The sequence below is a fragment of the Gluconobacter frateurii genome, assembly GCF_002723955.1.
Lineage (GTDB): Bacteria > Pseudomonadota > Alphaproteobacteria > Acetobacterales > Acetobacteraceae > Gluconobacter > Gluconobacter frateurii.
Genome location: NZ_BEWN01000003.1, coordinates 403,701 through 461,371 on the forward strand (window position 1 = coordinate 403,701; position 57,671 = coordinate 461,371).

At 53.7% G+C, this 57,671-nt stretch carries 39 protein-coding genes and 1 pseudogene (2 of these 40 cut by a window edge); 16 read left to right on the plus strand and 24 right to left on the minus strand.

The window, feature by feature from the left end; genetic code table 11:
- On the plus strand, window positions 1-465 hold the end of the coding sequence (locus tag GFR01_RS10430) for a pyridoxal phosphate-dependent aminotransferase (RefSeq protein WP_099182404.1). 642 nt of this gene lie to the left of the window's left edge; only the last 465 of its 1,107 coding nucleotides appear in the window; the start codon falls outside the window, past its left edge; it ends in the stop codon at window positions 463-465.
- A 54-nt stretch (window positions 466-519) separates the two neighbouring features.
- Here the strand turns inward: GFR01_RS10430 and bla are convergent, their stop codons facing one another.
- Both bla and GFR01_RS10440 read right to left on the minus strand, forming a co-directional pair.
- Window positions 520-1,416 carry a class A beta-lactamase gene (gene bla / locus GFR01_RS10435; RefSeq protein WP_099182405.1) on the minus strand — a complete coding sequence of 299 codons (897 nt, stop codon included), beginning with the start codon at window positions 1,414-1,416 and terminating at the stop codon, window positions 520-522.
- Between the two features lie 1,125 nt (window positions 1,417-2,541).
- Window positions 2,542-3,447, minus strand: a complete 906-nt coding sequence (locus GFR01_RS10440) for an AraC family transcriptional regulator (RefSeq protein WP_099182406.1) — start codon at window positions 3,445-3,447, stop codon at window positions 2,542-2,544.
- Between the two features lie 474 nt (window positions 3,448-3,921).
- Here GFR01_RS10440 and GFR01_RS10445 point away from each other — a divergent pair, with 474 nt between their 5' ends.
- From GFR01_RS10445 to GFR01_RS10455, 3 genes are read left to right on the plus strand one after another with little or no spacing between them, the layout of a single operon-like run.
- Window positions 3,922-7,107, plus strand: a complete 3,186-nt coding sequence (locus tag GFR01_RS10445; RefSeq protein WP_099182407.1) for an efflux RND transporter permease subunit — start codon at window positions 3,922-3,924, stop codon at window positions 7,105-7,107.
- Window positions 7,100-8,272, plus strand: a complete 1,173-nt coding sequence (locus tag GFR01_RS10450; RefSeq protein ID WP_099182408.1) for an efflux RND transporter periplasmic adaptor subunit — start codon at window positions 7,100-7,102, stop codon at window positions 8,270-8,272. The genes GFR01_RS10445 and GFR01_RS10450 overlap by 8 nt, the downstream gene beginning before the upstream one ends.
- 2 nt (window positions 8,273-8,274) lie before the next feature.
- The gene (locus GFR01_RS10455) at window positions 8,275-9,741 is read left to right on the plus strand and encodes an efflux transporter outer membrane subunit (RefSeq protein WP_099182409.1); all 1,467 of its coding nucleotides are present in this window, start codon (window positions 8,275-8,277) and stop codon (window positions 9,739-9,741) included.
- A 186-nt stretch (window positions 9,742-9,927) separates the two neighbouring features.
- Here GFR01_RS10455 and GFR01_RS16120 read toward each other — a convergent pair whose 3' ends face one another.
- From GFR01_RS16120 to GFR01_RS10525, 14 genes are all read right to left on the minus strand, one after another.
- Window positions 9,928-11,772 carry a PAS domain-containing protein gene (locus tag GFR01_RS16120; RefSeq protein WP_276327981.1) on the minus strand — a complete coding sequence of 615 codons (1,845 nt, stop codon included), beginning with the start codon at window positions 11,770-11,772 and terminating at the stop codon, window positions 9,928-9,930.
- Between the two features lie 432 nt (window positions 11,773-12,204).
- Complete coding sequence (locus GFR01_RS10465) at window positions 12,205-13,131, minus strand: 2-hydroxyacid dehydrogenase (protein WP_099182411.1); 927 nt, start codon at window positions 13,129-13,131, stop codon at window positions 12,205-12,207.
- A gap of 11 nt (window positions 13,132-13,142) precedes the next feature.
- Window positions 13,143-14,018, minus strand: coding sequence for a GNAT family N-acetyltransferase (locus GFR01_RS10470; RefSeq protein ID WP_099182412.1), 876 nt, complete (start codon window positions 14,016-14,018; stop codon window positions 13,143-13,145).
- Window positions 14,015-14,518, minus strand: coding sequence for an Lrp/AsnC family transcriptional regulator (locus tag GFR01_RS10475; protein ID WP_099182413.1), 504 nt, complete (start codon window positions 14,516-14,518; stop codon window positions 14,015-14,017). Before GFR01_RS10475 ends, GFR01_RS10470 begins: the two co-directional genes overlap by 4 nt.
- Window positions 14,519-14,547: 29 nt before the next feature.
- Window positions 14,548-16,005 (minus strand): NAD-dependent succinate-semialdehyde dehydrogenase, encoded by a 1,458-nt coding sequence (locus GFR01_RS10480; RefSeq protein ID WP_099182414.1) that lies wholly within the window; start codon window positions 16,003-16,005, stop codon window positions 14,548-14,550.
- Window positions 16,002-17,822 carry an ABC transporter ATP-binding protein gene (locus GFR01_RS10485; RefSeq protein WP_099182415.1) on the minus strand — a complete coding sequence of 607 codons (1,821 nt, stop codon included), beginning with the start codon at window positions 17,820-17,822 and terminating at the stop codon, window positions 16,002-16,004. The genes GFR01_RS10480 and GFR01_RS10485 overlap by 4 nt, the downstream gene beginning before the upstream one ends.
- A 2-nt stretch (window positions 17,823-17,824) precedes the next feature.
- Window positions 17,825-18,631: an ABC transporter permease gene (locus GFR01_RS10490; RefSeq protein ID WP_099182416.1), complete on the minus strand. Its 807-nt coding sequence runs from the start codon at window positions 18,629-18,631 to the stop codon at window positions 17,825-17,827.
- Window positions 18,628-19,584: an ABC transporter permease gene (locus tag GFR01_RS10495; RefSeq protein WP_099182417.1), complete on the minus strand. Its 957-nt coding sequence runs from the start codon at window positions 19,582-19,584 to the stop codon at window positions 18,628-18,630. The genes GFR01_RS10490 and GFR01_RS10495 overlap by 4 nt, the downstream gene beginning before the upstream one ends.
- The gene (locus GFR01_RS10500) at window positions 19,581-21,125 is read right to left on the minus strand and encodes an ABC transporter substrate-binding protein (RefSeq protein WP_099182418.1); all 1,545 of its coding nucleotides are present in this window, start codon (window positions 21,123-21,125) and stop codon (window positions 19,581-19,583) included. The genes GFR01_RS10495 and GFR01_RS10500 overlap by 4 nt, the downstream gene beginning before the upstream one ends.
- Before the next feature lie 233 nt (window positions 21,126-21,358).
- Window positions 21,359-22,078: an HAD-IA family hydrolase gene (locus GFR01_RS10505; RefSeq protein WP_063903969.1), complete on the minus strand. Its 720-nt coding sequence runs from the start codon at window positions 22,076-22,078 to the stop codon at window positions 21,359-21,361.
- A 24-nt stretch (window positions 22,079-22,102) separates the two neighbouring features.
- A complete protein-coding gene (locus GFR01_RS10510) occupies window positions 22,103-24,589 on the minus strand; it encodes a TonB-dependent receptor (RefSeq protein ID WP_244902251.1) in 2,487 nt (828 codons plus the stop codon).
- Window positions 24,590-24,760: 171 nt separating this feature from the next.
- Entirely contained in the window at window positions 24,761-25,837 is a 1,077-nt protein-coding gene (locus GFR01_RS10515; RefSeq protein WP_099182420.1) for a tartrate dehydrogenase, read from the minus strand.
- 2 nt (window positions 25,838-25,839) lie between these two features.
- Window positions 25,840-26,988 carry an amidohydrolase gene (locus GFR01_RS10520; protein WP_099182421.1) on the minus strand — a complete coding sequence of 383 codons (1,149 nt, stop codon included), beginning with the start codon at window positions 26,986-26,988 and terminating at the stop codon, window positions 25,840-25,842.
- A gap of 4 nt (window positions 26,989-26,992) precedes the next feature.
- Window positions 26,993-28,474, minus strand: a complete 1,482-nt coding sequence (locus GFR01_RS10525) for an aldehyde dehydrogenase family protein (protein ID WP_099182422.1) — start codon at window positions 28,472-28,474, stop codon at window positions 26,993-26,995.
- Window positions 28,475-28,683: 209 nt separating this feature from the next.
- On the opposite strand from GFR01_RS10525, the gene GFR01_RS10530 reads away from it, so the two are divergent.
- From GFR01_RS10530 to GFR01_RS10540, 3 genes are read left to right on the plus strand one after another with little or no spacing between them, the layout of a single operon-like run.
- The gene (locus tag GFR01_RS10530) at window positions 28,684-30,066 is read left to right on the plus strand and encodes an aminotransferase class III-fold pyridoxal phosphate-dependent enzyme (protein WP_099182423.1); all 1,383 of its coding nucleotides are present in this window, start codon (window positions 28,684-28,686) and stop codon (window positions 30,064-30,066) included.
- Window positions 30,067-30,101: 35 nt separating this feature from the next.
- Window positions 30,102-31,457: an MFS transporter gene (locus GFR01_RS10535; RefSeq protein ID WP_099182424.1), complete on the plus strand. Its 1,356-nt coding sequence runs from the start codon at window positions 30,102-30,104 to the stop codon at window positions 31,455-31,457.
- Window positions 31,458-31,470: 13 nt separating this feature from the next.
- Window positions 31,471-32,745 carry an NAD(P)/FAD-dependent oxidoreductase gene (locus GFR01_RS10540; protein ID WP_099182425.1) on the plus strand — a complete coding sequence of 425 codons (1,275 nt, stop codon included), beginning with the start codon at window positions 31,471-31,473 and terminating at the stop codon, window positions 32,743-32,745.
- Window positions 32,746-32,796: 51 nt separating this feature from the next.
- On the opposite strand, the gene GFR01_RS10545 is transcribed toward GFR01_RS10540, so the two are convergent.
- A complete protein-coding gene (locus GFR01_RS10545) occupies window positions 32,797-33,462 on the minus strand; it encodes a haloacid dehalogenase type II (RefSeq protein ID WP_099182426.1) in 666 nt (221 codons plus the stop codon).
- A 217-nt stretch (window positions 33,463-33,679) separates the two neighbouring features.
- Between GFR01_RS10545 and GFR01_RS10550 the strand changes: the two genes are divergently transcribed.
- Entirely contained in the window at window positions 33,680-34,033 is a 354-nt protein-coding gene (locus tag GFR01_RS10550; RefSeq protein WP_099182427.1) for a cupin domain-containing protein, read from the plus strand.
- Window positions 34,034-34,161: 128 nt separating this feature from the next.
- Entirely contained in the window at window positions 34,162-35,487 is a 1,326-nt protein-coding gene (locus GFR01_RS10555) for an NAD(P)/FAD-dependent oxidoreductase (RefSeq protein ID WP_099182428.1), read from the plus strand.
- Window positions 35,488-35,767: 280 nt separating this feature from the next.
- On the opposite strand, the gene GFR01_RS10560 is transcribed toward GFR01_RS10555, so the two are convergent.
- Entirely contained in the window at window positions 35,768-36,097 is a 330-nt protein-coding gene (locus GFR01_RS10560) for a transposase (protein ID WP_167384239.1), read from the minus strand.
- Between the two features lie 2 nt (window positions 36,098-36,099).
- Window positions 36,100-36,531: an IS110 family transposase gene (locus GFR01_RS10565; RefSeq protein WP_099182430.1), complete on the minus strand. Its 432-nt coding sequence runs from the start codon at window positions 36,529-36,531 to the stop codon at window positions 36,100-36,102.
- A 142-nt stretch (window positions 36,532-36,673) separates the two neighbouring features.
- Here GFR01_RS10565 and GFR01_RS10570 point away from each other — a divergent pair.
- Window positions 36,674-37,297 (plus strand): annotated as a pseudogene (locus GFR01_RS10570) (transposase); the annotation flags it as partial.
- A 1,316-nt stretch (window positions 37,298-38,613) separates the two neighbouring features.
- Window positions 38,614-46,134 carry a GH36-type glycosyl hydrolase domain-containing protein gene (locus tag GFR01_RS10575; protein WP_244902252.1) on the plus strand — a complete coding sequence of 2,507 codons (7,521 nt, stop codon included), beginning with the start codon at window positions 38,614-38,616 and terminating at the stop codon, window positions 46,132-46,134.
- 245 nt (window positions 46,135-46,379) lie between these two features.
- On the opposite strand, the gene yghU is transcribed toward GFR01_RS10575, so the two are convergent.
- Entirely contained in the window at window positions 46,380-47,258 is an 879-nt protein-coding gene (gene yghU, locus GFR01_RS10580; RefSeq protein WP_099182432.1) for a glutathione-dependent disulfide-bond oxidoreductase, read from the minus strand.
- A gap of 445 nt (window positions 47,259-47,703) precedes the next feature.
- On the opposite strand from yghU, the gene GFR01_RS15995 reads away from it, so the two are divergent.
- Both GFR01_RS15995 and GFR01_RS16000 read left to right on the plus strand, forming a co-directional pair.
- Window positions 47,704-47,835, plus strand: a complete 132-nt coding sequence (locus GFR01_RS15995; RefSeq protein WP_244902253.1) for a Hint domain-containing protein — start codon at window positions 47,704-47,706, stop codon at window positions 47,833-47,835.
- Window positions 47,832-48,026 (plus strand): hypothetical protein, encoded by a 195-nt coding sequence (locus GFR01_RS16000; protein WP_244902254.1) that lies wholly within the window; start codon window positions 47,832-47,834, stop codon window positions 48,024-48,026. The genes GFR01_RS15995 and GFR01_RS16000 overlap by 4 nt, the downstream gene beginning before the upstream one ends.
- A 514-nt stretch (window positions 48,027-48,540) precedes the next feature.
- Here the strand turns inward: GFR01_RS16000 and pdeM are convergent.
- Both pdeM and GFR01_RS10595 read right to left on the minus strand, forming a co-directional pair.
- Window positions 48,541-49,206: a ligase-associated DNA damage response endonuclease PdeM gene (gene pdeM, locus GFR01_RS10590; protein WP_099182433.1), complete on the minus strand. Its 666-nt coding sequence runs from the start codon at window positions 49,204-49,206 to the stop codon at window positions 48,541-48,543.
- Window positions 49,203-51,620: a ligase-associated DNA damage response DEXH box helicase gene (locus GFR01_RS10595; protein ID WP_099182434.1), complete on the minus strand. Its 2,418-nt coding sequence runs from the start codon at window positions 51,618-51,620 to the stop codon at window positions 49,203-49,205. The genes pdeM and GFR01_RS10595 overlap by 4 nt, the downstream gene beginning before the upstream one ends.
- A gap of 70 nt (window positions 51,621-51,690) precedes the next feature.
- On the opposite strand from GFR01_RS10595, the gene GFR01_RS10600 reads away from it, so the two are divergent.
- The 3 genes from GFR01_RS10600 to GFR01_RS10610 all read left to right on the plus strand — a co-directional run bounded on the left by GFR01_RS10600 (window position 51,691) and on the right by GFR01_RS10610 (window position 54,874).
- Window positions 51,691-52,713, plus strand: coding sequence for a ligase-associated DNA damage response exonuclease (locus GFR01_RS10600; protein ID WP_099182435.1), 1,023 nt, complete (start codon window positions 51,691-51,693; stop codon window positions 52,711-52,713).
- Window positions 52,710-54,305, plus strand: a complete 1,596-nt coding sequence (locus GFR01_RS10605; RefSeq protein ID WP_099182436.1) for a cisplatin damage response ATP-dependent DNA ligase — start codon at window positions 52,710-52,712, stop codon at window positions 54,303-54,305. Before GFR01_RS10600 ends, GFR01_RS10605 begins: the two co-directional genes overlap by 4 nt.
- 113 nt (window positions 54,306-54,418) lie before the next feature.
- On the plus strand, window positions 54,419-54,874 hold the full coding sequence (locus GFR01_RS10610) for a hypothetical protein (RefSeq protein WP_244902255.1): 456 nt from the start codon (window positions 54,419-54,421) through the stop codon (window positions 54,872-54,874).
- A gap of 262 nt (window positions 54,875-55,136) precedes the next feature.
- Here GFR01_RS10610 and GFR01_RS10615 read toward each other — a convergent pair whose 3' ends face one another.
- Window positions 55,137-56,393, minus strand: a complete 1,257-nt coding sequence (locus GFR01_RS10615) for an NAD(P)/FAD-dependent oxidoreductase (protein ID WP_099182437.1) — start codon at window positions 56,391-56,393, stop codon at window positions 55,137-55,139.
- A 22-nt stretch (window positions 56,394-56,415) separates the two neighbouring features.
- Window positions 56,416-57,671: the 3' portion of an aldehyde dehydrogenase family protein gene (locus GFR01_RS10620; protein ID WP_099182438.1), read on the minus strand. The gene runs 172 nt beyond the window's last position; only the last 1,256 of its 1,428 coding nucleotides appear in the window; its start codon lies off the right edge, out of view; it ends in the stop codon at window positions 56,416-56,418.

The window sequence follows — 57,671 nt, forward strand, 5'->3', positions numbered from 1 at the left end:
CTGGACATCATTGTAACGCGCACGTTCTCCAAGGTTTACGGCATGGCTGGGCTGAGGATCGGATATGTTCTGGCTCAGCCGGCACGTGTTCGTCAGCTTTATGGTTTGACAACAACCTCCCGGAATCAGCCCGGGTATGCCGCTGCAATGGCTTGCCTGGGCGACGAGCAGTACCTTTCCGGAGCCGTGGCATATCTCAAAAACTGTCGCAGCATGATTTATGAAATCTGCAACGAGAACAAACTGGCCTATCTCGAAAGTCAGGGGACGTTCGTTTACATTGATACGCAGCGATCAGCCTTGAAAATGAAAGAAGCTCTTGCTCAGCGCAGCGTGGATATCCGGATTTTCGAGGCTGAGGGTTATGAGACATGGATCCGCGTCGGTACAGCTACACCTGAAGAGCTCAGACTTTTCAAAAAAGCCCTACCTGAAGCGCTGAGGCTCATACCCAAAAAGGTCTGAACCTCCGTAAGCACTTTGCTCTTCTGTCTATCGCTTTTCAATCGACAGGCAGTGTCAGGACTTCCAGGCGACAGCTACTTCTCCAAGCGCTTTGAGAACGGCTTCGTCTGCCGGACGTACATCTTCAGAAAAGGCTGGATTTTCAAAATATCCAGTCACAATGAGGGGGCTGCCGTGGTCAGGGGGAATAAGCACAGCCAAATCATTAGTTTTGTTTCCAACACCCGGCCGCATACCGGTGCCGGTCTTGTCAAAACCACCCCAACTGCTCGGGATTCCACCCCTGATACGGTTCAGCCCGCTTTTCGTTGACGCCATCCAGCCCTGAAGGCGTTCACGATTTGCCGTGCCAAGTACATTACCAAGAACGATTTTCCTGACGGTCTCGGCCATAATCCTTGGTGTTGTGCTGTTCTTGTCCGTTCCCGGCGGAATCACGTTGATGGAGGGTTCGTAGCCGTCCAGTCGGCTCGTGCTGTCCCCAATCTCGCGCCAGAACCGCGTGACGGCTTCAGGGCCACCAAAACGACGTAAAAGCACATTTGCTGCTGCATTGTCGCTTGTTATTTGTACAGCCTGAGCAAGTGTCAGGAACGACAACCGGCCCTTGGCCAGATTTTCTTCAACGACAGGTGAGTATGCAACGATATCCGCGCGGCTAACGGCCAGAGTCTCCGACAAGTCGAGCCGGCCCGCATCATTTTCGCGGAGCACCATGGCGGCGAGAGAGAGTTTGAAGGTCGAGCAATGGCAAAAGCGTTCGTCCATGCGCCAGCCAAAGCTTCGTCCACTGCCAGTGTCCAGCACAAATGCTCCCAGCCTTCCTCCGGCAGACTGCTCTATGGCACGCAAGCGCGCTACAGGGTCAACAGAGGATGCTTTTGCACTGGGCGCCGCAGGAAGCAGAAGACCCGCCCCTAAAGTAATAGCAAAGTCACGACGTTTTATCATGAAATATCAATATCTTTCGTTTTCGAACTTAACCATCGTAGCACTTACGGATCAAAGATGTTACTGCCCAGAATAGCCGTACACACAAAGAAACTACACTTCATTCAAAACTGGGTAATGTTCCATACCCAATATGATCTCATCTAAAATACAAATCCGGCATTCTGGTGGCAGATGACGAACCGTTCGACATATATCCAGGCTGAGCAAAGCCTTTTTCTCCTCCCTACAGATGGTTTTGCCTGACTCTGCTTTAGTCGGATCACAAAGCGTTAACCTCCCCACTACCCTCACCAGCTCACCGCCCATCCTTCATCCCGGTACCCCTGTCGTTCTCGTTGGCACGCTCGACAGCAACGGCAAACCAAACATCATGCCCATTTCATGCGCCTGATCATTAGGATCAGAATATTGTTATAGGGTTGGGCACAGCCGGACAGATTCTGCAGAATATTCGTGCTGACATTCACCGAGACAAACCGGAGAATACTTCATCCTGTCGAGCTGAAAGTTACTGGCATTTCCACGTCGACCATGTCGGACCATGCCCGCAAGTTGATAGAAGGTATGCTGATCCTTGGGTATAGTCAGGGAAAACACCGCTATTATAGGCCACCAGACCCTCAAATCGCGAACCTTCCGATTACCAAAGGGATTTTCAGCCCCTCACGGCTGTTTGAGAACCCCCCTTGGCCTAGGAGGTGCCTCTCCTAGGGTACTCATTTACGTGATAGGCATCTGGCAGGAGAAGCAAATACTCAAAGGTACGACAGCTTTCTGAAGCGAAATTTTCTGGCACATACATCACGAGAATTACAGCTGACGACAAGTGGCCAGAATTTTATCGCCTCCCGCACATGGACCTGACGGATCTGTTGTAGAAACGTCCTCCATATCGCAGGGACTGCATTATGGACGGGAGTGAAAAACCGAATCATCTCGAAAGGCAGCTCAAAGGGAGCAGGACATCTATCGTGTCAGAAGTCGTGTCCTCCACTTTCACGTTAAAAGGAAAGACTGCCTCTTAGACAATTCTCTTCTCCGAGCAGGAGAGATAAGAAACCGGGGCTTATATGTACTTGGAGACCTTAAAGGCTCGACACCCAGATTGCCTCTTGAGAGAACTTACGCTGAGAACTCCCTCTCCCCTGCATATCTGAGCCGTTGTGCATCCCGAGCGGGCGGGACGCCAAACATGCGCCGATACTCGCGGCTGAACTGAGACGGGCTGTCATAGCCAACCGCAAATCCTGCCTCCGCCGCATCGACAGTGGCGTTTAACAGGCGTCGGCGCGCTTCCTGCAAGCGAAGGCGAGTACGATACTGTAGCGGGCTCATCATGGTTGCAGCTCGAAAATGCCGATGAAAGGATGAAGGACTCATCCCTGCAATCTTTGCGACGGACGCAATATCAAAAGCTTCTGCGTAGTGCGTCCGTATCCACCCTATCGCTCGGTTGAGCTGGGAGAGATTAGTCCCTGCAGTCGCAATCTGCCGCAGAACATAACCCTGCGGTCCTTGCAGAAGGCGATAGAGCAGTTCGCGTATGATGCCAGGCAGAAGAATTGGAACATCCTCAGGAGTTTCCAGCAACCCCACAAGGCGTGTTACTGGCCCGAGGATCTCATGTGTCAGTGCACTGACCGTCATACATGACGGACATGCCGTTCCATTTGAAGGAAAGGCATCTTTCATTTCAAGCAGCAGATCGGCGATCTGTGCCGGGTCCAGAGCGAGACAAAGCGCAAGATATGGTTTTTCGTGCGTGGCTTGAGTAACCTGACCGGTAACGGGCAGATCAACAGCCGTTACAAGATACTTGCTAGCGTCATAATCGAAGACCTTGTCGCAGAGCATCACCTGCTTGGAGCCCTGTACGATGACACAGAAGCGCGGTTCATAGACAACATCCATCGGTGTCGTAGGCGCATCGGCACGAAACAGCAGCAAGCCAGGTACAACCGATCTTGTTGTCGGTTCTATGCAATGACGGTCAATCGTGTCGCGGAGCCGTGACAGAATATCCTGCATGAAGAAAGGTTTCCGGTTTTTTCGGTCAGTCGGTTGTTTATTGCACATTTAGGATCATGCCTGATCCACCCAAGCATACACCAGAAGACTTTGGTCGGATCGTGCAAGTATCTGATCGGATCGGGCACAATCGTGAAGATCGCCGAGCTAAATTTGGTCACCTTGCGACCCGTATCGCACAGTTTCCCGAAGGTCTTACCCATTTGATTTTCCCACGCAGGATTTCGTGAGGCAGGATTGTGCAATCATCTGATTGGATTACTCTACCGGATAACACGCCCGAAGTTGCATGATCCGCCCAAGCCTTCCGCAGCAGTCCCCTCCCCTGAGAGCATTCTTTCCAGAGGAAAACGGACAATGCGGCGCGGCATCATGTCATGGCGAAAAGCTTGCCGATTTGTCCGCGCATTCGAGGGTGCCGGACAAGCGGGGTGCGGCTTCCGTGCTCCAAAGCCATCTGAACAGAGATATTCAATGGGGATCGTCGCCTTTGCGTTACGACGGCCTTACACATTCCTTGTCGCAGGCGTGCTCATCCTGCTTCTGGGCATTACGGCCGTCTTCAGAACACCAACGGATGTGTTTCCAAACATCGATATCCCGGTCGTTACCGTCGTCTGGTACTATGACGGGCTCGATGCTGCTGAGACCGAGAAGCGGATCAGCACTTATACGGAATTTTCCGAAAGCTTCTTCGTCAACAATCTGCGCACGATTGAAAGCCAGACGACGCCAGGTCTGGTCCTGCAAAAGCTGTATTTTCAGCCGGGCGTAAACGTGGACCTTGCCGTAGCCCAGACCGTTTCGGCTACGAATTCGATCCGCGCTTTGTTGCCTCCCGGTATCCAGCCCCCAATCATCATGCAGTACAGCGCATCCAGTGTTCCGGTTCTGCAACTTTCCTTGTCTTCTGAGAAACTGACGGAAAGCGAACTGTACGATTACGGCATTTACCGTATCCGCCAGCAGCTCGCCCCCATCCCCGGCACGATGCTGCCCCCACCCTATGGCGGAAAGATCCGTCAGGTGATGGTGGACATTGATGAGACCAAGCTGGCGGGTGTCGGCCTCACGCCGCTGGATGTTTCGAATGCCATCAATGTGCAAAACCTGACACTACCCGGCGGAACAGTGAAATTCGGCGCCACCCAGTACGACGTGCGCATGAACGGTATGCCAGACGTCGCAGCACGCCTGAACGATGTTCCCCTCAAGCGTGACCCGAAAACGGGCGCCATTGTGCGTATTGCCGATGTCGCGCAGGTGCGTGATGGAACGGCAGTGCAACAGAATGTCGTGCGCCGAGAAGGGCGTCGCTCCGTGCTGCTCTCAATCATGAAAGCCGGCAATGCCTCGACGCTAAATGTTGTAAACGCCATCCGTAATCAGGTTCTGCCGGTCACTCGGGCAGCAGCCCCGGCAGGCATGAAGATTGAGGAACTGTTTGATCAGTCTCTGTTCGTCAAGGCGGCTATTACCGGAGTGGCGTCTGAAGCCGTCATCGCCGGGCTGCTGACAGCGGCAATGATCCTTGCGTTTCTTGCAAGCTGGCGCTCGACCATTATCGTTGCCGTGTCCATCCCGCTGGCCATCCTGTCCTCCATCGCCGTGCTGTCCTGGACAGGTCAGACGTTGAATCTCATGACCTTGGGCGGTCTCGCGCTTGCTGTTGGCATTCTGGTGGATGATGCGACTGTTACCATCGAAAACATCCACCGTATCCGACATGAAGGAACAGAACTGCGGCAAGCCGTTCTCAAGGGTGCTTCGGAAATTGCATTGCCGACGCTGGTTTCGACGCTAGCCATCTCCAGTGTGTTTGTATCGGTGGAGTTCCTTGTCGGCCCTTCCCGCTTCCTTTTCACACCGATGGCGTTGGCCGTTGTGTACGCCATGCTGGCTTCCTATGCGATCAGCCGGACGCTAGTGCCAATCTTTGCGGCTATCCTCCTCAGGTCTGAAGAACGACAGGCTATGCGACGTCGGGATGCCGGCTTGCCGCCTGATGTCATTACCCGGTTCGGGATTGCTTTTGATCGGCGCTTTGACCGGTTGCGGGAGAGCTATATCCGTCATCTGCACGGGCTCATTGCCAGCGGCTGGAAAGTTCCCGTTCTGGCGAGCGTGACATTACTCATCGCCGGGGGGCTTGCAACCCAGGTCGGGCAAGACTTCTTCCCCACGATCGATGCGGGAGAATTCAAGTTGCACGTCCGAGCCCCGGAAGGGACGCGTATCGAGAGCACTGAGCAATTGTTCGATCGGGTTGAAGACGTCATCCGTGAGGTCGTACCCGAGCATGAACGCTCGTTGGTTCTCGATAACATGGGTGTGCCATTCCGGTACTCCATGCCTTTCGACGACGGCACGACCGTTGGACCGAATGACGGTCAGATCATGGTTGAGCTGAAAGAAGGACATCGCCCAACTGCCGATTATATCCGCAAGCTCCGGACCGAACTGGCTCGTCGCTTTCCTGACTGCGTGTTTTATTTCCAGCCAGCCGATATCGTGACGCAGATCCTGAATTTCGGCCTCCCTGCACAGGTGGATATCCGCATTTCAGGTTATGACGCGGCAAATAACCGCAAGGTCATGCAAGAGGTCCGTCAGGAAGTCTCCCGCATTCCCGGCTTGGTGGACGTTCATCTGCACCAGCAGATTTCGGCTCCAGAACTGGCGGTCGCGATTGATCGTGAGCGCGCTCTGGACCTCGGTCTGACGCTCAATGACGTCGCCCGCAACGTGATGGTGTCTCTGGCGTCCTCCAATACTGTCACGCCAAACTTCTGGGTCGATCCGGCAACAGGCATCCAGTACCCGCTCGCGGTCCAGACGCCGCAGTATCGGGTCAACAACCTTGGAGATCTGCGTAACACGGTCATCGCTTCTGCAATGGGGCCACAGCACGCATCAGCCCTGCTCAACAACGTCGCAACGATCAAGCGCGGCACGGCACAGAACGTCATTTCGCATAGCAACATCCAGCCGACACTCGATGTGGATGCGAGCGCTGAAGGGCGTGATCTGGGGAGTATTGCCCGGGACATCGATCGGGTCATTGCGCGCCATCGTGGAGAGCTGTCACCAGGCAATGTGATCTCCGTTCAAGGGCAGATCGAGAGCATGCATTCTGCCTTTACCCGCCTGGGTATTGGTCTGATGGTCGCAGCCATTGCGGTCTATCTTCTGATGGTCGTGAACTTCCAGTCCTTCATGGACCCATTCGTGGTCGTCCTTGGCCTTCCAGGGGCCATGTGCGGGATTGTATTCATGCTGTTCGTCACGGGAACGACATTTTCCGTTCCGTCCCTGATGGGCGCGATCATGAGTGTCGGTGTGGCCAGCGCCAATTCGATCCTCCTTGTGACCTTTGCCAAGGAAAGACGTGCTGAAGGATTGAGCGCCGTCGAAGCCGCCGTCGCTGCCGGACAGGCACGCCTGCGCCCCATTCTGATGACGTCGCTCGCGATGATCATCGGCATGCTGCCCATGTCACTGGGTCTTGGCGATGGCGGAGAACAGAACGCGCCACTCGGACGCGCCGTGATTGGCGGTCTGATGATGGGCACCTGCGCCACGCTCTTCATTGTGCCCTGGCTCTACACACGCCTGAGAAAACGAGAAAGCCGCATTCTTGAGGAATACAGTCATGTCTGAACCCGTCCAGTCCTCTGCCGGTATCCGCGAAGAACGCCGCGGGCTACCTGTTGCCCCTTTGCTTGGCGTTGGCGCTATCCTTCTGCTGGGTTACGGAATTTATACGCATACCGAACGGGGCATTGCGGTTCGTGCTCTGGCTGACACCCGTCAGAACCAGATCCCGGAGGTCAGCTTCATGGTTGCCCACAGAGAGACAAAACCCGTCTCTCTCGATCTTCCAGGCGAAACCGCTCCCTTTGAAACAGCGGCGATTGGTGCGCGAGCCTCCGGTTACATTGCTGAACGCCGGGTCGATATTGGCACTCATGTGAAGGCTGGCGACGTTCTGGCCATCATTCATGCGCCAGAGCTGGATCGTCAGGAAGCCCGCGCCAAAGCCGCCCTTGAACAGGCTCGTGCCAATCTCGACCTTGCCCGTGTCACGGCAAGACGCTCGGGCGGCCTTGTTGGGGGGGGCGCAGTGAGCAAGCAGAACTTTGATACGGACCGCATGACCCAGCAGGCACAGAACGCTGCGCGTGCCGCCGCTGATGCCGCCTTGGCGGAAAGCGCACAACGGCGTGCCTATACCATCGTGACCGCACCCTTCGATGGCGTGGTCACGGTGAGAAACGTTGAGGTTGGGGACCTCGTGGGTGCAGATAGCACGCAATCTGCACCTCTGTTTGTTATCGCTCGAACAGACCGACTACGCGTTCGGGTACATGTGCCTCAGGAAGAAGCTGGCACGGTGCAGAGCGGCACGCCTGTCAGCCTGACAGTTCCGGACCGTCCGGGCGAGAGTTTTGGAGGGACCGTCACACGGACGGGCCACGCGCTGGAGCGGGACAGCCGTATGCTTCCGGTGGAAATCGAACTGGATAATCGTGACGGAAGGCTCTCTGCCGGGGTCTACGGTTCCATTCATTTCGACTTGCCACGTCCTGCCCCTACTCTTCTGATTCCTACTGAATCCCTGATCTACAATGCAGATGGGCTGTCCGTTGCAACAGTGGAGGATGGCAACCGGCTGCGTCTCCATAAGGTCACCGTGGGGCGCGATTATGGGGATCGAATTGAAATCCAGACAGGCCTGCCTGAAGGCAGTCGTCTGATCCTGCATCCGCCCTCGGCTTTGACAGATGGCCGACAGGTTGCACCTCATGATGTGAAGGGAGCGTAAGGATGCGGTCTTCCATCAGAACCCTCACGGTCGGAATGGCGCTGACGCTTGGGGGATGCACAATGATCCCGGATTATCATCGTCCGACGGCACCAATCGCAAAAGAATGGCCGACAGACGCAAAAGGCTCTACGTCTGTAGATGCAAGCGAGCTCGAAAACTGGCGGGATTTCTACCGAGATCCTGTCCTGCAATCCTTGATCGAGACAGCGCTGACGAACAACCGTGACCTCCAGATTGCCCAGCATCAGGTCGAGGCATCCAGTGCACAGTTCGATATCGAAAATGCCGCCCTCTTCCCGACCTTAAACGGCACTGCGGGGGCGAACGTACAAAAAATGAACTCACGTATCTGGAGCCTGTCTCAGGGCAACGGTCCATTCTACATGCGCCAATATGCCGTGGGATTCGGTGTGTCGGCCTATGAAGTCGATTTGTGGGGCCGCATCCGCTCCGCCTCGCGCGCGTCGTTTGATCGGTATGTTGGGGACGAACTTGGACGTGAAAGCATGCGTCTGAGCATCATTGCGAGTGTTTCAACGGCGATGCTCAACTGGGTCGCCAACAATCAGGCACTACGGGTCACACAGAACGTGCTCGAGAACCGACGTCACACATACAGCCTTGTCAAACAGACCGCAGACGTAGGCACCGGAACGCAGCTTGATGTCGCTGAGGCTGAGGCGGCACTTCGCGATGCAGAAACCAATCTTCAGATCTACACACGCCAGCGCGATCAGGCGATGAACCAGATTGAGCTTCTTGTAGGGACGCCGTTGACTCCGGGTACGCGCCAAGAACTGGAACATAAGACGTCTCTTGAAGACGTGATACCTTTCCCGGAAGTACCAGAGGGGTTGCCATCGGATATGATTGCACGCCGACCAGACATTCTTTCAGCCGAGCAGGCTTTACGCGCAGCCAACGACGATATTGGTGCGGCCCGAGCCGACTTCTTTCCGAAAATCCAGATCACGGCAGCAAACGGCACAGCCAGCAACAATATCACCCGACTTTTTCAGAGCGGCATGGGCGCCTGGAACGTTGCCCCACAGATCACACTACCACTATTCGATGCCGGCCGGCTGACGGCGCAGCTCCATCAGGCAAAAGCACGCAAAAAAGAGGAAATTTCACGCTACGAAAAGACTGTACAAACAGCCTTCCGGGAAGTTGCTGACGCTTTGGCTGGACGCTCTACCTATCTGGAACAGCTCCAATCTCAAATGTTATTGGTGAATGCTGGCAATCGTCAGTACCAGCTGGCTTTGGCTCGTTTCAGAGGCGGCTATGACCCGTATCTGGAAACGCTTGTCGCGCAACGCACACTTTATGAAGCACAACTGGGAGCGATCGAAACAAAACTCCAACAAATGTCGAATACCATAACATTGTACAAGACATTAGGAGGAGGTTGGAGTGAGACTGTAGCCTCAAGAAAAAATTCACTTACAAATCGGATTCTTTAATAATTATTTTTAAATAAAATTGCGAAGTCTTAGAATTATTGAAAATACTTTCTATAGACGGACTTCGCATTTCTACACCATAATTTTTTATATATTTCTCATTGCAATATATATGGATGGATATATATAAAAATAACCAATACTATCTTTATCAATATCAAACCGATCTGAATTGAAGTTATTTACCTATTCTTCCGCGTGACCAAAATCTGAAGTATGACGACTTTCTCCACTTCTTGACCCATGGCTTAGGGCAGCCTGAATACGGTCGATTAATTCAGAGCGCTGGTAAGGTTTACCCAGAACTTCAAAACTATTATTTTCCGGTGCGTTGAGCGACATCTCATCATTATAGCCTGTAGTGAGAATGACAGGCGTCTGAGGATGCAACTGACTAATTTTCTCTGCCAGAACCAAGCCGTTTGGCCCTCCTGGCATAATGACATCTGAGAAAACGGCACTAAATGGACTCTGTTCAGACAAGGCCTTTTGAAAAACATCCAATGCTTCTGTGGCATTCTGCGCAATCGTTACCTGATACCCGGTTTCCTCAAGAGAGTCTGCGGCATACTGGGCAATATCTGCATTGTCCTCCACAATAAGAATATGGGGTGAATTTGGACTTTCATCGACCGGATACGCTTTATAGCCCGTATTTTTCTTGACGGTTTTGGTCTGCTCCTTTGAGGCATGGACCGGAAAAATCATATGGATGCTTGTGCCACGCTGATGTTCGCTTTCGACCTCCAAACGGCCGCCGGACTGCTGAACAAACCCCTGCACCATCGCAAGCCCCAGCCCGGTTCCGTGTCCCGATGGCTTGGTTGTGAAAAACGGCTCAGTGGCACGGAGCACGATATGAGGAAGCATTCCCTGCCCTTCATCAGCCACCGTCACAACGACGTACTCCCCTGGCTTAAGACGGCGCGCTTCTGCGTCACCATTGAGATGCAGAAGCTTTGTCTTGATAGTAATTGAGCCGCCGGGTGAAGATGCGTCCCGAGCATTGGCGACAACGTTCAGAAGCGCCATTTCGAAATAATTTGCATCCAGTTTTACATCTGGAAGCCGCAATCTCAGGTTCAGATAAAGTTCAATCTGAGTTCCAACAGACATTTCTATCAATTCCTTGAAAGAATTGATGAGAGAACTCAGATTAACTTCTGTTGGATCAAGTCGGGTTCGACGAGCGAAAGACAGTAACTGGCGCGTGAGCCTGGCGCCTCGATCCGCCGCCTGTTGCGCGATCAGGTGCTGCCGTTCAAAGGCCTGATGATCGAGGCGCTTTTCTTTCATGCGCCCCAAACTGTTGTTCAGTATTTGCAGAAGATTATTGAAATCGTGAGCTAAACCGGCCGTCAGTTGCCCGATTGCTTCCATTTTTTGGCCCTGTCGCAGAGCCATCTCGCTTTCGCGCCGTTTGGAAACGTCAAGCTGGCTCGCGAAAAAATAGATCAGTTCACCCTGATCATCAAATACAGGCCCCATGAAAATGGCATTCCAGAACGGTGTGCCATTCCGTCGATAATTCAGGATTTCGAGTGCTACCGGCTTGCAGTTGGCAATCGCCTCTCTCAACTGACGAACATCGTTGGGATCGGTCCCGGCCCCCTGCAGAAAGCGACAGTTTCTTCCGACGACTTCACTTGCCTGATATCCCGTCAGGTCAAGAAAGGCGTTGTTGGCAAATGCAATCGGACAATCTGGCAAACGCGGATCTGCCAAGATCATTGGCATTCTGGTCATTTCGACCGCCGCAAAGAAAACATTACTCCGGTTCTCAAGGGTGGGGTCACTGATTGTTGTCTGTACCCAGTGACGGGGCTCACGATCGCCTAATGTTTCCAAGTCGTTAAGGGAAGGCTGACCCGCAGACATCTGGCGCGACAGGGATGTCTTGGAAGTATTTTCGTCGTCGTTCATGAACTCTGCCGGTAACAGGATTGCAATTACACAGCTTTTCATTCCACGACAAAAAACAAAACAGCAACACAAATCTTGTTTCCGAACGAAATTCTTTACCTTAGCCATTTGCGCTAATTGTTAGGTCTGGTGATTTTCTGGATGAAAGTGAGAATAAGTTTTTCTAAATCTGAAACCCAAATTTTACCGCTTAGGGTCTTGCGCCCTCCCTCCTGGACAGAGGCAGCCACAAAGTCGTCGAGGTGGATTGCCACTACTCATGGCTGAATATTGGAAATGCTTGACCCTCGCCATCCTTGATAGCCTGCTTCATCCGGTTTAGCTGGCTGCTGGGGTGAGGATGAGTGGGGTTTATCAGGAGACGCTCAGTCTTACGCGTCTCAAAGCGTACCTGATGTACCCAACCACATTACGATTGTATAGAATTCGAAGAATTGGATCTTATTGTCCCCAATAAAAAATTCTAAATCTAACACAAAAAATAAATCCCACACACCCAGATTATTAATAATGAATTTTTAATTTATTGGGATTATACATTTAATATCCCGAGTATTTATCGATTTCCCCGATCATTTTCAGTCCGTCTTCGTAGTGCACGATATTTCGGAGGATCATTTCACCGCCGGTTTCCGCACGTGAAGAACTCGCAATATGCGGTGTCAGAGCGATAGAGGGGTGGCTCCAGAAAGGGTGGTCCTCCGGCAGAGGCTCGGGATCGGTTACATCCAGCACGACTTGGCTCAATAGTCCTTCATCCAACGCCCATAGAAGGTCATCCTGAACAAGATGTCCTCCCCTGCCACAATTGATAAGGCAGGCTCCTTTTGGAAGTTTTTCAAACAGTTCCCGGTTTAAGATGCCTTTTGTGGCCGCAGTCAGCGGCATAAGGCAGACAAGGACATCTGTGGTCGCCAGAAAAGCATCCAGTTCCTCAGACCCGGCATAGCTTTTGATGCCGGGAACGTCATGCCGGCTTCGGCTCCAGCCATTACAAACGTATCCAAACTCCGCAAGCTTTTTCAGGACAGGTGTGCCAAGTGCCCCCATGCCCATGACGCCAACCCGAAACAGGCCTGAAGACACGTTTGGTGCCCCCTTCCAGACGCGCTCCCCTTGCTGGCGCGCGTAGTGAAACATATTCCGATGATGAGAAAGAACAGCCCAGAGAACGTATTCTATCATTCCCTCCGCCAGTCCTGGCTCCATCATACGGACGACCCGAACATTTTCAGGTATTGAGGCGAGGTTCAGTTGATCCACCCCTGCCCCAACGGAAAATAGAACTTCGAGATTGGGAAAAACCTCCGCCAGATTTTCCGGTGGCTGCCATGCAGCCAGATAGCGGACTTTCTCCGCATCTCCTGTTTCCGGCCAGACATGAAAAGGGAGTTCGGGCAGTTCCCTGGCGAACATTGGCTTCCACAGGCGTGCACGCTCTTCGGTGGACTTCAGAACAAAAGACATTTCAACAATCCTTAACCGAGTGCCTGACTGGTCAGAGCAAAATATTGCGGAGCATTTTCAGAGATCACCACGGGCTCGGTCGACATTGTGTTGACGACGTCTACACGGATGAGACCCATTTCATCCAGCCAGCCTGAGAGACCGGATGAAGTCGGTGTATCAATTCTGATGAATTCTCCACCGTAAGTACCGATCCAGTGAGAAATAAGCGCCTTTGCCTGCTCTGTTGTTTCCGCAGCGACAGGCCCAATCAACCATCCCCACCCGAACCGACGGCAAAATGAATAGCCTCGTATTCCATCTTCCGTATCGATCACCACTCCTTTAGCGTTCTGCACCAGTTCCTCGATAAGAGCAGACCGCTCCATCCCCGTGGCCGCTCTGTCAAATGCTATGAGATCCTGAAGATCATATTGAACAACCGGCCGCAGCCTCTGACCTGCATCGAGGGCAATGATGGAAGAAGACACCCCATTGCCCTGATGCTGCTCTACAATACCAGTCGGAACAAAGCCGTGTTTTTCATAGAGCGGCTGGCCAGCCGGGGTCGCATTAAGGGATATTGAGCGGCCAGGCAGAAGTCTGCGCACCGTTGTCAGCATGTTGGTGCCAATGCCGTGCCCCTGCCACGCGCCATTGACGATAATCAGCCCGACTGTGGCATGACGTTCGCCGAATGACCACCACATGATCGTGCCTATGATTTCTCCACTTTCCAACGTGGCTACCAGTCCATGACCAAGGCGCAGCATGAAATCCCAGTCTTCCAGACGGTGGGGCCATCCCAGCACTTTTGAAAGACCGGATGCAGCCGCAAGATCCTCCTCGGTCATACTGCGAAGGTTTATAGCCGTCTGTTCACGCAGGTTCGCGTTTTGAGATGTCATAACGACCGCTCCGTGTTTCTGGTAAGACTCTCGATCAGAAATGCAGGCTTCAATATGGGAGATTTTATAACAATATAACTGAAATACTTTTCAATACCAATATTCTGGTCAAGAAGAGCCTCTATTGTTTCCTGATAATGATCAATATTCCTGACCATGAATTTTAAGAGATAGTCATACCCGCCACTAATAAGATGGGCCTCCACCAGGGATTCCACCTTGTGCATTGCCGTCTCAAAGCGGAAAAAATCATCCCGTCTGTGATCTGACAATGTCACCTCTGTAAAGACGGTCATGACGCTTGAAATTTTTTGCAGGGCAATCTGTGCCCCATATCCCACGATATAGCCCGCGGCCTCCAACCGCTTGACGCGGATCAGACATGGACTGGCAGATAGCCCTACACGATTTGCCAGCTCCACATTGGTCAGCCGACCGTTCTTCTGTAACTGAGCCAGAATTTTGAGATCAATACGATCAAGCTTGGGCGCGATTGCCATAAGTCAGGCCATTCTTTCTTCAACGGAGGTCATTGTGCAGGCGGCAGTCCGATGTGAAAACTCTTTGTTTCAAGAAATTCTTCAAGGCCAAGCGCTCCCCCTTCGCGACCGAGCCCGGATTGCTTGACGCCCCCAAAAGGCGCTGACACAAGGGAGATAGATCCGGTGTTCAGTCCCACCATTCCAAAATCTAGAGCCTCTCCGACCCGCCAGCCTCGCGCGATGTCATTAGTGAAAAAATAGCTTGCAAGCCCGAATGGGGTCGCATTGGCCTGTTGAACGGCATCTTGCTCGTTATCGAAGCGGAACACGGGCAGGATCGGGCCGAATGTCTCTTCCTGCGCGATCCGCATTTCGGACGTCACATCTGCCAGCAATACCGGGGATGCAAAGCGACCGTTGATTTCCAGGGGTTTGCCAACAATGCGAGCCCCTTTGGCCAGAGCGTCTTCCACATGCTCCTTAACCTTGGCGACAGCAGCTTCATTGATCAGCGGTCCAATCTGCGTTTGCGGATCAAAGCCGTCGCCCGTCTTCAGGGTCATCACCTCTGTAGCGAGTTGTTCCAGAAACGCATCATGAATTCCGGACTGAACGTAGACACGGTTCGCGCAAACGCAGGTCTGTCCCGCGTTACGGAATTTGCTGAGCATTGTTCCAGACACTGCCACCGCCAGGTCGGCATCATCAAACACGATCAGCGGAGCGTTTCCGCCCAGTTCAAGGCTCAGCTTTTTGATCGTGTCCGCAGACTGACGCATCAGAAGCGCACCAACTTTTGTAGAGCCCGTGAACGACAGCTTGCGCACAACAGAGCTTGCTGTCAGTTCCGGACCAATGTCCTGCGCATAGCCCGTCACAATAGACAGGAGTCCTTTTGGAAGGCCTGCCCGCTCCGCCAGAACAGCGAGAGCCAAAGCCGAATACGGGGTGAGTTCTGATGGTTTGATCACCATGCTGCACCCAGCGGCGAGAGCCGGGGCGCATTTGCGGGTAATCATGGCAAGCGGGAAGTTCCAGGGCGTAATGGCCGCTGTCACTCCCACCGGCTCTTTCAGGATGATGACCCGGCGGTCCGCTGTCGGCACCAGAGCACTCCCCTGCACATGCTCAGCTTCCGCCGCAAACCATTTGAGGAAAGACGCAGCGTAAGCGACTTCTCCTTTGGCTTCTGCCAGAGGCTTACCTTGCTCAAGTGTCATGATTTTGGCCAGATCATCAGCATGGTCCAGCATCAGCTGGTACCATGCCATCAGCAGACCCGCACGATCTGCGGCTGAGCTACGACGCCATTTGCCCTGCGCAATCCGCGCGCTTTCGATGGCAGCGCGGGTTTCTTCAGCCGTGCAGGCCGGAATACTGCCGATGATCTCACCTGTGGAAGGGTTATCGACCGTCAGGGTCTTGCCGCTCGTGGATGCTCTCCAGTCTCCCCCGAGAAAGGCGGTCTGACGGAAAAGATCTGGATCATTCAGGGAAAATGTCATGTCGAAAACTCCGGACGGTCGAACGCAGGAAGGTGACAAAGAACTCTGGGGCCCTCTGGAACAGAGCGAACAGGAGGAGGCACCCTGTCGCAAAGGCCGCTGACACGATCGGGACACCGCGCAAGAAAGCAGCATAATCCCGGATCGAGAGATAGGGGGCTTATGGGAGCGGGCGTCGCTTCCGCCAAACGCCGTGTTTGTGTGGCCTCAAGCCACCCTGGCTCCATAAGAGGAACGGAATCATGCAACAGCCGGGTGTAGGGGTGATGCACCCCTTGCCCCAACGCCACGGCTGGGCCTACCTCAACGGCCTGCCCAGCATATAATACGGCAACACGATCGCAGATGGACTGAAGAGCATGTAGATCGTGGGTAATGAAAATGAAGGCGAGCCCCAAATCACGCTGCAGTTCCTTCATGAGATCCAGAATAGCCGCCGCAACGACGGTATCCAGCGCCGCTGTGATCTCATCACACAGCACGATCTGTGGATCGGCAGCCAAGGCCCGGGCAAAGTTGATCCTCTGCTTCTGGCCACCTGAAAGCTCCGACGGCAATCGGGAGGCGAGTGTGGGCGAAAGCCGGACCATATCCAGCAGTTCATTCACACGCCGCGTGGCCGCCCCTCCTCGCAGGCCCCCATAAAAACGAACAACACGCTCAAGGGCCTGCCCTATGGGTTTCGAAGGGTTCAGCACGCTGTCTGCATTCTGGGCCACAAGCTGCAGATGGCGTCGCTGCTCAGGCGTGCGCTCTCTCACGTCGGCTGCCAATGGTGTTCCGTTCAGCAAAAGCTCTCCGGCAGCCCAAGGCTGAAGCCCTGAAATCGCGCGCGCCAAGGTGCTCTTTCCACAACCGGATTCTCCAATCACGCCCAGCATGCTTCCTTTCGGAACACTGAAGTTGACGTGATTGACAATCACCTTCTCTGGTAATCCAGCGCTCGTGGGCTGCCCATATCCCACCACCAGATTACGCACGTCCAGCAGGCTGGGTTGCTCAGGCTGTCTGGCAAGGTCCGCTTGTCGTGAACGGGGTTCTGCAGCGGTAAGAAGGGCCTGGCTATACGGATCTTCTGGCTGAAACAGGATCTTAGAGACCGTTCCGGATTCCTTGATGGCTCCATCCTTGAGAACAACGGCATGATCGGCAATCTGGGCCACGACCGACAGATCATGCGTCACATATACGCCGGTTATGCCCCGTTCTGCGAAAACAGCTTTGAAGGCAGCAAGCACTTCAATCTGGGTCGTGACATCCAGAGCAGTGGTCGGCTCATCGAAAACGACGACTTCAGGGTCTGTCATCAGAGCCATGGCGGCCATTAACCGCTGCAACTGGCCACCCGACAGCTCTCCAGGATACCTTTCACCGATTGTTTCAGGGTCAGGAAGTGCCAGCGCCCGAAACAGGGAAACCGCCCGGGCTTCCAGATCCCGTCTGGGCAGAATGCGATGGACCAGAGCAGGCTCTACAACCTGTCGCATGATGGACAATGCCGGATTGAAGGCACTTCCGGCATTCTGCGCGACATAACTGATGATTCTCCCCCGGATAGACCGGCATTCATGCGGGGTCAGAGCCGTCACATCATATCCCGCAACCCGGATCTTACCTCCGGCAATCCGACATCCTTTGCGGATATGGCCGAGAAGCGAGAGCGCCACCGTGGTCTTGCCGGAACCGGATTCACCAATCAGAGCCAGCATTTCTCCACGCTGTACTGAAAAGCTGACGTCCCGGACGATCGGAAGCTCCGCTCCCTTCCCTCGACGTCCAACGATTTCAAGGTTTTCAACCTGAATGGTGGCAGCCATGTTCAGCGCCTCCCCCCACTGGAATCCAGCGCAAGGTTAATCCCTACCGTCAGCACTGCGATTACGATAACGGGTACGATCATTGCAGGCGAACCATAGGCCATGCCCAGCATGTTTTCCCGAACCATGGACCCCAGATCGACCTCTGGCGGCTGAACCCCAATTCCGAGAAAGCTGAGATTACTGAGCAACAGCACCGAATAGATGAACCTTAGCCCTACATCTGTAATCATCGGGCCTGCCATGTTGGGAAGAATTTCCTGCAGGATGATGTAAGTCGTGCTTTCGCCTCTGGCTCGCGCCACGGTTACAAAATCGAGCCGCGCAATTCTTTGAGCCAATGCACGGCTCGTACGGTATGCGCCAGGCGTATAAATGACGCCCATCGTTACGATCAAAGCCGTCGTCGATGTTCCAAATACGGCAATGACCAGCAGAGCGAAAAGCAGACTTGGAATGGACAAAAAGCCATCCGCCAACCTCCCTGTCAGTGCCTCAACCCACGGTCGGGCCGTAACCGCCGCGATCCCCAGGAACGTACCGATAGAGCACGACAAGACCGTAGATGCAAAGCACAGAAGAACAGTGTGCCGAATACCGTTTAGCAACCGCGCAAGGGTGTCGCGACCAAGATAGTCTGTTCCCAAAAGATGAGCGGGGGAAGGACCAGAAAAGACGGGCTGACTACCAATCGCGCCCAGATCGTAAGACGAACACAGCGGCCCGAGAAGAGCCAGAAGAAGCCAGAACGCAATCAGCACAACTGCCCGATCATGCCTGCTACGGAAGCTCCCGATCCTGACGATCATGTTTTTCTTCCCCTCGGCAGAGACAGGATCGTGACAATGTCGGCAAACGTTGTGAGAAAGAGATAGGTCACACAGAACACAAGCGCACAGGCCTGTACTGTCGGAACATCGCGTGAGCTGACGGCATCCACCATCAGACCCGAGATTCCAGGGTACGTGAACACAACTTCTATCACCACAACCCCGCCAAGCAGGGAAGAAAGACTAAGGGCTACGGCATTAACGATCGGACCGATCGCATTGGGAATGGCATGCACAAGGATCAGTCGTATCGGACCGACGCCCTTGAGAAGCGCCATTTCGATATAGGGAGCGGATAGCGTATCCGCCATCGCGGCACGCGTCATGCGGACCATCTGCGCAAGAGTTACAAGCGCAAGGCTCGCAACAGGCATAAAAAAGGCCGAAAGAAACTGCCGCAGAGAATGGACACTCCCGACATCTGCCAGTGCAGGCAGCAGGTGTAGACGTACTGCAAAAACATAAACCGCTATTGTGGCGATCACGAACTCCGGGACCGACACCATCCCCAGCGTCAGAATCGAAACGACACGGTCATAAACCGTGTCTTTCCATATGGCTGACGTAACCCCCAAAAACAGCGAGACCGGCACAGAAACCGCTGCGGACGCCCCTGCGAGAAGGAGCGAGTTGTGCAGACGCGGCCCAATGGCATCCGCAACAGAAAGACCATTCAGCAAGGAGTTTCCAAATTCTGCGTGCAGAATTCCCCAGAGCCAGAACCAGAATCGAACAAACACAGACCGGTCCAAACCCAGATTGTGCCGCATGGCGGCTACAGCCTGCGGTGTTGCACCCTGCCCCAAAAGGGCGTCGGTTGCATCACCGGGAAGGACATTCGTGATGGCGAAGACAGTCACTACCACGAAGACAAGTGACGTAGCTGCAGCAAGAAAGCGACGGCCAATCAGCAGAACAAGGTGGCGATTCAAGCCTTCCTCCCCTGCTTTTCACTGAGCCAGACCGAACGCGCAAAATCATAACCCATCAACTGACCAGCCTGGCTGGGACGCAAGCCGCAGATATGGGGCGCATACGCATCCAGGCTGTTCGTGAAATTGGGGATACACACCCCGGATCCAGATGCGACAAGCTCCTGCATATCCCAGTAAAGCTGGCGCTTTTTGGCATCATCCCGCGTGGATTTTGCTTCCTGCAAAAGCCGATCAAAATATGGATTGTGCCAGCGGGATTCATTCCAGGGCGACGCACTGGCAAAACCCACTTCGAACGTCAAACTGGGAGCCGGTCTCGGATTGATGTTGCCAAACCCCAGAGATGACTTCATCCAGTACTGCGTCCAGTAACCATCTGCTGGAACACGCTGCACGGCCATTTTCTGTCCAATCCGGGAGGCAGCATATTGCAGGACAACAGCAATATCGACGGATGCCAGAGCGGCAGGAGAGCAGACCAGTGGAATGGTTTCTCCCAGAAACCCGCTCCGCTTCAGAAGAAATTGTGCCTTGTCAGGATCGTAAACGCGCTGAGGCAATTGATTATTGAAATATGGACTTTCTGGAGGAATAGGTTGATCGTTACCAAGCCGAGAAAAACCCAAAAAAACAGATTGCCGGATTTGTTCTCGATTGAGAAGGAACTTGATGCCTTCGACAAAATCTGGCGAATGGCCATACCTTTGATCCAGCCGAACGGATAAATCCGTGTACGTACCTACCGGACTTTCCACGATACCAAAGCCCGCTTTTTCCAGCATCTGAACAAGACGGGGGTTGACGGTGGCAATCAGGTCTACATCCCCGGACATCAACGCATTATGCCGAGCCATCTCATCGGGAATGGCAATCAGCTCGACGCTGTCAAGGTGCGGTTTCTCACCCCAGAATTCCGAGTTCCTGACGGCAACAGTCCGAATGCCTGGAGCGAATTCCTGACATCGAAAGGGACCGGTACCATTTGCAGTCCTGAAATCTCTTGTTCCAGCTTTCAGAATAGCAAAATTACTGATCCCCAGAATGGCAGGAAAATCCGAATTGGGTGTTTGGAGAACAATTTCCACCATGAGCGGTGATACAGCCCGTACAGACTGCATCGTTCGGGCAAGCGCGTATTGTTGCGAGCCTATCCCAGGATCCTGATGCCTAAGTAGAGAAAAAACGACATCATCTGCTGTCAGGACAGCGCCGTCGTGAAACCGAACATTGCGGCGCAAACGGATATGCCATGTGAGAAGATCATCGCTATCCAGCGCTTCTGCAAGCGCCGGACGAGGGTTGAGCCTGTCGTCCAGGGAGACCAGACCATCATAAAATAGATGACCGCGGATATAGTCCGTCGCCATGGACTGATGTGCGGGATCAAGAGTTTCTGACGCCGAGCCCACTGCGCCAGCCACTTTCAGATGCCCACCAGAAATGGGAGCTGACATTGCTGACCGCGTGGACATTCCCGCCACAAAAAGCCCCGCACCCTTCAGAACAGGTCGACGGCCAAGGACAGATGCAACGCGCATCTTAATTCCTCAGAAAGGAGAACCTGGAAGCCTACCAACATAAGGAGCAACGGAGCCGAACATCTGATTGAAAGAAGTCATTTGAGCCTCCGCTGTGGTCCTGCAACCCCCATCAGGGAATTGCTTTCATTTCGATATAAACACGGATTGACTGAATGTTTTACTCAAAATATCTCGCTTCGCAGGGAAATCTGCTGAATGATTTTTCTCATGCAGCAGATTCAACGGCGCCTCTAGGCGAGCATGACGAGTTCATCACGGTCCGCAGCGTCCGCCAGTTCAGCCAAGGTATGATAATGATAATCTGGTGTCGTTATTTCCTGTACGGCGACAGTTCCTCCGAAGCCGCCCCCTACAGCCTTGCGACGCTCAATCCAGCACACGGTGTAACCCAATTCCCGTGCAATCCCGATGTCATGAAACTGACTCTGGGCCACGTGCAGCACATCCTCCTTCGTGTAACCATCCGGCGCAAGCTGCTCCAGCACATAGGTGAAGTACCGCGGATCAGGCTTTTCGCAGCCACTGTCGTCTACAGTGAACCCCTTGAAAAAAGGGTATTCAAGTGTCTTGTCCATGCCATCAAATGCCCATCTCCGCGCATTCGTCATGGCCACAAGATGGAAATGCTTTTCCAATCTTTTCAGAGCATCCACACTGTCACTAAATGCGGGCCACGACGTAGCGCTTTCGACAAATACATTCTCTTCGCCGCCCCCGGTTGGAAGACCAAATTTTTCTGCCAAGATCAAATAGATAGGCGCCAGATCTTCTGGAAACAATTTCTTTTCTGAACGGTTCCGCAAAGCGCGATATTCCGTTAGAAATTCTTCGAAATCAAGTGTCCCTCCCCTTGTTCCCAAAATTTGCAGCAGCGCGTTTTTCATCCCGTTTTCAAAATCGATCAGCGTTCCAACCACATCAAATGTCAGAACTTTAGGTTTACGCGTCATGGCCTGAATTTTCCTGAAAAAAGATTAGAAACCGGTTGTGAAGGAAAGAACGCCCGCAAAGCCACCACCAACAAAATAAGTCGGCGAGCTGCCCGCTATGGTTGTTCCGTAAACACCCTTTGTAGATTTCGCGTTCGTGCTGAGACCACTTACCCCGGAAAGAAAACCATTATTCCCAATATTCATGAGGTTAAGCTGAATTTGTGGATGCTTGAAATACATATAGCTGTGGAAGCGATATCCAAAGTTGAGATTGAAGGTCTCGAAAGATGGAATACTCTGATCATCCATAAATGTTGAGTATTGTTTGCTGACATAATTCATATTGAAAGCCCCAAAAAGGCTTCCATCATCATAAGACAACCCAACAGCAACAGTGACTTTCGGGCTTTTGACAGCAATTTTTCCAGCAGACCGGACGTAATCATTACCAACTTGAAGATTGTTGTCAGTCGTGGCGTGCAGGTATTGTGCTGAAACATAGGGGCTGAAATGATGCCAGGGGCGCAGTCCCATCTCAATCTGGGCACCACGAGCCGTTTGGCCGCCGCCATTGATAGACTCTGTAACGGGGGTACCGCTCGCATATGTTGTCGTATTGATCTGGCGGTTCGTGAAATTATAATTGAAGAGTGCTAACGCCACACTGACGAGACCGGTATGGCGATACCCGATTTCTTCCCCGATCGCATATTCAGATTTGGGATTAACAGTATGAGACCGTGTCTGTGCTCCCGTAGAGACGCTGTAACGGTCGACATATGACATGATGGAAGCTGGCAGACGAAAGGCTGTCGTGCCGTTGATGTAAATCTGGTCATGCGGCGTAATTTTATAACTGATGGCGACCTGGGGCAGAGGCGCCGCATCACTCTGGCCATTCTGATAATTCGTACCTGGAATATTTTGGGTCACCTTACGGGTCACCATTGTTTCCTTAAAGCCGGCAGTCAGCGTCAAACGATCATTCAAAGCCTTGTAAGTATCATTGATAAACAGAGAGTTCGTTTGTTGGATCAGATGAATATCATACTGGGAAAGCAGTGATCCATCCTGCGTTCTGACCGCCCACTGTCCATACATACTGGAGACCTGCCCATCCGAACCAAGAGCTTCGTAAAGGGATGGTTCAGACTGGTCGAAATAGGAATACCAGTATCCTACAGCAAGTGTATTGTTTCCTTTGGTCCAGGAGAGCGTTGTGTTCAATCCGCTATAATACAGGTCATACTTGTCGATCGAGATCGCAGAAAAAGAGCTTCCACTACCGGTTCCCGTATTTTGCAAGATCCCCGCACTCTGATTACCGTAATAGCTTCCAGTTCTTGAAAGATTCGTCCCGCCATTGTCATAGCCAGTAGCGTAGGTGAAATACGGCGTTGTATTGAGACTGAGCCCATGACCGAGGTTCAGATTGACCGGGGCGCCGAGAATAAGTGTGCGATGCAGATTTTCCTGGAGCTTATAATAATCAGAACTGCCTTTTGTGTACTTGTCTGCATAATTATAATTGACACCATACTGTGCCCACTGGGCCTTCGTAGGTGCACGCAGGTAATATTGGAGCGGATCATTGTAGGACAGAACGAAGGAAGCCTTATTGCCTTCTCCCCATTCCTTCACGAATTTTCCGTCTACGTGATAACGTCGTGTCTGACCTACCCCGCGCCATTCATCGGCTGTTCTGGCAGAAAAAGACAGAAACCCGCGAATTCCCGTATGGCCAATATCTCCCGTATCCATACGGATGAACTCCCGGCGCAGACTGAATGACCCATAAGAAAAATTGGCGAGGCCGCCAAATTTGTGTGACGGATCACGAAGGCTTTCGGTCAATTCCCCTCCCACCGCATTATAGAGGGGGGATGTAATGTCGGGAGATCCCTGCGTCAGGGTGATACTCTGAATGTTTTCGTTATCTGCCGTGGAAGACGTGTATGGCAGAAGATAGACCGGAGCAGCGGCTGGGATACCTTCGTAGAGATACCCGATTTCCGTTTGATCCAAGCCACGAACACTCAGTCCCTGCTGGTCGTCATTTGTTCCCAGAGGATCGTTACCAGAATAAACGACCCCTGGGAGACTGGCTACCATAGACACAGGGTTTGCCGTCGGGCTCTGTTTCGCAATGAAGTCACGCGTAATGCCGCTACGGGATTTTGCCACAGTCTGCGGAGGCATGAGCCCGCCGCCGGGCGTCGTGTTCGTTACACCCGTAGCCGAGGCGATGCCCTTGTGGACTACTACGCTTTCGGTTGCTGCGGATTCCACGTCATGATGCACAGGTGCCGTAGCAGGCGTATTTTCTTTAAGGGCACTTGCGCCATGCTGTGCAACTTTGCTGGCAGGGCGAGCGTGCTGATGATGAGTAACCTCTGCAGCGAAAGCCCCTTGCATGGACAGCCAGGTTGAAAGCGTGAGAAGAACCAGACGTCCCGGCTTCTTCGTAGCTCTCGAGAGCCCCTTGGAGCCGCAACTTTGAAGAACGAACATTTGCGCTGTATCTGACATGTCTGTTCCCATCAGTAGCCGGTTCTCCTTGAAATCTCAGAGAACCTTATTTGCATTCTTACTGTCAGACAATTCGTTGCATATTCGGTTCAGTTCATTCTCCCGTTTCCCTGCCTCGATTGGCATATAATTCCGTTATTGGAACGGTTTCCCCACGTTGCTCTTCAGAGCTCATCCAACGCCTGAAGTAAGAGCTTCGGCGATGGCATTCCCGACATCTGACGTTTTGGCCCGACCGCCCATATCGGGGGTGCGAGGAGCATTCTGGGTGGAAAGAACATCCGTCATGGCTTTCAAAATCAGAGCGGCTGCCTCGGTCTCTCCAAGATGGTCCAGCATCATGGAAGCCGCCCAGATCTGGCCAATTGGATTGGCGATATTCTGGCCGAAGATATCCGGGGCAGACCCATGAACGGGTTCAAACATGGAGGGGTATTTTTTTTCGGGGTTGATGTTGGCAGATGGAGCAACGGCGATTGTTCCCGTCATTCCGGGACCCAGATCGGAAAGAATGTCACCAAACAGATTACTTCCAACAACGACATCAAACCGTTCCGGAGACATTACAAAGCGCGCAGCAAGAATATCGATATGGTATTGATCCATACGGACATCCGGGTATTCTGCACCAATTGCCGCAAACCGCTCATCCCAATACGGCATGGAATGATACAAACCATTCGACTTTGTGGCAGACGTTACGTGAAGACGACCGATTTTCCGCGCCATTTCAAACGCATACCGCAAGATTCGATCCGTTCCGAGCTTCGTAAAAACGGCACTCTGAACAACACCCTCCGCCTCAGTTCCTTCCGCGAAGCGCCCTCCAACCTGAGAATATTCCCCTTCAACGTTCTCCCGAACAATCCAGAAATCCACATCTCCCGGCTTCTTGTTGGCCAGAGGGCATGGAATCCCGGGGAGAAGCCGCACAGGACGCAGGTTCACATATTGATCAAACTCTCTGCGAATCTTCAGGAGCAGTCCCCAGAGGGACAGATGATCCGGAACACCCGGATACCCCACAGCGCCCAGTAAGATGGCATCGTTCTGAGCCAGCTGGCTCATGCCATCTTCGGGCATCATCTGCCCGGTCTTCAGCCAGGTTTCGCAACTCCAGTCGAAGTGGGTATAATCAAACCCGATCCCGCACAGGCGCCCGACACTGTCGAGCACTTTAAGTGCTTCAGGCATAACCTCCTTGCCAATTCCATCTCCTGGCAGGACAGCAATCTTGTAAGTCGTCATGGTCAAATGTCCTGATTGTTGCGCAGGCATGTGTGGGCGAGCGCCACCCAATAGGCGATGCCGTGCGGAATGATCTTGTCATCAAAGTCATAATCGGGCGCATGCAGAGGCGCGGACGTGCCGTTTCCCAGCATGACCAACGCACCGGGCCGCTTTTCCAACAGGAAGCCGAAATCCTCGGAGGCCATGCTTGGTGTCATGTCAGGAACCACCATTCCCTGCGCGCCAACGACCTGGCTCATTGCAGTCAGCGCCAACGCTGTTTCGTCCGCTGTATTTACTGTTACGGGATAAGGTTGGTGAAACTGAACTTTAATCGTTACGTCATGCGCAAGCGCAAGACCTGTGGCCAAACGCGTCATGCCTTCTTTCAGAGATTCCAATTCCTGAACATCCAGCGAACGGATCGTGCCCCGCAGTGTAGCGGTTTCAGGCAAAATGTTGTCCGTTGTGCCCGCATGAAATGTACAAATGGAAAGAACTGCTGCCGTCAACGGGTTTGAGCGACGTGAAACCAGCAGTTGGGCTTCCTGAACAAAGGCGGCCCCCACGGTCAGGGCATCCCGGCCCAAATGTGGCTGAGCCGCATGTGATCCCTTCCCTTTTATGTCTATCAGAAACCTCCAACCTCCAGCCATAATCGCACCTGTACGGGTCGCCATCGAGCCAATGGGAAGGCCGGGCCAGTTATGCATTCCAAAGACACGCCCCGCGGGGAAGTGCTCCAGTAGCCCCTCATCCAGCATGACTTTGGCGCCAGCGCCGCCCTCCTCTCCTGGCTGGAACACAAAATGGACCGTTCCGCAGTCTGGCGGGTCAGCAGCCAATGCGGCAGCAGCTCCCAGAAGCATGGCCGTATGCCCGTCATGGCCACAGGCATGCATCCGTCCAGAATGGCGGGAAATATGAGCGTGGTTCCCCCGCTCCTCAATCGGTAGAGCGTCCATATCCGCGCGTAAAATGATGGATGGACCGGCCTGCTTTCCTGGGAGAGACGCCACAACTCCGGTTTTTGCCAGTCCTCTGGATGGGCGATATCCGAGAGACGTCAGAACATCCGCCACGATATCGGACGTCCTAAATTCTTCGAACCTGAGCTCCGGATGGGCATGAAGATCTTTTCGCAGGGCGACGAGGTCAGAAAGCTCCATGGCCTCAACCCTCAAACGCCATGAGGACGCTTTTGTAGCGCAGATTGGCCTCAACAGCCTGCCGCCCCAGATCCTTCCCAATTCCTGAACCACCATATCCACCGGTGGGAATCACAAAATCCGATGACCGTCCATACCGATTGACCCAAACAGTTCCAGCCTTCAGGTTGCGTACAGCCCGCATGGCACGCCCGAGATCAGAAGTATGAACGCCTGCGGCAAGACCGTATGTCGCATGAGACGCCAGCGATAACGCCTCAGCCTCATCATCAAATGTCTGAACCGTCAGCACCGGACCGAAAAGCTCGTCCTTTACTGCCCGCGTCTGCGGCGTCACCTCTGTAAGAATGCACGGGGAGAGAAATGCGCCTCCCGGGCCGTCCATACGGCTAAGAGGAAGAAGCGTTGAGGCTCCCGCCTGCACACTGTCATAGACCGCAGCTTCAATGGACGTTGCCTGCCGCTCCGAAATGATAGGAGAATACCGCGTTTCGGCTTTTTCAAGCGCACCAGAAGAAAATCCCTGTGCCCGCTGAACGATCTTCTCCAAAAGAGCATCGTGAACCGCCCTCTGCACGATCAGTCGTGAGCCAGACACACAGACCTGCCCTGCATTGCCTGTAAAAGCTCGCAGGATACGATCCGCAACGGCGTCTATATTGCGGATATCATCGAAAACGATCTGTGGACTTTTCCCACCCAACTCGAGCGTGACAGGCTTTGGGCCGCTCTCCGCCGCCGCTTTCATGATTTCGATGCCAGTTCTCGTAGAGCCGGTGAACGTCAGTTTTCCGCAGACCGGATGTCGAGCCAGAGCGTCGCCCGTGATCGGACCCGTTCCTTGTACGACATTGAACAGACCGGCCGGAACCCCGGCGTCGATTGCCAGTTCAGCCAGACGAACAATCGAGAATGGTGTCATTTCTGATGGCTTGAGTACGACACCATTTCCAGCCGCTAGCGCAGGGATCACTTTCCAGCTCCCCATGACCAGAGGGAAATTCCAAGGAGCAATGGCACCAATAACGCCATAGGGCTCAGCCAGAACCATCCCTAACAGGTCGCTCTGGGTCGCAGCGACTTCTCCACCCAACTTGTCGGCATATTCAGCGAAAAAGCGGATCCCCTCTGCCGTAAAAGGCACATCCCACGCTGTTGTTTCTGCAATCGGACGCGTGGAACAGGCTGTTTCCAGTCGTGCCAGTTCTATAGCATTTTCTTCTACAAGATCGGCCCATCGACGCAGGACACGCCCCCGTTCCCGTGGCGCGCAGGTCGCCCAACCGGAGCGCATCTGTACATCTCTCGAAAGGCAGACAGCATAATCAACCAGATCCGCACCAGCTTCCGGCAGATGACAGAGCAACCGACCATCCGAAGGTGCATGAACAGGAATGGCTCCCTCGCCTTTCAGGATATTTCCACCCACAAAATGCGCGTTTGGCAGCGCCACCAGGGTCGGGTCAAAGGTAATGCCTGTCATCATTCATGCCTGCGGAAGACCATTGCGGGAAGGATACAATGTGCGCAGCCTTACAGAGGGGCAAACAGCAAAATACTCTGTCAGCACATTTGAATATCCCTGCTATTCAGATCGCACCAACAGCATTTTATGCTCCGGATATCGGCTTTTCTTACATTACATATCGCTAGCTTTGCGCAATGATCGCATCCAGGATCAGGACAGGAATCACCATGGATACGCCACGTCTCGTCTCGCTTGACCGCGAACACCTCATCCATCCCGTCTCGTCATGGCAGGGTCACGAAGCCAGCGGAGCAACCATTCTGGAATCCGGCAAAGGTGTCTGGCTGACAGACAGCAAAGGAAACCGTCTTCTGGACGGATTTTCTGGCCTCTGGTGCGTCAATACCGGTTACGGTTGTGAGAGCGTTATTGAGGCAGGCCGACGTCAGCTTGAAAAACTTCCCTATGCCACCGGCTATTTCGGCTTTTCAAACGAGCCTGCTATCGAATTGGCCGCGCGACTGACCCGGCATGCTCCAGGACATCTTAATCACATCTATTTCGCGCTTGGTGGTTCCGATGCCGTGGACAGTACGCTCCGCTTCATCCGTTACTACCAGCACGCACGGGGAACGCCTGAAAAGCGCCATGTTATCGGGTTACAGAAGGGTTATCATGGCTCATCATTCGTCGGCGCAGGCCTGACCGCACTTCCGGTCTTTCATCGTGATGCAGATGTTCCCCTTCCGTGGCAGCATCATATCCCGAGCCCCGATCCCTACCGCCATCTTGCTGGCCCTGATGCTGAGGCCATCATCCGAGCCTCAGTACAGGCGCTGCATGACGAAATTGCAAAAATAGGCGGCCCACAGCATGTCGCGGCCTTCTACTGCGAACTCGTCCAAGGGTCGGGCGGTGTCATAATACCGCCAAAGGGTTGGGCAACGGCAATGCAGACAGCCTGCCGCGAGCTGGACATTCTGTTCGTCGTCGATGAAGTCATCACAGGTTTCGGACGGACTGGCCCGCTCTTTGCCTGCGCTCATGAAAACATTGAGCCCGACATGATGACGGTCGCAAAAGGTCTGACGGCTGGCTACGCTCCGATGGGTGGCGTTTTCATGTCCGATACGATCTACGAAACGATTCGTGACAAGACCCCCCCAGGCGTCTCAGTCGGGCACGGGCAGACCTATAGCGCCCATCCTGTCAGCGCAGCCATCGGTCTTGCAGTTCTGGACCTTTACGAGGGTGGACTGCTTGAAAACGGAACCCGTGTTGGTGAGCATCTTGCTACGCGGTTGCGCGGACTTGGTAATCATCCACTCGTGGGCACAACCCGGTCTCTTGGAATGCTCGCCGGTATCGAACTCGTGACCGATAAAGCGACCAAAACCAAGCCGGATGCGCAACTCGGAATTTCCGGAAAGCTCAGCCGCTATGGCTATGAACAGGGTATTCTTTTCCGGGCCTTTGGGGACGATGTCATCGGGCTTGCACCGCCTCTGTGCAGCACGATTGCTGAGATGGATCAGCTTTGTGATGGGATTGTCTCAATACTGGACCGCGTCATGGACGACCCAGCCGTAGCAAGCGCCCTCAAAACCTGACCGAGACATGGGAGGAAGCAGAAGATTGACCCATCATGACACCTGACGTTTCCTCCTCTGCTCCTGTCGCCCTGGACGATCTGCCTCCCAACAGGTTTCATTCGAAACTCGCGCTGATTTCTGCGGGCGGGCCGTTTTGTGACGGTTATATTCTCGGGATCATCGGTATTGCTCTCCCGTCCATCGTACGGGAACTTCATCTCAATGGCGCGGAAACGGGCCTAGTCGGCGCGGCGGCTCTTCTGGGCGTTCTGGCGGGCGGCATGCTGGGTGGTGCGGTCTCGGATCGGCTGGGACGACGACCGCTCTTTACGCTAAATATTGCGGCATTTGTGATCTTATCCCTGTTGCAGGGAGCATGTTCCGGTCTCCTGCTATTAGTGAGCCTCCGCTTCCTGCTCGGTGTGGCTGTGGGCGCGGATTATCCGATTGCGACGTCTTACGTCGCAGAGTTCATGCCGCGCAAACTCCGCGGCCCTGTCCTTTCGGGATTAATTCTCGCGTGGTGGGTAGGATATACCGCGAGCTATGCCGTGGGCTATGGGCTTTCCTTTTTCCCGGACATCTCCTGGCGGATCATGCTGGTCTCCAGCGCCATTCCGTCAAGTGTGCTCTTCTGCCTGCGCCTGGGATTACCGGAATCTCCCCGTTGGCTGGTTCAGCAGGGACGAACCGAAGATGCGAGAAACGTTGTACGCGAGCACCTGAAGGCTGACAGTCTTCCCAGTGCAGAAAGTCAGGGACACCTCTCCCTGCTTCAGATCATTCGATCCCCGTATAGGGGAGCACTTGTATTCGTCAGTGCGTTCTGGATCCTGCAAAGTGCTCCGGGGTTTGCCATCCATACCCTTCAGGCTCAGCTCCTGCATCAGTATCACGTACAAAACGCGCTGCTTGGGTCGCTCTGCATTACGGGACTGACCATTTTGGGTATCCTGCCCGTCACACTGGGACTGATCAATCTGATGGGGCGGCGCCTCCTGCTGATCGGCACTTTCGCAATCAGTATGCTGGGCCTTCTGCTCCTTGGAATATCACCTGTCCCTGCCAACTGGATGATTTTTTCCGGATTCATTCTTTATTCCGTGTCCGAGGCAGCTGGAAGCGGTCTGCAGTTTGTCTATCCCAACGAGTTGTTTCCAACTGCTATCCGGGCCAGTGCAGTCGGTATGGCCTGCTCCTTCAGCAGATTAGGCGCAGCACTGGGAACCTTTCTGCTTCCTTTGGGATACACACATTTTGGAATGCAACCCATGATGCTCATAGCCGCCGGCTTTATGCTGACAGGCCTGCTGATCAGCTGGATCTGGGCTCCAGAGACAAAAAATACGTCTTTGGGGGAACCTCCTTCTCTCTCCGAACCCTCCCCTTCTTCCATCTGTGCATCCTGACGGAGATCATTTTATGAAACTTGTTCCCTACTGGCTGGACAGCATTTCACCTGTATCAGGTACTGCTTTGTCTGAGTTCCCGGCGCGCGCGGATGTCGTGGTTGTAGGCGCTGGCTTCACTGGCCTTTCAGCGGCCCGAACATTGGCCAAAGCTGGAAAGAATGTTGTCGTCCTGGAAGCAGACCAGATTGCATGCCACGCCTCCGGCCGAAATGGCGGACACGTCAACAACGGGACGGCAGGAAATTTTCAGACCATGGCAGGGAAATATGGCTTGGAACAGGCCGTTACACTCTACCGGTTTTTCGATGACGCTGTGGATACGGTCGAAGAAATCGTTACGACCGAAGGCATCGACTGTGACTTCCGGCGATGCGGAAAGCTGAAAGTCGCCTGGACTGAAAAGCATCTTGCAGGTCTGCGTGCAGATCAGGAAGCAGTAAAGCAGCATGTTGACCCGGAAACTAATCTGCTGGACCGAGAGGCGGTTGCTGCAGAAATTGGTGGCTCGACAACATTCGAAGGCGGCATGCTGTATCGGAAAAGCGCCCAGATGCATGTGGGAAAATTTGGAAGTGCTCTTGCAGCCAAAGCCATGTCCGCAGGGGCGAAAATCTTTGAAAATACGCCCATGACGGCTCTTCGCCGTGCGGGCAATATGTTTGAAGTTGCATGTTCCGCTGGCGTTATTCAGGCACAAAATGTTCTGCTGGCCACCGGAACGAGCCGGAAAGCACCGAACTGGTTCCGCCGCCGCATCATGCCGGTTGGGAGTTTTATTGTCGCTACGGCACCCATGCCTGAAGACTTGTTCGCCCGCATTCTTCCCGGACGCCGCAATGTCGTCACGACCCGCAACATCCATAATTACTTTCGCACAACCGCAGACCGACGTTTGATCTTCGGCGGACGAGCCAATTTCTCCCAGTCCAGCGAGAAGTCGGACATTCAGTCAGGGCAGATCCTTCATGCCGCGCTGACTGAAATCTATCCCGAGCTTGAAAGCATCGAAATCGACTATTGCTGGGGCGGTAACGTGGACATGAGCGTGGACCGCCTACCGCATGCCGGAGAGTGGCATGGCGTCACCTATGCCATGGGTTTGAGCGGACATGGTGTTCAGATGTCCGTGCATCTTGGGCAGCTCCTAGGCCGAAGATTAGCCGGGGAACAGGTTGATATTCCTGTGTGGAACCGTTCATGGCAGCCTATCCCCGCTTACGGACTTGCTACGCATTTCATGCCTGTCGTGGGGGCTTATTATCGTGCCAAGGACAGATATCTCTGACTTTTCCAGAGCTGCCAGCAGGAGAGCGACCCTCCTGCTGGCTTCTTATCTTTAAAGACCAAATACGCCTGGAAGTCCGCTGATATCCTTGATTTCTTCGTATTCGTAAAAGGGGTTCGCCGGTTCATGACCGCGATTAACCCAGACTTTTGATCGGATACCCAAATCATAAGCGGTCATAAGGTCATAGCGGAAAGACGACGATACGTGCGTAATGTCTTCCGGCCCGCAGCCCAGCACATCCAGCATGTATTCAAAGCCGTTCATCTGAGGTTTGTAAGTGCCCGTTTCCTCAGCCGTAATGACCTTGTAAAATGGTGCGCCCAGTTTCTCGACATTTGACATGATCTGGCTGTTCATGGCGTTGGAAAGAATAACCAGTGGAATTTCCCTGGCGACTTTTGCAAGCCCCGCAGGCACATCAGGATGAGGCCCCCAGGTAGGAACCTCATTGTAAATTTGCAATGCGTCCTCTTCACGGAACGTCACGCCATTTTTCTTACAAGTGCGCTCCAGAGCGTTGTGCACGACTTCCGCATAAGGTTTCCATGCACTCAGCACCTCATCAAGCCGGTAAGCGGCAAAATTCTTGATGAAGAGTTGCATCGCCTGTTCAGATAGTGCTTCTCCGTAAATTCTGCGGGCTGCACCTGCCATATCGAAAAATGTCAGCGTGCCGTAGCAGTCAAAGGTAATGAACTTGGGACGGAAGGTCATACACGATTCCTTGTGAGGCCATTACTGTCTGGCATAATCGTTATGATGCCGTCTTCAGGCCAACAGGCGTTATCAGGTTTTTATCGTTCGGCGCAGGAAATTTCATATTCAAACGAGGATGCAGCACGCTGTGCTATGCATACCTGAAAATCGGGATCAGAACCGGCGCAGAACGCGGCACATTAGGTCTGAAATTTTCACTACGTGAGATAGCCCCATGAGCCTGATTCTCCCTATTCAGACGAACCCAGACTTCACACCTCGCGAATCTGTTTCAGCCCCAGAACGTCTCATCTCAGGCAATCCAGCTTTCAAAACATGGGCGTTAGATACGTCGCGTAGCGGAAATGTTCGTACCGGCATTTGGGAAGCTACTCCCGGAACAACCAAATCCATCAAAGGAGAAGCCTTCGAATTCTGTCATATCCTTGAAGGCCTTGTCAGAATCACGGAAAACGATGGAGAATCCCATCTCTTCAAAACCGGAGACAGCTTCATCATGAAACCCGGTTTTGTTGGAACCTGGGAGACGATCGAGACGGTGAAAAAAATCTATGTCTTTGTGGAATAACAACACCCTTTGGAAGCTGCTGAACCAGAGCTGAAATTCGCAATATTCTACCATTTATAACGTCGTTTGCAGCGGCAATATCCCGCAGACTGCCCCTACACTCCTCAGTACACAGCACGGAGACTTTCATGCCTGCCCCACTGCACCTGATTCAGACGGAATCCAGCGTTCCAGCACAAGCGGATGTCGTTGTCGTAGGCGCTGGAATCGTGGGGGTTTCAACAGCCTACTGGCTGGCCAGGGCTGGAATAAAGGTCGTTCTCCTTGAGAAAGGCATGGTCGGCGCTGAGCAGTCCAGCAGAAACTGGGGGTGGTGCCGTCAACAAAACCGCGATGCACGTGAATTGCCTCTTTCCACCCGAAGTCTCTCTTTGTGGGAGGATATGACAGCCGATATTGGTGAAAGTCTTGGCTTCCGCCGTTGCGGGTTATTGTATCTGACAAACAATCAGACTGAACTGGACGGATGGGCACGGTGGGGGAAATTCGCTCGAGGCGAAGGCGTTGACACCCGAATGCTCAACGCGACCGAAGCCGCACAGCGAGGAAACGCCACCCACCGCAAATGGCTCGGTGGCGTATGGTCCCCAACCGATGGTATCGCCGATCCATCCATTGCAGCACCCGTGATTGCCAAAGGCGTCCTCAAACACGGTGGTCACGTCATTCAAAACTGCGCTGCCCGCGGCGTCGAGCTCTCCGGGGGCGCTATCTGCGGCATTATAACGGAACGTGGAACCATTCGTACATCACAGGTTGTCATGGCGGGGGGCGTATGGGCGCGGTCTTTTCTTAATCAGGTCGGGGTTAGCCTTCCTCAGGCGGCCGTCCGTTCGTCAATTCTTTCCGTCAAACCAGGCGCATCTGGCCTTCCAGAGGCTCTCCATACGGAGGATGCCTCTGTCACAAGACGCGGTGACGGCGGTTACACGCTCGCTATTTCGGGCAATGGTCGTGTAGATCCTACCCCCGGAATTCTGAAAAGTTCCCTGGAGTTTCTTCCAATGTTCGCACGGAGGTGGCGTCAGCTTGCGCCCGGTGACTTCCAAGGATGGCGTTATGGTTTTGACACCAACTCCAAGTGGAAACTGGATCGGCCGACACCCATGGAAAAAACCCGTATTCTCGATCCTCGACCAGATGCTGGAACAATTCATAAGACCCTTCAAAACGCCCAAGCGCTCCTTCCTGCCCTGAAAAACGTGACTGTTCAGGCTGAATGGGCAGGATACATTGATAGTACCCCAGATGGTGTTCCTGTTATTGATCCGGAAAGTGGCGTTCCTGGTCTTTTCATTGCAGCCGGCTTTTCTGGACATGGTTTTGGCATTGGACCAGGTGCGGGGCATCTTGTCGCTGACATCCTGTTAGGGCGGGCGCCAATTACTGAGGTTGAGCAGTACAAGCTTTCTCGCTTTAGAAAATCTGCCTGGGGCAAAGTGTCGGATTTTTAACCCGGAGTGGGAGAATGGCGGGAAACACTCCCGCGGATGAAATCTCTCATTCTTAACGGTTCTGAGATCGTCATCGAACCAGTTAGCGCCCCGGACGCCGGGACGACTACCCCACAATCTGACAGGCAATAACGCGGACAAAACAAGCTGAAGGCTCTGGGTTTTGACCTCGACATCGTGCGTGGCAGCTCAGATCAGTCTGCGGACAACGGATTTCCGTGAAATCATCAATGCGCTGCGTTATCTTGTCCGTTCCGGCTGCGCGGGGCAACTGTGTTGATCAGGTGAGTTGCAAAGGCTGACGTTTCTGCATCATGGCGTTGAGGATGACGAGAAGCTGGCGTACGACGGCGATGAGAATGGTTTTCGGCGCCTTGCCTTTGGCGCCCATCCTATCGCGCATGGCGATGAGCGCGGGCACGCGGCGGGACGCGAACAAGACTGCGATATAGAGGGCCTCTCGAACCTTGCGGCGACCGCCCCATATGCGCCGCCCGCCCTTCCATGTGCCGCTTTCGCGTGCGTGAGGTGCCAGACCCGCAAGAGACACGATCTTTCGGCGGCATAACGTGCCGAGTTCGGGCAGTTCACCTAGCAGAATGGCAAACACGGTCAGACCGATCCGGGGACGGCGCTCATCAAGGCGGCCTCCTCCGAACGCGTCCGGTCCTTGGCGAGCAGGGCCTTGATACGGTAGTCGAGGGCTGCGCCCATCTGTGCCAGGACGCGGGCATCCACGCGGTCGGTCTTGTCCAAGACGCCGGTGGCACGGGCGAACTCACGAGCCTGACGCGGATTGATACTCGATAAGGGATGCGCGCATTCGGTCAGGGCGGCGATGAGGGTGTTGTCGCAGCCGCTGGAGGCTTCGAAGACGGTGAGAGTTTCGGACGTGAGCGTTTCGGCCCAGTTGGCGATGGCGTCACGAGTGTTGGGAAGACGCTGCAGCCGGTCGGACGGCAGATCGCAGAGATCGAGGAAGGCGCGCGAAAGATCGCAGCCGACAATGAGGTGTCGCATGGTGAGGGTGCCTGTCCATGTCATGCGGGATCCATAGTCCCAAGAAACTGTTTAGGGTCGAGCGAAGGTGGAAGGAACCCATGCTCCCAAACGGGTTCCAGACCCTTCGGGGGGAACGGGCGCCCTTCCGCCGGGCCTCCTCGCACATCACTAGCAGACAGGGGAGATGCTGCTGGTTCACTTCGGTCCATAGCAGACGGTTTACTGGTGGTTCCGAAAGCTAATGCGCCGTTTTCTGTTTCAGACCATTCATGATTTCTGTCTAATGCGGGATCGGGAGACAGTTGGAGGTGAGTGAGGCCAGGCTCTGAGGCGTTGTTATCGACAGCCAAAGCATCAAGGCGCCGCATGCTAAGATACGTGGTTATGACGCAGACAAGAGGATTGTCGGTCGCAGAGGCCATATCATGGTTGATACGGATTGCCGACTGCTTCTGATCAGGCCCACTCCTGCCAATATTTCAGACAGCGCAGGCGGTCAGATGATCCTGGATGCCATGCGTAAACGCTGACCACGGGTAAAACATCTGTTCGTAATGGGGACTATTATCGCTTTCGTTTGATGAAGAAGGCTACCTTTCTCGACTTCACACTCGAAATCATCCGGCGGTCAGACACGGTAGAAGGGTTCGAAGCTCTTCCACGTCGATAAGTGGTTAAAAGGACATTCGGCTGGATGATCCGGTGGCGTCGCCTTGGAAGGGACTACGAGCAGCGGATCAACGTCGCAGAAGCCATAATCTACATCACTATGGGAAGCCTTCTGCTACGCAGAAATGCTCACCCATGAATTTCCCAAAAAGCTCTAAGAACTCCGCCCACCCATACTAAAATAGCACAGCATCCCACACCCAAATTAACTAAATGTCTTTGTTACTTTACTCAAGGAGATGTGAGCATAATTTATTTTTTTGAAATATCTTTAAAATGCTAACTAAGCATCCGATTATACGTTATGCCATTAACAAGTTATTTCTGAAAAATTCTAGTTTACAGAAATAACAATTCTTAAAATAGATAATATCATATCTATACTCGGTATATATAAATATTATTCTATATAAATCTACCGGATTGCAGATATCTTCCAACTAAAGGAACCCTGAGATGGTCAGTTTTTTCAGCAGAGTTGCTGCCCATTCGTTTCAATTTCATGAGGGAGATATTATTCGCTCTGATCTTTTCAATGAAGATCGGCTGTTAGAACATGCTCAGCCCTTGGCCGAAACTCATAAAAATACTCTTTTTGCCACACACAATAATAAATTGCTTACGCGACTAAATGAGAATGCGCAGGTTCTTCTGGAATCAAACATTCTTTTATCTCAAGCTTCTGAGAGAGGAGAACAGATTACGCCAGCTGGAAGCTGGCTGATCGACAATTATTATCTGATGAACGCCCAGATACAGACTATTAAATTTGATCTCTCTTCAAGATATTACAAGGAACTACCTGAACTTTCCGACGGCTGCTTTTCAGGTTTACCAAGGGTATTTGAAATTGCTTGGGCTCTCGTTGCCCATACAGACAGCCACATCGAGCCGAAAACAATATGCCAATTTTTAAGTGTCTATCAGAAAAGTAGCCCTCTCCTGATCCGAGAACTATGGGCCATTCCCTGTCAGATCAAACTTGTTCTGATTGAGAATCTCCGTAGAGTTGCCGACAAAATTTGCCAAAATCTGCAGAAACAAAAACAGGCTGATAGTCTTGCAAATACTTTAACTATTAATAATAACTATAGTAATAAAAAAATGCTTGAAATACTATCTAAAGTTAATACTGAAACATTAGACTTAGCATTTTTGGTACAATTCTCGCATCGCATGAAAGGTCGTGATCCACAAAAAGATCCGGCACTTTTGTGGATAGAAGGAATATTACAGGAGAAAGGGACAGATTTTGATCAGGTTATTCATAAGGATCTACAGGAGCAAAGTTCATTAAACGCTACTATAAAAAATATCATCACAAGCATTAGGTTAATAACAACTTTAGATTGGAATAATATTGTTGAAGAAATAAGTTCTGTAAGCCAAATATTTTATAGTCATAATGGCTTCTCAGAAATGGACCCCGCCACCCGCAATTTATATAGCAAAGCGGTGGAGACACTTGCGAAAGGATCCGCCTATACAGAGTGTGAAATCGCCCAGAAGGTCGCATCTCTCGCTGCAATAGAGCGGGCTAAAACAAGTTCTGATCTGCGCCGATCAGACCCCGGCTATTACCTCTTGGCGGAAGGGCGTCCATGGCTTGAAGCAGAGTTAAAATTTCACGCGCCTCTGCGTGTACAAATTGGTCAGGGCTGCCGTCGGCTTGGCATAACCGGGTACAGCCTGGCGGTAACTTTGCTAACTCTCTTGGTTCTGACAGCCTTTCTATCCCTCATGAATGGCAATCTGTCAGATCGTGTAGTTTTTGCGCTGATTATTCTGGGATTTATCCCGGCAACTGATGCAGTGGTTGCCGGGATAAATCGCTTTCTGATGTGGGCTGTCCGAGTATCAGAACTTCCAGCGCTTGAACTCCGAGAGGGCGTCACAGCACCTCTCAGGACCATGGTTGTCGTCCCTACCCTCCTGACAAGACGATCATCCATTGTGGAAATGGTAAAACGTCTAGAAAAACATTACCTTTCCAGCCGGGACGGCGAGATCTACTTCGCTCTCCTCACAGACTGGACGGACTCTCCCACAGAAAGCCGGAAAGATGATCAGGATCTTCTTGATGTAGCCACCCGAGAAATCGCACGCCTGAATCGGACATATGGCGCCGGCTCTGCCGGTACAAGATTCCTTCTTCTCCATCGCAAGCGTCTTTGGAGCATAAGCGAAGGAAAATGGATCGGATGGGAACGTAAACGTGGTAAATTACACGAACTGAACCGTCTTCTTCGTGGCGCAACCAATACCAGTTTTCTGAACCTCTCCGATCAGCGCATCCCCCAAGACGTACGGTATATCGTGACCGTGGATTCCGATACGCGCCTGCCACATGAGGTTGTCAGGCGTCTCGTCGGGAAGATTGCCCATCCCCTTAATAATGCCCGCTTCGATCCAAAGGAAGGACGCGTCACGGAAGGATACGCGGTTCTTCAGCCTCGCGTTACGCCTTCATTGCCCGAAGCGCGACAAAGCACTCTTTTCCAGAGAGTATTTTCAAGCCCCAATGGAATAGAGCCCTACACGGCTGCTGTATCAGACCTGTATCAGGACATGTTCGCAGAAGGGTCTTTTGCGGGCAAAGGCATTTACGAGATTGACACTTTTGAAGCGGCCCTAGCTGGCAGAGTTCCGGATGGGACACTTCTCAGCCATGATCTCTTCGAAGGCGTATTTGCGCGCGCTGGCTTGGTGACCGACATTGAGGTCATTGAAGAATATCCCACTGACTATCTGGTCTCTGTAACGCGGCTCAACCGCTGGGTTCGCGGAGATTGGCAGCTTCTTCCATGGATATTCTCATGGATGGGTCACTTTCCGACCATTGGAATAAAAACGCGCCCCCTTACAGGCATCGCGCGCTGGAAGATGCTAGATAATCTACGCCGCAGTCTTTCGGCCCCGATGGCTATTGGCGCCCTGTTCGTAGGCTGGTTTCTTGGACTTCATAACGCAGCGGTCTGGAGCCTCTGCATTGTCTCAACAATCGCCATCCCTGCAGCGTTGCCTCTCCTGGTTGATATTATCAGGCGCAGAAGAGGAGAAACATTTCGCAGTTATTTTTCTCTTTTGACAGTCGACCTTAAACGTACGGTGCTGACCACGGCTCTTTGCTTTGCGTTTCTCGCTGACCAGGCGTGCCTTATGGGGGACGCGATTATCCGAACATTGGGGCGGGTCTTCGTTACTCGGAAGCATCTTCTTCAATGGGTTACGGCCGCTCAGGCTACAGAAGCTCCTCGTGAGCAGATGCAGGGTTATTTCCGGCAGATGAGCGGAGCGGTCCTGACTGGCCTTTTGGCAGTGGGCGTTATGTTTGTGGCCGGGCCCTCGGTCTGGATCATCATTCTTCCGTTTGCAATAGCGTGGTGCCTGTCACCGGCGATTGCATGGAAGGCCAGTCAGTATCGTGCCTCTGCCCGCAGACTTGAGGCGACGGACGCGGAAACCGTTTTTATGCGAATGCAGGCACGGCGGACGTGGCGATATTTTGAGACATTCGTCTCCGCCGCCGATCATATGCTGCCGCCAGATAATTTTCAGGAAACGCCTACCCCTCTTGTTGCGCACAGAACGTCCCCCACCAACATGGGACTTTACCTTCTGTCCGTTGTCGCCGCATGTGACTTTGGATGGATCGGCGTAGCGGACGCGACGTCCCGTCTGAGTTCTACCCTCGGGACAATGCTGCAGCTTCCACGCTTCAGAGGCCATTTTTACAACTGGTACAGCACGACTGATCTTTCCCCTCTTCCACCCATTTATGTGTCCACAGTGGATAGTGGCAATCTGGCTGGTCATCTGATTACTTTGGCGGGTGCCTGCGAGGAATGGGTTCAGAAAGGACGAAAATCCGACACCTGGCGCGAAGGTTTGCGAGATACCTTGAACCTGGCGCTTGAAGAAGCAGCCTCAGGAAATGGCATCTTCCGATCCGCTGAACTCCAGCAACTTATTGAAGCCCTTCTTCAGGACATGAAGGATGGCCATGCCAGTCAGATCACACTTGCCTACAGAGTACAGATGCTGGTGAGTCAGGCAGAAGAGCTGGCGCATCTCCTGCAAAGACGTGCCATGGCCGGAAATGCTGGAAAAGGGACGACCGCGACCGGGGCTGAGAACCTTCTTTTCTGGCTGCATGCTGCGCAGAATTGCATACAGAGTGAACGAAGGGATCTCGACGACAATCCTTTACTGCATGACGAGCTTCGTAAAATTGCACAAATCGCAAGGACCACGGCTCTGGAAATGGAGTTTGGTTTTCTCAGAAAATCCGACCGGAAATTACTTTCCATTGGGTTTGCCGTGAATGAAGGTACTCTGGACGACAACTGTTACGACCTTTTGGCGTCAGAAGCTCGGCTCGCTGTCTTTTTTGCGATCGCAAAGGGCGACATTCCTGCCTGGGAATGGTTTCGTCTGGGAAGACCCCTTGCCTCGGTCGCCCATGGAGAAGCTTTGGTTTCCTGGTCGGGGTCAATGTTTGAATATCTCATGCCCTCCCTGATCATGGCCGCGCCATTCGATAGTCTTTTAGAAGAGACCAGCCGGCAGATTGTCCGTCGCCAGATTGAATATGGCCAGTTCTGCGGTGTGCCCTGGGGCATTTCGGAATCAGCCTATAACGCCCGCGATCTGGAGTATAATTATCAGTATTCCGATTTTGGCGTCCCTGGATTGGGGATGAAAAGAGGACTGGCGCAAAATCTGGTTATTGCACCCTATGCCACTGCCTTGGCTGCAATGGTTGATGCGCGGCTGGCCACGGAAAACTTCCGGGCCTTGCAGGCTGCGGGAGCCCAGGGAAATTATGGATTTTATGAAGCCCTGGACTACACAAAAGTGCGTCTGCAATCGAACCAGACCGTCGCAATCATTCATTCGTACATGGCCCACCATCAGGGCATGTCCATTCTCGCAATAGCTGACACGGTGCTGAAAGGACTTATGCGAACCCGCTTTCATGCGGAGCCTATTATAGGAGCAGCGGAACTGCTTCTGCAGGAGCGTGCGCCAACAGGCGGCGCTATTACGACCCCCCTGAAGGAAGAAGAGTTTGCCCCTGCAGCGTTGACTGTACAGGTGCAGTCTGGCGGCCGTCATCTGCATACAGCGGACACGAATGCCCCTGTTACTCATCTCCTTTCAAATGGACGATACAGCGTGATGCTGACGGTCGCTGGATCCGGATACAGCAAGTGGGGCGATCAGGCTGTGACGAGGTGGAGGCAGGACTCTACGCTCGATAACTGGGGGACCTACATTTACCTTCAGACGGCAGGAAACAGTCACTTCTGGACCGCAGGTTTTCAGCCATCTGGATCCAAGGCTGAAAGCTACGACGTCGAATTCCGGGAAGATCGTGCAACCTTCACGCGTCAGGACAATAAGTTCACGACAACGATGGAAGTTCTGGTGTCAGCGGAAGACGATGCAGAACTTCGTCGTATTTCCGTCCGAAACGTCAGCACCTCAACCGCTGAGGTCAGCCTCATGTCCTACATGGAACTTGCGTTGTGCCCGCCTGGTATGGATATCAGCCATCCTGCCTTCGCCAAGATGTTTGTTCAGACAGAGTATCTTTCTTCATCCAGAGCAATCATTGCTACAAGACGGAAAAGAAATCCGTCTGATGCGGAGATCTGGGCAGCGCACCTGATCGTTGGTGGCGATGATCTCTCCATCGAAACTGATCGGGCGAGATTTATCGGCCGTGGGAGGGATTTACGAGAGCCTATTGCAGCCATGGAGGCAGGTCCTCTCTCCGGCTCCACCGGGACCGTGCTTGATCCCGTTTTCTCTGCCCGGTGTAAGCTGACAATTCCCTCACGCTCCACTCGGCATGTGTCATTCTGGACAATTGTTGCATCAACGCGCGAAAAACTGATCCAGAGTATCGAGCGTCACCGGAATGATGCGGATCTTGATCGTGCCCTGACCCTGGCCTGGACGCATGCTCAGGTTCATTTACGCCATCTCGATATCCAGCCCCTACAGGCAGACCTGTTTCAGAAACTGGCCGGATATCTGCTGTTTCCCGGCGCCACCATGCGCTCCTCTGCTTCCCGTATCAAACGCGGCGCGGGTAAACAGTCAGATCTCTGGGGACAAGGCGTTTCTGGCGATTTGCCAATCCTGCTATTGATCATCACTGAGAACGAGGATTTCGACCTTGCCCGAAGCGTTCTCACGGCACACGAATACTTAAATTATAAAGGTTTGGCTTTTGATCTCGTCATTTTGAATGACCATCCGGCGTCTTACGCGCAGGATCTGCAACATGCTCTGGAAGCTCTTGTTCGTTCCGCCGGAAAAGCAGGCACTGTTCGTCTTCTGCGCGGATCGCTCATGTCAGACACGGTCAGGGACCTTCTGTTCTCCGTGGCTTATGTCGTGCTGACGGGTAAGGGAGGAAACCTGCAACATCAGCTGACCCAGATGGAAATGAGGCAACCCGCGAAAGTCGTGCAGTTCCCCATCCGTCCATGCCGGGTTTATCGTGGGCCGCAGGAAACTCTCCGAGCACCTGAGCTTGAGCTGCCAAATGGATATGGAGGCTTTACAGCCGAAGGGAAGGAATATGCCGTCATCATCCGTGGGAAAGTGCGTACCCCTGCCCCTTGGATCAATGTTATTTCCAGTCCTCATTTTGGTTTTCAGGTCTCCGCAGAAGGCAGCAGTTACACATGGTCTGAGAACAGCAAGGAAAACCAGCTGACGCCTTGGTCTAATGATCCGGTCATTAACCCAACTGGTGAAGCTTTTTATTTATGTGATGAGGAAAGCCGACAGTTCTGGTCGCCTGTGGCTGCCATTTGCTCTGATGACAATGCAGTTTATGTTTGCCGACATGGGCGTGGATACAGTCAGTTTGATCGCCATGCGAACAATATTGCGACGACACTTCTCCAATATGTTCCGCTTGAAGATCCGGTAAAAATTTCCAGACTGAAACTGACCAACACGTCCTCTCGGACACGGACTTTGAGAGTTACAACCTACACGGAATGGGTATTGGGGCAGTCTCGCAACACGACCGCACCCTTTATTTTTACAGAACAGGATGCTGACAGTGGCGCTCTGTTCGTCAGGAACAAATGGGGCGAGACGTTTGGTGACCGGGTAGCGTTTGTGGATCTGGCCGGTCAGCAAACTTCGAGCACGGATGACAGAGGCACATTCCTTGGTCGAAATGGCACTCTTTCCGCCCCTAAAGCCATTGTTCAGGGGGGGCCCCTTGAAGGCATCGTCGGAGCAGGAATTGATCCATGTGCAGCCTTGCAGACTGTAGTTACCCTTGAACCGGGAGAAAGCACCGAAATTGTCTTTCTGCTAGGCCAGGGTCAAAACTCAGACCATGCCCGTCAGATTGTTCGCCGGTATAGAAGCGCAGATCTGGATACGGTTCTGGAGGAGGTGCATCGCAGATGGGACACGATAACGGGGGTCGTTCAGGTCCATACGCCTGATCGCGCCATGGATCTCATGCTGAATGGCTGGCTGCTGTATCAGTCCCTTTCCAGTCGCATCTGGGCACGGGCAGGCTTTTATCAGGCCAGCGGTGCTTATGGCTTTCGAGATCAGTTGCAAGACGGAATGTCGCTCGTTCTGGCCGCTCCTCAACTGGTGCGGGAGCACCTTCTTCGGGCGGCTTCCCGACAGTTTCCAGAGGGGGACGTTCAACACTGGTGGCTCCCTCAGAAAGGCAACGGTGTTCGCACAAGGATTTCTGATGATTGCGCCTGGCTTGCCTATACAGTCGCGCATTACGTTCGCGTCAGTGGCGACATAACCGTTCTGGATGAGGAAATTCCGCTCCTTGAGGCGCCGGTTTTGGCTGAGGGAGAGCACGAACGCTTCCTTCAGCCCGCAATAACAGACGAGATGGCGTCTCTCTATTCTCACTGTGTCCTGGCTCTCGATCACAGTTTGCAAAGAGGAATTCATGGTCTTCCGCTCATGGGAACCGGTGACTGGAATGACGGAATGAACCGTGTCGGCGAAGCAGGCCGCGGGGAAAGTGTCTGGCTGGGCTGGTTCGTTCACGCCACCTTGTCGGCCTTCCTCCCACTCGCTCAGGCTCGACAGGATACTGATCACGTCGTGAAGTGGACACGGATCATGAAGGAACTTGAAGCCGCGCTGGACGCAGCCTGGGATGGGGCCTGGTATCGGCGTGCCTATTTTGATGACGGCAGCCCTCTGGGTAGTAATGCAAACAGTGAGGGCCGCATTGATGCCATAGCTCAGTCCTGGGCCGTGATTTCAGGAGCCGGATCTGCTGAACGGGCAAAGCAGGCCATGCAGGCCGTTCAGGAACAGCTTGTTGACCTGAACCGGGAGATCATCATGGTTTTGACGCCGCCTTTTGATACGTCAGAGCCCGACCCGGGCTATATTCGAGGCTACCCGCCAGGTATTCGGGAAAATGGCGGTCAATATACCCATGCAGCTCTATGGACAGTTATGGCAACTGCTCTTCTTGGGGAGGGCGATGCGGCGCATGACATGTTTTCAACGCTCAATCCCATTCATCACTCCCGGGATCAGGAGGCAGCAGACCGCTACAAGGTCGAACCCTATGTCGTCGTCGCGGACGTTTATTCCTCCAGTCCGCATGTCGGGCGTGGCGGATGGTCTTGGTACACAGGATCGGCAGGATGGATGCAACGCGTTGGAGTTGAGACGTTGCTAGGTGTCCACATCGAAGGGAATATGTTGTCACTCAAGCCGTGCATCCCTTCAGAATGGCCATCCTATGAAGTGCGGCTGAGGTGGAAAACATCGGAATATCATATTCAGATAGAAAATCCTGACCACGTCTGCGAAGGAAATCTCTTTATAATGGTCGATGGAAAGCAGGTTGAACTCAGACAACCGATCCACCTGGAAGACGACGGTCTTACGCATAGTATGAACATATTTCTTAAGAGACAGAGAGCTTCCTCTTCATCGGACTGATGTCTTACCGTAAACTAACTCCTCTCCGAAAAGTATATGGAGTTCTAAAATCGTATTTATAATACATTAATACCATTCGATTTCACTAAACGTGTTCCGATTCAGTGATGGGAGCGTTTCTCCTCAAACATCTGTCTTGTTCATTACATCCGAAAAGTCTGAATTTCATTCGGTCACACGACCGCCTTGAGGAAAGCGGCGTGTCCGGTTTGGGAGATGCAGGAGGAGAACCGCACGTCGATGATCTATGTCTTATCGACAAGACGATCCTGCGTCTTCATTTCGAAATCAGAAGCGTCGTGACGTTCATGAAGCTGGCTTGAGAGGTCTCCGGATGTCCGGTTGACCATACGGCCACGCTGAACGGCTGGTCGTTCCAGAAGTCTGTCTGCCCATGCCCTGAGATGGGGATAGTCCTGAACGCTCAGGAACGTGGCCGCATCATTGTAGAGCCAACCCTCTACCAGGCCACCATACCACGGAAAAACGGCGATATCGGCAATTGTATACTCTTCGCCAGCTATGAAGGGGCTTTCCGCGAGACGCCGATCAAGCACATCCAGCTGGCGCTTGGCTTCCATGGCAAAACGATTAATCGCGTATTCGATTTTCTCTGGCGCGTAAGCATAGAAGTGTCCAAAACCGCCACCAATATAAGGTGCACTACCTACCTGCCAGAATAGCCAGTTCAGGCATGCCGTCCGATGAGCGATATCCTTGGGGATGAAGGCACCAAATTTTTCAGCCAGATACAGCAGGATTGACCCGGACTCAAAAACGGCCAGAGGCTGATCGCCGCTGTGATCGACCAGGGCTGGAATCTTGGAATTCGGATTGATCTCCGTAAAGCCGGAGCCGAACTGATCCCCTTCGCCAATGCGAATAAGCCAAGCGTCGTATTCGGCCTGTGTATGACCGGCGGCAAGCAGTTCCTCAAGCAGGATCGTGACTTTGACGCCATTGGGTGTGCCAAGGGAATAGAGCTGAAGGGGGTGCCGTCCAACTGGCAGTGTCTGCTCATGGGTGGCCCCGGCAGTCGGGCGGTTCGTACTGGCGAATTTACCGCCACTTGGTGCCGTCCATGTCCAGACTTTGGGAGGTTTATAATCGGAGGGTCCGCTCATGACGCTGTTCCTTTTGACACTGGGGAGAAACTGGTCGGGTGCATGGCTCGGCGCGCGTCTTGATCCATGATTACCTTGGACATATGTCCGGTCATGATTGCATGCATTTAGTCAGCCGCCAGACACAGGTTCATCACATTCATGAGACGCGCCAGATTAAGACAATGTTCAAACGGGCCCATCTACGTTTTATCACCATGCTGCCCGGTCCAGCCAAGCCTATGCAAGCAATTTACCGATCGTATAACGATCATCAACAATGAAAGGTTGATCGTCCCGAGGATCGTTCAGGGCCAGATAAAGGTGCTTCCGAGACTTGTCCTGTTTTCTGGCCCACATAAGGGGGGAATGGCTTTGAAATCGAACAATGTTGCGATGCTGCGGTGTGGGCCTTCAGTCGCTACCTGTTTAGTCCCGCGCTCTTCTGGGGACGCAGAAACACTGCATGGTCTCCGAGGGCAAGCTTGTTTCGGCCCGTATGCTGGTCAATGGCATCTCGATCCTGATTGACCGCACGATCAGGGGCTATACCTGCTCTCATGTGGAACTGGAGAGCCATGCAGCCTGTGTAGGATGAAAACGCCCCGCACCGAGAGCTATCTGGGGACCGGTAACCGCAGCCAGCTCAACCACCTCACTTTGACGGCTCTTTTTGGCGGTTCGAAAGCAAGGGGGTCGAAAATGCTTCCACGTAAGCCAGCCGGTGCGATTGTCTCACCGATCCATACCGGTTTTGCGCACAGGCTGCAGGCGCTGCGCCTCAACTGATCACGGATCCGGATCTGGTCACGAACTCTGGTAAGATCATCCACGCCGCTGCGTCAGACGAACAACCGGGCCATGTTCATGATCCGCGCGAATGTTGCGACTGTGCGTGTGGTTTTGCGCACCAGCCGTTCGAGCGATAGGATCGGGATCCGGCGTGATCTCGGCGTTCTTGTCGGGGATGTGTCGCTCTTTAAGGCCAGTTGCCTGCCTCGGACCCAGCAGGACTGGGCGGTAACGGGCCAGCTTCTACCCTCTGAAAGCCAGAGGCGACCTGACAAAATTTCCTGCTTCGAACCGCAGAGCCATGCAGGCCGAGCGAGATACAATGGCGGCTGTTTTCGTCAGGCTCTGCAGATCCCCGGGGTTCATACCAGTCATTCCCTCACGTACAGCCCGCAACGCTCCCCAGAAAACAGATAGAGAGGCTATCACCGCCAGAACCGCATACCATGCATGCTCACCTCTCCTCAGTCTTGCAGGCGCGGCTCCGGGTCAGCGCTTTCGTCAACGCGTTCTAGGCAACACGGTTGATTTGGTCAGCCCCCCAGACATAGGCCGCAGATCCCTGGTGAAACAGTGTGGCAAGAGCGGGATCAGAAATATCCAGGCCGCCGGTATATGAACCAAATGCTGGTAGAATAAGGCGGTCATTGCCTGTGATAAAGCAGGCACGGCGCATAACATGCCCCCTGATCCGTATTCTGACCTTCGGATGCAGATGGCCCGCCAGTTCCGCTTTACCAGCCGGAATTCTTGCAGAAGGAATATGGCGAAAGATCAGATTGCCAGACTGATATTCATTGAGCCATTCACCCCCAATGTTGGCAATCGGTGCCGCGTCATGGTTACCTGTAATCCATAAGATGGCTGCTTTTCGAAGCGTAGTATCAAGCAGGGCTTTTTCCTCATCGAGAAGGCGCTCTCCCGCTCCCGGATCATGAAAGCTGTCTCCCAGCGCTACCAGAAGCCGGGGGGAACAAGATTCTACAAGCCGCAATACCTTCTCAAGCGTCGAAATCGTATCGCCGGGCGGAAGCAATAATCCGCGAGACCGGGCCGAGGTTCCTTTCCCCAGGTGAAGATCAGCCACCACGAGTGTCTGCGTTGCCGGTAGGAAAACGGCCCCTCCGGGCAGAAGCCATATCTGCTCACCAGCCAGTATGATCTCGCGAAAATTCATGCTTTCCCTGCCAAGGCATAGAGCTTGTCTGCCTCTGCCAGAAGGTAGTCTTCCCCTTCTCCTCCCCGGATTTTTTCGCGTCCCTGCTCAAGAAGCACGGGGACTGAAAGCGGCGAGACATGGGAAAGACTGACATGCTCGATATGCCCGTAAAGACGATCCAGCATTTGTGACAGACGCCCCAGATCGGTCAGACCTTCCTCTGCCTGAAGGCGTGTCGCACGCAGGAGAATATGATCGGGATCGTATTTTCGAAGCACGTCATAAAGAAGGTCACTGCTAATCGTCATCTGGCGTCGGTTTTTCTCTCTTCCCGGATAATTGCGTTCTATCAGCCCGGCGATGATGGCAACGTCCCGAAAAGTACGGCGGAGCATGGCACTTTCGGATAGCCAGTCTGTCAGATTGCCTCCTAGCAGATCTCGGCTGAACAGGTCCGTCATGGAGCCTGTTGGGTGGACGCACCAGCACGCGACCACATAGTCGTTGGCCACAAAGCCCAGAGGGCCTTTGCCAGTCTCCTCCAGCTTTTTTGTCAGGAGAAGCCCCAGAGTCTGATGCGCATTTCGCCCTTCAAAGGGGTACGCCACAATGTAATGCCACCCTCGATGAGGAAAAGTCTCGATCAGAAAGTTTTCCGGCCCGGGCAGATGTGAGCGCTTGGACTGCAGGGTGAGCCAGTCCTGCACAGACTTCGGCAGTACCGTCCATGCGGTTGGTGTATGCAGAATCTCACGAACATGTCTGGCCAGACCGGGTGAAATGGAAAGCTGATTGCCGCCATATACCGGCACCCTCGGGTCCTTGCCTCGGCCACGGGCTGCCTGAACGGTCGTATCGTGCAGTCCCAGAAACTCCAGGAGCTCCCCGCCCAGCAGGAAGGTATCGCCCGGAACGAGCGTCGAGGCGAAATACTCGTCTATCTCTCCATAGGCTTTTCCCCGTCGGGATTTGACGCGTAACATCGGAGTATCGACGATGGTGCCGATATTCATTCGAAACTGTCGGATGATCTGCTCACTTCTAACCCACAGTTGCCCTAGTGAGTCCCTGAAAAGACGCTGATGACGTTCATAGGCCTGCAAGGCATAGCCACCGTCTTCGACAAATCGAACGACCTCATCGAAATCTGTACGTGAAATCTGGCTATAGGGCGCAGTCTGACGAATTTCTTCATACAGAACGTCGGGGAAAAACGGTCCTGCGCAGGCTGTGACCAGCACATGCTGAGCGAGAACATCCAAGGCCCCGGCACGAGGCGGATCACCGTCGAGTTCATGCTGAAGAACCGCCTCTCTGGCTGCTTCACATTCCAGAACTTCAAACCGGTTGGCCGGAGCAAGAAGCGCACGCGATGGCTCGTCCATCCGGTGATTGGCCCGGCCGATCCGCTGTGTCAGGCGGGAGATCTGCTTCGGTGCCCCCACCTGAATGATCTGATCCACTGCCCCCCAATCCAGCCCCAGATCCAGCGAAGACGTAGCCACGACCGCCCGCAGAGCGCCTTGAGCCATGGCTTCTTCCACTTTTGCCCGACGCACTGCGTCCAGACTGCCATGATGAAGCCCGATGGGCAGATTGTCCGCATTGTCTTTCCACAGAGCCTGAAACAGCAGTTCTGCCTGCGCCCGGCTGTTGACGAACACGATCGTCAGGCGTGCACGGGCAATTTCCGTCAGGATCGCAGTGGCGCTTCCCAGCCCCATGCGGCCCGCCCAGGGAAGATAACCCCGCTTATCAGGCAAAAGCACATGAACGTCCGGCCGCACCCCGTCTTCCGCTTTGACAAGACGGACGCCAGCGGCTTTGCCCGTCGGGGAAACCCAAGCCGCCATGGCGGAAGGGTGCGCTACGGTTGCGGATAAACCATTGATCCGGAGCGATGGCGAAAACACCCTCAAACGGCTGGCACAGAGAGCGAGCTGGTCTCCCCTTTTTGTACCAGCAAGCGCATGAACCTCGTCGATGATCAGAACTCTGAGCGTGGAGAAATACGCTCCCGCGTCCGGGTATGACAAAAGCAGCGCCAGACTCTCCGGTGTCGTCAGGAGAATATTCGGCGGGTTCTTCTGTTGCCGCTTCCGGCGTGCTCCGGACGTATCTCCACTGCGCACTTCAACACGAACCGGAAGGTCCATGTCCCTGATGGGGCGGGACAGATTTTCTGCAATATTGGTCGAAAGCGCCTTCAGCGGACTGACATAGAGTGTGTGCAGTCCAGAATATGAACCTTCTGCCAATTCGATGAGGCTGGGCAAAAAGCCTGCCAATGTCTTCCCCCCACCCGTTGGCGCGATGAGAAGGGCAGACACTCCCTCCTCTGCGGCCTGAAGCATCGCGAGCTGATGAGATCGGGGGGACCAACCCTGTCTGGAAAACCAGTCCTGAAAAGGTTCGGGAAGATGTTTGCTCATTAGCTCAAGGAACGCGCATGCGTTTCGCGGGTTCTTTCCCTGTTCTTGCACGACTGACGGAGAAGACTGGGTGGAGTGGCTTGAGTTAAAACCGGAAGGGCTCTTCTGTGCACCCGGTGCCTTCTATATCGACCCACTCCAGCCAGTGGCCCATGCCGTCATTACGCATGGTCATTCTGATCATGCCCGACCCGGCCATGATCTTGTCACCGCAACACCCGAAACCCTGGCCATCATGCGTCTGAGGATGGGCGAAGACCGCGCCGGTCAGAGCCAGCAAGCACTTGGATATGGAGACGTCATATCCATTGGAGAGGTTCGGCTCTGGCTTGCACCTGCCGGACATGTTCTAGGAAGCGCGCAAGTTGTCATGGAATACCGTGGACAACGCGCCGTAGTCAGCGGCGACTACAAACGTGCCCTAGATCCAACATGTGAGCCCTTTGAAGTCGTGCCCTGTGATCTTTTCGTAACGGAAGCCACGTTTGGGCTGCCAGTCTTTCGCTTACCGGATCCCGCCCATGAGATTGCCAAACTGCTGCATGACGTATGCCTGTTTCCAGAGCGCACGCATGTCGTGGGCTGTTATGCGCTCGGCAAGTGCCAGCGTCTGATCGCATTACTTCGGGACGGTGGCTATCACGAACCTCTCTGGCTCCACGGCGCCCTCCTGCCGATGTGCAACCTCTACGAAAGTTTTGGTATCCCGTTAGGGGATCTGCGTTCAGCAACGGCTGCGGAGAAAGGTGAGATGCGCGGGGGTATTGTCCTCGCGCCTCCATCGGCGATTGCAGACCGCTGGGCGCGTCGGTTGCCAGACCCTGTTGTCTGTCTGGCATCAGGCTGGATGCATGTCCGCCAGAGAGCAAAGGCGCATGGGGTCGAACTCCCTGTCGTCATCAGCGACCATGCCGACTGGGATGCCCTGCTGGAAACGTGTCAGGCAACGGGGGCAAAGGAAATCTGGGTCACCCACGGCCGCGAGGACGCGCTGATTTATGCGTTAGGCAAAATGCAGATCCGCGGCCGCGCGTTGCGGCTTCTGGGCTACGAGGAAGAGGATGAACAGGCGGAACAGGGAGCGTCGGCATGATCGAATTTGCCACCTTACTGGAACGTCTGGCCTTTACCCCCTCTCGGAATATGAAGCTCGCACTTCTTAAAGAATATTTCTCCATGGCGCCCGATCCTGACCGGGGATACGCATTGGCTGCGATGGCAGGAAGCCTGTCCTTCGCAGCAGCCAAGCCTGCCATGCTGCGGGCGCTGGCCATGGAACGCATCGATCCAGAACTCTTTACCTGGTCCTACGATTACGTCGGAGATCTTGCGGAGACAGTTGCGCTGATCTGGCGGCGGGAAACCCCTGATCAGGACACGCCTGCGGCACCCGGTCTGGCCGAGGTCGTTCACACACTGGAACGCCTTCCAAAAACGGACGTTCCAGATGTTGTAAGGGAATGGCTGGATGCATGCGATGCCTCCTCCCGGTATGCCCTCCTCAAGCTCATTACTGGCTCGCTTCGCGTTGGCGCGTCAGCCCGGTTGGCGAAGACGGCCCTTGCAGAGTTAGCGTCCGTGGCTGCGGATGACATTGAGGAAGTCTGGCACGGCCTTGAAGCGCCTTATGGGCCCCTCTTCGCATGGATAGAAGGAAAAGGGCCGAAACCCGATGCAAAGGATGCTCCGGTTTTCCGACCACCTATGCTGGCCCAGCCCTTGGAAAACGTTGACCTGACAGCATTCAATCCGGGGGAATGGCGCGCGGAATGGAAATGGGACGGTATCCGAGTTCAGCTTGTTTCCACGCCTCAGGGGGAACGTGTCTACACGCGCACGGCAGAAGATATCGGAAAGGCTTTTCCGGACGTGCTTGCCACGATGCAGGATCTGGGCAGCAGGGTCGTTCTGGATGGTGAGCTTCTGGTGGTCCAGGGAGGTATTGTCGCTCCATTTGCTGAGCTTCAACAGAGACTGAACCGTAAGTCGCCAACAGCCTCCATGCTCCGGGACATGCCAGCAGGCATCCGGCTGTATGATATCCTGTTTGAAGATGGAGAAGACCTGCGCTCCCTGCCCTTCGACATCAGAAGGCAGCGGCTGGAAAGCTGGTTCTCACGGCTAAACCCACCAAGAATGGCCCTGTCAGAGCTCATTGCGTTCCAGAACTTCGACGACCTGGCCAAGCTTCGCGAGAATGCAAGGAGCGAGGGCATTGAAGGATTGATGCTGAAAAAGGCTGACAGTCCATATGTTCCGGGTCGTCCACGGGGCCCATGGTGGAAATGGAAACGTGAGCCACTCACGGTCGATGCCATTGTCATGTATGCACAACGCGGGCATGGCAAACGCAGCAGCTTCTATTCCGACTACACGTTTGGCTTATGGCGCACCGTGGACGGAGAACGCGAGCTTGTTCCGATCGGTAAAGCTTACTCAGGTTTTACCGATGAAGAGCTAAAATTCCTGGACAAGTGGGTCCGTGATCATACGACCAAGCGTTTTGGCCCGGTTCGGGAAGTAGCGCACGGGCTTGTTCTGGAAATTGCCTTCGATGCCGCTCAGTATTCCAAACGTCACAAGAGCGGCGTAGCGCTCCGTTTTCCGCGTGTTGCGCGTATTCGCCGTGACAAGCCTGTGGAGGACGCTGACACCCTTGAAGCATTTATTCGGGCGTTTCTATGAGTGGAAAGCTGCTTCGGGTGGGTATGAAAAATCCGGAGACACAATGAGGCGTTAGTAAGAAGCCGGCCAGTACTGTCGCTGTCCCGGAAAGACTACAGGGTTGAGAACAGACTATGAGCAAGCGCATCTGGACCATGACCCTAGGGGGCGCACTCATGTCTTCTGGCGCCGTACTGGCCCTGAGCCGGATCAGAACAGGATCGTATGGTCCGGGGGTAAACTGCACTGCGCATTGGCTACATGGCAAGCAAGCCGCCAAGGTCAAACAACTGGATTTTCGCCATTCTCTGCCAGGAATAGCTACCAATGCAGCAGCTGTTTTCTTCTGGAGCTGGTTCTACGACAAGGCCTTGGGCAAAAATCCAACCATAATTCGTGCGGTAACCGTCACGGTTCTTCTCGGCCCGGTTTCCTGTCTGATAGATTACAAGGCGACCCCCAAGCGCTTTACGCCGGGCTGGGAACTTGTCTTTTCCCGCGCGGATATGGCGACGATCTATCTCTCCATGGTCATTGGCATGGCCTTGGGCCCAGGACTCATTCGAACGAAAACCCGAGCCTGCTTGTGATCTGATGTTCTGCCGTGTTCACATCACAAGCTCAGATGATTACGGGGGTGTGCAACTTCACAAAACTTCTGTCCGGAAGCGGGTTTGTCGCAAGCAGCTTCGCCTGCCTCCAGATAACTTTTCAAAGCCAACGATAGACCAATGATATCTGGAAAAACCCAGATCTCGCTATTATGGCAGCAAGGGAATAATTTCCCTTGCTGCATCGAAGGCCTACTGAAGTGTGGCGTAGAAGATACGATATGCGGTCTGTACACCGGCATCACAAACCGAAGCGATCTTTCAGTCTTCCTCGTACGATCCCGGCAATCACGCCGGCTTTCCAGCCGAAGTGCAAGGGCACAGGCTTGATTGGCTGAGCCGGGAATAATGGCTCTCCACCTTGAAGCACATCGGCAAGGTTCTGGCCCATGAGCGTTGCCATGGCCACACCACGTCCGTTGTATCCCAGACAGGCCACCAGCCCCCGAGCTGGTTCGTGATAATGGGGATAGTGATCCAGTGTCATGGCTAACTGGCCATTCCAGCCAGAAGTCCATTGTATGGTTTTCAGTTCCGGCCAGAGCTTGAGCGCACGTGCTTTCAGATACGGAAAAGCGTCTGGCCCATGCAGGTCGTGAGAGGCGGACCGCCCTCCCATGAGGAAGCGCCCCTGAGCATCTACCCGATAATAGGTGGTGATTTCCCCCAGTTCATAAACCACTTCACGTTTGGCCAGAATTTTAGCGCGCAGAGCCCCAGGAAGGGGCTCAGTGGCAACAATGGCGCTGAATAGCGGAATGATGGATCGCCGCATTTTATCCAGAAGACGACCAGAATACCCGTTGGTCGCCATCACGACCGACTGGGCGACTACTTCGCCTCGATCGGTCGCAACGGCCCACCCCGTCCCACGGCGAACGACGGACCTCACTCTCGATTGATCATGGATACGGGCCCCAGCGGATATCGCCGCTTTTGCGAGACCTCTGGTATAGGCCAGAGGGTCAATCTGCCCTCCCCGTGCATCAATCATTCCCCCCGCATACACAGATGCCCCCGTGCGCTGCATCATGTCGGCGGCGGTCAGCCACGTTGCCGGACCACTGTAATTTTCACACTGACGGGTCAGCTCTCTCAGAGCGTCAAGCTGGCTGCTTGCGGTTGCTGCGCGAATTGTTCCACCACGAGCCGCATCACAATCAATGCTATGACGGGCAATGAGGTCAAAGACCAGGTCAGGTGCATTCCACGCATTGTCGACGAGGCGTGCACCAATTGTGGGACCAAAATCCTTCAAAACCTGTTCTGGCGGTGTTTTGAGGCCAGGATTAACCTGACCGCCATTTCGACCCGACGCTCCCCAGCCGGGCTCGTGAGTATCCAGAACGACAACATCTTTCCCGACCTCAGCAAGATGCAGAGCGGTTGAAATTCCTGTAAGACCAGCCCCGATGACGACCGTCTCCGCACTTGTTTGCCCCGCGAGAGGCGCAAGAGACAAACCGGGTCCTTTCCGGGCATAGAGACTGGGAATCATCTGAAGGGTCCTCTCCCTATTTTCAGGCGCCGTAGCCGATGATGGCCTTGATTTCCACAAAGTCTGCCAGTCCCCAGCGAGAACATTCACGACCATTTCCCGACTGCCCATATCCGCCGAACGGCGCGGCTACAGTCCAGTCTGCACCGTTAATATTGACGTTTCCCGCCCTTAGCCGACGTGCAACCTTGCGGGCATGAGACAGATCGCCAGACTGAACATACGCGGCCAGTCCGTAAGGGGTGTCATTGGCAATCCGGATCGCATGTTCTTCATCGTCATAGGCGATGATTGACAGAACAGGCCCAAAGATTTCCTCACGAGAGACGGTCATCTCCGGCTGGACGTTTCCGAACACGGTTGGACGCACATAGTAGCCCGTTTCAAGACCCGGTGGCTTACCCGTCCCTCCCGTTACCAGTGTAGCCCCCTCGTCAATCCCTTTTTGAATCAACGCCTGAATGCGTTTGTACTGGATTTCACTGACAACGGGGCCAAGCTGTGTGTCTTCTGAGGTTGGAGAACCCACCCTGAAAGAGTCTGCGGTCTCTTTGGCAATTTCCATAGCTTCGCCCATACGATTACGCGGGACGAGCAGGCGGGTCGGTGCATCACAGGATTGGCCGGAATTGCTGTAGCAGCCTTTCACGCCACGTCGGATTGCATCTGCAAAATCGGCGTCTGGCAGAACAATATTTGGGGATTTTCCGCCCAGTTCCTGATGCACGCGCTTGACTGTATCGGCCGCCAGCTTTGCAACGGCAATTCCTGCCCGCGTAGAACCTGTAATGGAGATCATATCGATATCCGGGTGCTGGGCAAGCGCTTCCCCTACTACGGGCCCGTCACCGTTAACCATGTTAAACACGCCAGGCGGCACACCGGCCTCATCAAGGATTTCTGCAAAAACGAGCGCACTGAGCGGTGCTATTTCACTCGGCTTCAGAACCATTGTGCAGCCCGCTGCCAAAGCAGGCGCAACCTTGCAGACGATCTGGTTCATCGGCCAGTTCCACGGCGTTATGAGCCCACAGACACCAACCGGCTCGCGCGTGATGAGAATATCGCCCTGTAGCTCATCGAAAACAAAAGTTTTGAGCGCGGAGATCATTTCCTCCAGATGCGCCATGCCAGCCCAACTCTGACTATCTCGGGCGCGTGCAATGGGCGACCCCATTTCAAGGGAAATTGCCTGCGCCATATCCTCGGTGCGGCGCTTGTAAATATGCAGGATGCGTTCAAGAACGGCCAGACGATCCTCTCGTGTGGATGTCGACC

Bases quoted from the DNA above. Each gene is read 5' to 3' on its own strand.
- bla (WP_099182405.1), bottom strand. From the start codon at position 1,416: ATGATAAAACGTCGTGACTTTGCTATTACTTTAGGGGCGGGTCTTCTG.
- GFR01_RS10440 (WP_099182406.1), bottom strand. From the start codon at position 3,447: ATGCAGGATATTCTGTCACGGCTCCGCGACACGATTGACCGTCATTGC.
- GFR01_RS10445 (WP_099182407.1), top strand. From the start codon at position 3,922: ATGGGGATCGTCGCCTTTGCGTTACGACGGCCTTACACATTCCTTGTC.
- GFR01_RS10450 (WP_099182408.1), top strand. From the start codon at position 7,100: ATGTCTGAACCCGTCCAGTCCTCTGCCGGTATCCGCGAAGAACGCCGC.
- GFR01_RS10455 (WP_099182409.1), top strand. From the start codon at position 8,275: ATGCGGTCTTCCATCAGAACCCTCACGGTCGGAATGGCGCTGACGCTT.
- GFR01_RS16120 (WP_276327981.1), bottom strand. From the start codon at position 11,772: ATGGCTAAGGTAAAGAATTTCGTTCGGAAACAAGATTTGTGTTGCTGT.
- GFR01_RS10465 (WP_099182411.1), bottom strand. From the start codon at position 13,131: ATGTCTTTTGTTCTGAAGTCCACCGAAGAGCGTGCACGCCTGTGGAAG.
- GFR01_RS10470 (WP_099182412.1), bottom strand. From the start codon at position 14,018: ATGACATCTCAAAACGCGAACCTGCGTGAACAGACGGCTATAAACCTT.
- GFR01_RS10475 (WP_099182413.1), bottom strand. From the start codon at position 14,518: ATGGCAATCGCGCCCAAGCTTGATCGTATTGATCTCAAAATTCTGGCT.
- GFR01_RS10480 (WP_099182414.1), bottom strand. From the start codon at position 16,005: ATGACATTTTCCCTGAATGATCCAGATCTTTTCCGTCAGACCGCCTTT.
- GFR01_RS10485 (WP_099182415.1), bottom strand. From the start codon at position 17,822: ATGGCTGCCACCATTCAGGTTGAAAACCTTGAAATCGTTGGACGTCGA.
- GFR01_RS10490 (WP_099182416.1), bottom strand. From the start codon at position 18,631: ATGATCGTCAGGATCGGGAGCTTCCGTAGCAGGCATGATCGGGCAGTT.
- GFR01_RS10500 (WP_099182418.1), bottom strand. From the start codon at position 21,125: ATGCGCGTTGCATCTGTCCTTGGCCGTCGACCTGTTCTGAAGGGTGCG.
- GFR01_RS10505 (WP_063903969.1), bottom strand. From the start codon at position 22,078: ATGACGCGTAAACCTAAAGTTCTGACATTTGATGTGGTTGGAACGCTG.
- GFR01_RS10510 (WP_244902251.1), bottom strand. From the start codon at position 24,589: ATGTCAGATACAGCGCAAATGTTCGTTCTTCAAAGTTGCGGCTCCAAG.
- GFR01_RS10515 (WP_099182420.1), bottom strand. From the start codon at position 25,837: ATGACGACTTACAAGATTGCTGTCCTGCCAGGAGATGGAATTGGCAAG.
- GFR01_RS10520 (WP_099182421.1), bottom strand. From the start codon at position 26,988: ATGGAGCTTTCTGACCTCGTCGCCCTGCGAAAAGATCTTCATGCCCAT.
- GFR01_RS10525 (WP_099182422.1), bottom strand. From the start codon at position 28,474: ATGATGACAGGCATTACCTTTGACCCGACCCTGGTGGCGCTGCCAAAC.
- GFR01_RS10530 (WP_099182423.1), top strand. From the start codon at position 28,684: ATGGATACGCCACGTCTCGTCTCGCTTGACCGCGAACACCTCATCCAT.
- GFR01_RS10535 (WP_099182424.1), top strand. From the start codon at position 30,102: ATGACACCTGACGTTTCCTCCTCTGCTCCTGTCGCCCTGGACGATCTG.
- GFR01_RS10540 (WP_099182425.1), top strand. From the start codon at position 31,471: ATGAAACTTGTTCCCTACTGGCTGGACAGCATTTCACCTGTATCAGGT.
- GFR01_RS10545 (WP_099182426.1), bottom strand. From the start codon at position 33,462: ATGACCTTCCGTCCCAAGTTCATTACCTTTGACTGCTACGGCACGCTG.
- GFR01_RS10550 (WP_099182427.1), top strand. From the start codon at position 33,680: ATGAGCCTGATTCTCCCTATTCAGACGAACCCAGACTTCACACCTCGC.
- GFR01_RS10555 (WP_099182428.1), top strand. From the start codon at position 34,162: ATGCCTGCCCCACTGCACCTGATTCAGACGGAATCCAGCGTTCCAGCA.
- GFR01_RS10565 (WP_099182430.1), bottom strand. From the start codon at position 36,531: ATGACATGGACAGGCACCCTCACCATGCGACACCTCATTGTCGGCTGC.
- yghU (WP_099182432.1), bottom strand. From the start codon at position 47,258: ATGAGCGGACCCTCCGATTATAAACCTCCCAAAGTCTGGACATGGACG.
- GFR01_RS15995 (WP_244902253.1), top strand. From the start codon at position 47,704: ATGGTCTCCGAGGGCAAGCTTGTTTCGGCCCGTATGCTGGTCAATGGC.
- GFR01_RS16000 (WP_244902254.1), top strand. From the start codon at position 47,832: ATGAAAACGCCCCGCACCGAGAGCTATCTGGGGACCGGTAACCGCAGC.
- pdeM (WP_099182433.1), bottom strand. From the start codon at position 49,206: ATGAATTTTCGCGAGATCATACTGGCTGGTGAGCAGATATGGCTTCTG.
- GFR01_RS10595 (WP_099182434.1), bottom strand. From the start codon at position 51,620: ATGAGCAAACATCTTCCCGAACCTTTTCAGGACTGGTTTTCCAGACAG.
- GFR01_RS10605 (WP_099182436.1), top strand. From the start codon at position 52,710: ATGATCGAATTTGCCACCTTACTGGAACGTCTGGCCTTTACCCCCTCT.
- GFR01_RS10610 (WP_244902255.1), top strand. From the start codon at position 54,419: ATGAGCAAGCGCATCTGGACCATGACCCTAGGGGGCGCACTCATGTCT.
- GFR01_RS10615 (WP_099182437.1), bottom strand. From the start codon at position 56,393: ATGATTCCCAGTCTCTATGCCCGGAAAGGACCCGGTTTGTCTCTTGCG.